The 55,576-nt window shown below is 43.3% G+C and carries 61 protein-coding genes and 4 tRNA genes (2 of these 65 only partly in view); 27 read left to right on the forward strand and 38 right to left on the reverse strand.

The features are described from left to right. Together EP13_RS09845 and EP13_RS09850 are read right to left on the reverse strand one after the other, a co-directional pair. Window positions 1-145, reverse strand: partial view of a cryptochrome/deoxyribodipyrimidine photo-lyase family protein gene (locus EP13_RS09845; protein ID WP_044057143.1) — the 5' portion only. The gene continues 1,388 nt to the left of window position 1, outside the view; the window shows 145 of its 1,533 coding nt (coding positions 1-145); it begins with the start codon at window positions 143-145; its stop codon lies off the left edge, out of view. After that, entirely contained in the window at window positions 133-1,461 is a 1,329-nt protein-coding gene (locus EP13_RS09850; RefSeq protein WP_044058887.1) for a DASH family cryptochrome, read from the reverse strand. Before EP13_RS09850 ends, EP13_RS09845 begins: the two co-directional genes overlap by 13 nt. Window positions 1,462-1,584: 123 nt before the next feature. On the opposite strand from EP13_RS09850, the gene EP13_RS09855 reads away from it, so the two are divergent. The 6 genes from EP13_RS09855 (at window position 1,585) to EP13_RS09875 (ending at window position 9,133) form a co-directional block, all read left to right on the forward strand. Further along, complete coding sequence (locus EP13_RS09855; RefSeq protein ID WP_044057144.1) at window positions 1,585-3,009, forward strand: cryptochrome/photolyase family protein; 1,425 nt, start codon at window positions 1,585-1,587, stop codon at window positions 3,007-3,009. Between the two features lie 4 nt (window positions 3,010-3,013). Further along, window positions 3,014-4,552 (forward strand): cryptochrome/photolyase family protein, encoded by a 1,539-nt coding sequence (locus EP13_RS09860; RefSeq protein ID WP_044057145.1) that lies wholly within the window; start codon window positions 3,014-3,016, stop codon window positions 4,550-4,552. Next, entirely contained in the window at window positions 4,539-4,679 is a 141-nt protein-coding gene (locus EP13_RS19100; protein WP_081869487.1) for a DUF2256 domain-containing protein, read from the forward strand. The genes EP13_RS09860 and EP13_RS19100 overlap by 14 nt, the downstream gene beginning before the upstream one ends. A 43-nt stretch (window positions 4,680-4,722) precedes the next feature. Next, window positions 4,723-6,066: a DUF2254 domain-containing protein gene (locus tag EP13_RS09865; RefSeq protein ID WP_044057146.1), complete on the forward strand. Its 1,344-nt coding sequence runs from the start codon at window positions 4,723-4,725 to the stop codon at window positions 6,064-6,066. A 1,458-nt stretch (window positions 6,067-7,524) separates the two neighbouring features. Continuing rightward, complete coding sequence (locus EP13_RS09870) at window positions 7,525-8,622, forward strand: tyrosine-type recombinase/integrase (protein ID WP_044057147.1); 1,098 nt, start codon at window positions 7,525-7,527, stop codon at window positions 8,620-8,622. Window positions 8,623-8,764: 142 nt separating this feature from the next. After that, window positions 8,765-9,133, forward strand: a complete 369-nt coding sequence (locus EP13_RS09875; protein WP_044057148.1) for a hypothetical protein — start codon at window positions 8,765-8,767, stop codon at window positions 9,131-9,133. 53 nt (window positions 9,134-9,186) lie between these two features. Here the strand turns inward: EP13_RS09875 and EP13_RS09880 are convergent, their stop codons facing one another. Continuing rightward, window positions 9,187-9,543 carry a diacylglycerol kinase gene (locus tag EP13_RS09880; protein ID WP_044057149.1) on the reverse strand — a complete coding sequence of 119 codons (357 nt, stop codon included), beginning with the start codon at window positions 9,541-9,543 and terminating at the stop codon, window positions 9,187-9,189. Window positions 9,544-9,648: 105 nt separating this feature from the next. After that, window positions 9,649-10,074, reverse strand: a complete 426-nt coding sequence (locus EP13_RS09885; RefSeq protein WP_044057150.1) for a universal stress protein — start codon at window positions 10,072-10,074, stop codon at window positions 9,649-9,651. 163 nt (window positions 10,075-10,237) lie between these two features. On the opposite strand from EP13_RS09885, the gene EP13_RS09890 reads away from it, so the two are divergent. Then, on the forward strand, window positions 10,238-10,738 hold the full coding sequence (locus EP13_RS09890) for a c-type cytochrome (RefSeq protein ID WP_197035926.1): 501 nt from the start codon (window positions 10,238-10,240) through the stop codon (window positions 10,736-10,738). Here the strand turns inward: EP13_RS09890 and EP13_RS09895 are convergent. Then, window positions 10,735-12,366 carry an FMN-binding glutamate synthase family protein gene (locus EP13_RS09895; protein WP_044057151.1) on the reverse strand — a complete coding sequence of 544 codons (1,632 nt, stop codon included), beginning with the start codon at window positions 12,364-12,366 and terminating at the stop codon, window positions 10,735-10,737. The genes EP13_RS09890 and EP13_RS09895 overlap by 4 nt on opposite strands. 252 nt (window positions 12,367-12,618) lie before the next feature. On the opposite strand from EP13_RS09895, the gene EP13_RS09900 reads away from it, so the two are divergent. The 3 genes from EP13_RS09900 (at window position 12,619) to bfr (EP13_RS09910) (ending at window position 15,272) form a co-directional block, all read left to right on the forward strand. Beyond that, the gene (locus EP13_RS09900) at window positions 12,619-14,193 is read left to right on the forward strand and encodes a cation:proton antiporter family protein (RefSeq protein ID WP_044057153.1); all 1,575 of its coding nucleotides are present in this window, start codon (window positions 12,619-12,621) and stop codon (window positions 14,191-14,193) included. 135 nt (window positions 14,194-14,328) lie between these two features. After that, entirely contained in the window at window positions 14,329-14,805 is a 477-nt protein-coding gene (gene bfr, locus EP13_RS09905; RefSeq protein ID WP_044057154.1) for a bacterioferritin, read from the forward strand. Beyond that, window positions 14,805-15,272 carry a bacterioferritin gene (gene bfr / locus EP13_RS09910; protein WP_044057155.1) on the forward strand — a complete coding sequence of 156 codons (468 nt, stop codon included), beginning with the start codon at window positions 14,805-14,807 and terminating at the stop codon, window positions 15,270-15,272. Before bfr (EP13_RS09905) ends, bfr (EP13_RS09910) begins: the two co-directional genes overlap by 1 nt. 84 nt (window positions 15,273-15,356) lie before the next feature. On the opposite strand, the gene EP13_RS09915 is transcribed toward bfr (EP13_RS09910), so the two are convergent. Continuing rightward, window positions 15,357-15,764 carry a hypothetical protein gene (locus EP13_RS09915; protein WP_231497850.1) on the reverse strand — a complete coding sequence of 136 codons (408 nt, stop codon included), beginning with the start codon at window positions 15,762-15,764 and terminating at the stop codon, window positions 15,357-15,359. A 301-nt stretch (window positions 15,765-16,065) separates the two neighbouring features. On the opposite strand from EP13_RS09915, the gene ccoN reads away from it, so the two are divergent. From ccoN to EP13_RS09975, 12 genes are all read left to right on the forward strand, one after another. Then, window positions 16,066-17,499 carry a cytochrome-c oxidase, cbb3-type subunit I gene (ccoN, locus tag EP13_RS09920; RefSeq protein ID WP_044057157.1) on the forward strand — a complete coding sequence of 478 codons (1,434 nt, stop codon included), beginning with the start codon at window positions 16,066-16,068 and terminating at the stop codon, window positions 17,497-17,499. A gap of 15 nt (window positions 17,500-17,514) precedes the next feature. Next, window positions 17,515-18,120 (forward strand): cytochrome-c oxidase, cbb3-type subunit II, encoded by a 606-nt coding sequence (gene ccoO, locus EP13_RS09925; RefSeq protein WP_044057158.1) that lies wholly within the window; start codon window positions 17,515-17,517, stop codon window positions 18,118-18,120. Window position 18,121: 1 nt separating this feature from the next. After that, window positions 18,122-18,283, forward strand: a complete 162-nt coding sequence (locus tag EP13_RS09930) for a cbb3-type cytochrome oxidase subunit 3 (RefSeq protein ID WP_044057159.1) — start codon at window positions 18,122-18,124, stop codon at window positions 18,281-18,283. Window positions 18,284-18,299: 16 nt separating this feature from the next. After that, window positions 18,300-19,253, forward strand: a complete 954-nt coding sequence (gene ccoP, locus EP13_RS09935) for a cytochrome-c oxidase, cbb3-type subunit III (protein WP_044057160.1) — start codon at window positions 18,300-18,302, stop codon at window positions 19,251-19,253. 190 nt (window positions 19,254-19,443) lie between these two features. Next, window positions 19,444-19,923, forward strand: a complete 480-nt coding sequence (locus EP13_RS09940; protein ID WP_044057161.1) for a FixH family protein — start codon at window positions 19,444-19,446, stop codon at window positions 19,921-19,923. Beyond that, a complete protein-coding gene (locus EP13_RS09945; protein WP_044057162.1) occupies window positions 19,923-22,304 on the forward strand; it encodes a heavy metal translocating P-type ATPase in 2,382 nt (793 codons plus the stop codon). Before EP13_RS09940 ends, EP13_RS09945 begins: the two co-directional genes overlap by 1 nt. 5 nt (window positions 22,305-22,309) lie before the next feature. Beyond that, window positions 22,310-22,525 (forward strand): cbb3-type cytochrome oxidase assembly protein CcoS, encoded by a 216-nt coding sequence (gene ccoS / locus EP13_RS09950; RefSeq protein ID WP_044057163.1) that lies wholly within the window; start codon window positions 22,310-22,312, stop codon window positions 22,523-22,525. After that, window positions 22,512-23,168, forward strand: coding sequence for a sulfite exporter TauE/SafE family protein (locus EP13_RS09955; RefSeq protein WP_044057164.1), 657 nt, complete (start codon window positions 22,512-22,514; stop codon window positions 23,166-23,168). The genes ccoS and EP13_RS09955 overlap by 14 nt, the downstream gene beginning before the upstream one ends. 52 nt (window positions 23,169-23,220) lie before the next feature. Then, a complete protein-coding gene (gene fnr / locus EP13_RS09960) occupies window positions 23,221-23,964 on the forward strand; it encodes a fumarate/nitrate reduction transcriptional regulator Fnr (RefSeq protein WP_044057165.1) in 744 nt (247 codons plus the stop codon). Window positions 23,965-24,062: 98 nt separating this feature from the next. Then, window positions 24,063-24,992, forward strand: coding sequence for a universal stress protein UspE (gene uspE / locus EP13_RS09965; RefSeq protein ID WP_044057166.1), 930 nt, complete (start codon window positions 24,063-24,065; stop codon window positions 24,990-24,992). Window positions 24,993-25,120: 128 nt separating this feature from the next. After that, window positions 25,121-26,062: a tRNA 2-thiocytidine(32) synthetase TtcA gene (gene ttcA, locus EP13_RS09970; protein ID WP_044058889.1), complete on the forward strand. Its 942-nt coding sequence runs from the start codon at window positions 25,121-25,123 to the stop codon at window positions 26,060-26,062. Next, window positions 26,063-27,052 (forward strand): patatin-like phospholipase family protein, encoded by a 990-nt coding sequence (locus EP13_RS09975; RefSeq protein WP_044057167.1) that lies wholly within the window; start codon window positions 26,063-26,065, stop codon window positions 27,050-27,052. 28 nt (window positions 27,053-27,080) lie between these two features. Here EP13_RS09975 and EP13_RS09980 read toward each other — a convergent pair whose 3' ends face one another. From EP13_RS09980 to EP13_RS10015, 8 genes are all read right to left on the reverse strand, one after another. Then, window positions 27,081-27,716: a DUF2987 domain-containing protein gene (locus EP13_RS09980; RefSeq protein ID WP_044057168.1), complete on the reverse strand. Its 636-nt coding sequence runs from the start codon at window positions 27,714-27,716 to the stop codon at window positions 27,081-27,083. Continuing rightward, window positions 27,713-28,504: a glucosaminidase domain-containing protein gene (locus tag EP13_RS09985; RefSeq protein WP_044057169.1), complete on the reverse strand. Its 792-nt coding sequence runs from the start codon at window positions 28,502-28,504 to the stop codon at window positions 27,713-27,715. Before EP13_RS09985 ends, EP13_RS09980 begins: the two co-directional genes overlap by 4 nt. Further along, entirely contained in the window at window positions 28,497-29,255 is a 759-nt protein-coding gene (locus EP13_RS09990) for a stress protein (RefSeq protein ID WP_231497851.1), read from the reverse strand. Before EP13_RS09990 ends, EP13_RS09985 begins: the two co-directional genes overlap by 8 nt. A gap of 56 nt (window positions 29,256-29,311) precedes the next feature. Beyond that, entirely contained in the window at window positions 29,312-29,938 is a 627-nt protein-coding gene (locus tag EP13_RS09995; protein ID WP_044057170.1) for a LysE family translocator, read from the reverse strand. Next, window positions 29,938-30,657: a Sir2 family NAD+-dependent deacetylase gene (gene cobB / locus EP13_RS10000; RefSeq protein WP_044057171.1), complete on the reverse strand. Its 720-nt coding sequence runs from the start codon at window positions 30,655-30,657 to the stop codon at window positions 29,938-29,940. Before cobB ends, EP13_RS09995 begins: the two co-directional genes overlap by 1 nt. A 32-nt stretch (window positions 30,658-30,689) precedes the next feature. Further along, window positions 30,690-31,511, reverse strand: a complete 822-nt coding sequence (locus tag EP13_RS10005) for a sulfurtransferase (RefSeq protein WP_044057172.1) — start codon at window positions 31,509-31,511, stop codon at window positions 30,690-30,692. Between the two features lie 44 nt (window positions 31,512-31,555). Further along, window positions 31,556-32,050, reverse strand: a complete 495-nt coding sequence (tpx, locus tag EP13_RS10010) for a thiol peroxidase (protein WP_044057173.1) — start codon at window positions 32,048-32,050, stop codon at window positions 31,556-31,558. Window positions 32,051-32,113: 63 nt separating this feature from the next. Next, the gene (locus EP13_RS10015; protein ID WP_044057174.1) at window positions 32,114-32,800 is read right to left on the reverse strand and encodes a tRNA-uridine aminocarboxypropyltransferase; all 687 of its coding nucleotides are present in this window, start codon (window positions 32,798-32,800) and stop codon (window positions 32,114-32,116) included. A 435-nt stretch (window positions 32,801-33,235) separates the two neighbouring features. Here EP13_RS10015 and EP13_RS10020 point away from each other — a divergent pair, with 435 nt between their 5' ends. Further along, on the forward strand, window positions 33,236-33,889 hold the full coding sequence (locus EP13_RS10020; RefSeq protein ID WP_044057175.1) for a choice-of-anchor E domain-containing protein: 654 nt from the start codon (window positions 33,236-33,238) through the stop codon (window positions 33,887-33,889). Between the two features lie 508 nt (window positions 33,890-34,397). Here the strand turns inward: EP13_RS10020 and EP13_RS10025 are convergent. Continuing rightward, complete coding sequence (locus EP13_RS10025) at window positions 34,398-34,757, reverse strand: hypothetical protein (protein WP_044057176.1); 360 nt, start codon at window positions 34,755-34,757, stop codon at window positions 34,398-34,400. Window positions 34,758-34,966: 209 nt separating this feature from the next. On the opposite strand from EP13_RS10025, the gene EP13_RS10030 reads away from it, so the two are divergent. Together EP13_RS10030 and EP13_RS10035 are read left to right on the forward strand one after the other, a co-directional pair. Beyond that, window positions 34,967-35,380: a hypothetical protein gene (locus tag EP13_RS10030; RefSeq protein ID WP_044057177.1), complete on the forward strand. Its 414-nt coding sequence runs from the start codon at window positions 34,967-34,969 to the stop codon at window positions 35,378-35,380. 573 nt (window positions 35,381-35,953) lie between these two features. Then, the gene (locus tag EP13_RS10035) at window positions 35,954-36,667 is read left to right on the forward strand and encodes a hypothetical protein (RefSeq protein WP_044057178.1); all 714 of its coding nucleotides are present in this window, start codon (window positions 35,954-35,956) and stop codon (window positions 36,665-36,667) included. Between the two features lie 758 nt (window positions 36,668-37,425). On the opposite strand, the gene EP13_RS10040 is transcribed toward EP13_RS10035, so the two are convergent. From EP13_RS10040 to EP13_RS10050, 3 genes are read right to left on the reverse strand one after another with little or no spacing between them, the layout of a single operon-like run. Continuing rightward, window positions 37,426-37,650 (reverse strand): hypothetical protein, encoded by a 225-nt coding sequence (locus EP13_RS10040; protein ID WP_044057179.1) that lies wholly within the window; start codon window positions 37,648-37,650, stop codon window positions 37,426-37,428. A gap of 8 nt (window positions 37,651-37,658) precedes the next feature. Next, window positions 37,659-37,892 carry a hypothetical protein gene (locus tag EP13_RS10045; protein WP_044057180.1) on the reverse strand — a complete coding sequence of 78 codons (234 nt, stop codon included), beginning with the start codon at window positions 37,890-37,892 and terminating at the stop codon, window positions 37,659-37,661. Window positions 37,893-37,928: 36 nt separating this feature from the next. After that, the gene (locus tag EP13_RS10050) at window positions 37,929-38,207 is read right to left on the reverse strand and encodes a hypothetical protein (protein WP_044057181.1); all 279 of its coding nucleotides are present in this window, start codon (window positions 38,205-38,207) and stop codon (window positions 37,929-37,931) included. Window positions 38,208-38,286: 79 nt separating this feature from the next. On the opposite strand from EP13_RS10050, the gene EP13_RS19105 reads away from it, so the two are divergent. After that, a complete protein-coding gene (locus EP13_RS19105) occupies window positions 38,287-38,451 on the forward strand; it encodes a YlcI/YnfO family protein (protein WP_081869488.1) in 165 nt (54 codons plus the stop codon). Between the two features lie 263 nt (window positions 38,452-38,714). On the opposite strand, the gene EP13_RS10055 is transcribed toward EP13_RS19105, so the two are convergent. The 19 genes from EP13_RS10055 to EP13_RS10145 all read right to left on the reverse strand — a co-directional run bounded on the left by EP13_RS10055 (window position 38,715) and on the right by EP13_RS10145 (window position 53,410). Further along, on the reverse strand, window positions 38,715-39,119 hold the full coding sequence (locus EP13_RS10055) for a hypothetical protein (protein ID WP_044058891.1): 405 nt from the start codon (window positions 39,117-39,119) through the stop codon (window positions 38,715-38,717). 65 nt (window positions 39,120-39,184) lie between these two features. Then, window positions 39,185-39,601 (reverse strand): hypothetical protein, encoded by a 417-nt coding sequence (locus EP13_RS10060; protein WP_044057182.1) that lies wholly within the window; start codon window positions 39,599-39,601, stop codon window positions 39,185-39,187. A gap of 8 nt (window positions 39,602-39,609) precedes the next feature. Continuing rightward, window positions 39,610-39,837 carry a hypothetical protein gene (locus EP13_RS10065; RefSeq protein ID WP_044057183.1) on the reverse strand — a complete coding sequence of 76 codons (228 nt, stop codon included), beginning with the start codon at window positions 39,835-39,837 and terminating at the stop codon, window positions 39,610-39,612. Continuing rightward, complete coding sequence (locus EP13_RS10070) at window positions 39,818-40,042, reverse strand: helix-turn-helix domain-containing protein (protein WP_044057184.1); 225 nt, start codon at window positions 40,040-40,042, stop codon at window positions 39,818-39,820. The genes EP13_RS10065 and EP13_RS10070 overlap by 20 nt, the downstream gene beginning before the upstream one ends. A 133-nt stretch (window positions 40,043-40,175) precedes the next feature. Beyond that, complete coding sequence (locus tag EP13_RS10075) at window positions 40,176-40,454, reverse strand: helix-turn-helix transcriptional regulator (protein WP_044057185.1); 279 nt, start codon at window positions 40,452-40,454, stop codon at window positions 40,176-40,178. Between the two features lie 111 nt (window positions 40,455-40,565). Further along, window positions 40,566-41,414: a DUF6387 family protein gene (locus tag EP13_RS10080; protein ID WP_044057186.1), complete on the reverse strand. Its 849-nt coding sequence runs from the start codon at window positions 41,412-41,414 to the stop codon at window positions 40,566-40,568. Next, a complete protein-coding gene (locus tag EP13_RS10085; protein ID WP_044057187.1) occupies window positions 41,411-42,604 on the reverse strand; it encodes an integrase domain-containing protein in 1,194 nt (397 codons plus the stop codon). The genes EP13_RS10080 and EP13_RS10085 overlap by 4 nt, the downstream gene beginning before the upstream one ends. A 166-nt stretch (window positions 42,605-42,770) precedes the next feature. Beyond that, window positions 42,771-42,857, reverse strand: a tRNA-Leu gene (locus EP13_RS10090). 59 nt (window positions 42,858-42,916) lie between these two features. Next, window positions 42,917-42,990, reverse strand: a tRNA-Cys gene (locus tag EP13_RS10095). Window positions 42,991-43,015: 25 nt separating this feature from the next. Then, window positions 43,016-43,091 (reverse strand) — tRNA-Gly (locus tag EP13_RS10100). Between the two features lie 163 nt (window positions 43,092-43,254). Then, window positions 43,255-43,833, reverse strand: coding sequence for a CDP-diacylglycerol--glycerol-3-phosphate 3-phosphatidyltransferase (pgsA, locus tag EP13_RS10105; protein WP_044057188.1), 579 nt, complete (start codon window positions 43,831-43,833; stop codon window positions 43,255-43,257). 108 nt (window positions 43,834-43,941) lie between these two features. Further along, the gene (gene uvrC / locus EP13_RS10110; protein WP_044057189.1) at window positions 43,942-45,759 is read right to left on the reverse strand and encodes an excinuclease ABC subunit UvrC; all 1,818 of its coding nucleotides are present in this window, start codon (window positions 45,757-45,759) and stop codon (window positions 43,942-43,944) included. A 3-nt stretch (window positions 45,760-45,762) separates the two neighbouring features. After that, complete coding sequence (uvrY, locus tag EP13_RS10115) at window positions 45,763-46,407, reverse strand: UvrY/SirA/GacA family response regulator transcription factor (protein ID WP_044057190.1); 645 nt, start codon at window positions 46,405-46,407, stop codon at window positions 45,763-45,765. 244 nt (window positions 46,408-46,651) lie between these two features. Beyond that, a complete protein-coding gene (locus tag EP13_RS10120) occupies window positions 46,652-47,470 on the reverse strand; it encodes a pirin family protein (protein WP_044057191.1) in 819 nt (272 codons plus the stop codon). 179 nt (window positions 47,471-47,649) lie between these two features. Then, window positions 47,650-49,041 carry an aminotransferase class I/II-fold pyridoxal phosphate-dependent enzyme gene (locus EP13_RS10125; protein ID WP_081869489.1) on the reverse strand — a complete coding sequence of 464 codons (1,392 nt, stop codon included), beginning with the start codon at window positions 49,039-49,041 and terminating at the stop codon, window positions 47,650-47,652. Between the two features lie 54 nt (window positions 49,042-49,095). Further along, the gene (gene ovoA / locus EP13_RS10130; RefSeq protein WP_052364356.1) at window positions 49,096-51,204 is read right to left on the reverse strand and encodes a 5-histidylcysteine sulfoxide synthase; all 2,109 of its coding nucleotides are present in this window, start codon (window positions 51,202-51,204) and stop codon (window positions 49,096-49,098) included. A 592-nt stretch (window positions 51,205-51,796) separates the two neighbouring features. Then, window positions 51,797-51,888: transfer RNA gene (locus EP13_RS10135), tRNA-Ser, on the reverse strand. Between the two features lie 144 nt (window positions 51,889-52,032). Beyond that, window positions 52,033-52,911 carry a DODA-type extradiol aromatic ring-opening family dioxygenase gene (locus tag EP13_RS10140; RefSeq protein WP_052364357.1) on the reverse strand — a complete coding sequence of 293 codons (879 nt, stop codon included), beginning with the start codon at window positions 52,909-52,911 and terminating at the stop codon, window positions 52,033-52,035. A gap of 49 nt (window positions 52,912-52,960) precedes the next feature. Continuing rightward, window positions 52,961-53,410: a DoxX family protein gene (locus EP13_RS10145; RefSeq protein ID WP_044057192.1), complete on the reverse strand. Its 450-nt coding sequence runs from the start codon at window positions 53,408-53,410 to the stop codon at window positions 52,961-52,963. A 194-nt stretch (window positions 53,411-53,604) separates the two neighbouring features. On the opposite strand from EP13_RS10145, the gene EP13_RS10150 reads away from it, so the two are divergent. Continuing rightward, window positions 53,605-54,525, forward strand: a complete 921-nt coding sequence (locus tag EP13_RS10150) for a LysR family transcriptional regulator (protein WP_044057193.1) — start codon at window positions 53,605-53,607, stop codon at window positions 54,523-54,525. Window positions 54,526-54,585: 60 nt separating this feature from the next. On the opposite strand, the gene EP13_RS10155 is transcribed toward EP13_RS10150, so the two are convergent. Continuing rightward, window positions 54,586-55,576: the 3' portion of a DUF3360 family protein gene (locus tag EP13_RS10155; protein WP_044057194.1), read on the reverse strand. 476 nt of this gene lie beyond the right edge of the window; 991 of the gene's 1,467 nt are visible here — the last part of the coding sequence; the start codon falls outside the window, past its right edge; its stop codon occupies window positions 54,586-54,588.

Raw genomic sequence — 55,576 nt, forward strand, 5'->3', positions numbered from 1 at the left:
CGCTAATGAGGCTAGGCTCCCAACAGTAAAACAAAATAATAGCTTCGTTATTTTGTATCGCCCGATAAAGAGGTTCGTGATCTCGTAGTCGTAAATCACGCTTTAACCAAATTAACGTGACCTCTGAGGTATCTATGACAGCCACTTATTGCAAAATTCTCCCTTGGGGTCGTAGGCTTCTGTCTGTTTAAGCAAGTTAAATTGCCTATGGCCTCTTGGATCACTCCCGACGCCAGCGAGATAAAGCCAGTTCCCCCAATTACTCCCTACATCAAAATCAATTAATTTGTGCTCGAACCAAGCTGCGCCATACCGCCAGTCTTGGCGCAGCTCATGCACAAAACAACTGGCGACGATTTGCCTGCCTCGATTAGATAAAAAACCGGTTTTTGCCAGTTGCCGCATACAAGCATCAACGATGGGGTAACCCGTAGTGCCATTGCACCATGATAAGAATGCCTGAGGGTCGTGGCTGGTATTTGGCTGCTTTCCATGAATGCCTGAATAGGCAAACCACTTACTTCCATGTTTTTGTTGTAACCAGAAAAAGAATTCTCGCCAAAGTAATTCAAAATAAATCCAATAAGTAGAGTCGTTTTTAACGTGCTTTTCTTCAAACGCAAACAGTTGTCTCATCACCGTCTTAGGTGATAAGGCACCAATGGCTAACCAAGGAGATAACTTGGTACTGTCTCGCCAATTATCGAGGCTGTTTCGGGTTTCTTTGTAAGTTGAAGCACCTTTCCAATCAAAGAGATAGCGATGTAAATGCGCAAGGGCGGCACGCTCTCCTCCTGTAAAAGTTTCAGTGCATTCGTCATCAAGTTGTGGTGGCGCACTCAACGTCATCGTACGGGATTTATTCATGCGAGGTGTGAAAGACAATGGCCAATGGGTAACATCATCTGACGCTGGAATATTCACGCCGTGTTTTTCAATTTTGCGGCGAAATGGCGAAAACACATCGGGAGTGTCGTTCACATCAAATGGCAGTGTGGCGGGACTGTACAAAGAACACGTATTGCCAGTGACCATGGTTACCGCTGGGAAATATTGCTGAATAACGTCGACTTCTTTAACCTCATTAAAGCCACCGTAATGACTAACACCTAGATGACTAAAGCTATTTTCAGTCAATAATTCAACAAGCACTTCGGCCACATTACCCGTGATAACAACCAATTCATGCCCTACACTGGTTAATGCGTTATGTAAGTCTGAAAGCGATTCCATTAAAAATTGATATCTGTGTTCGCCCATTGACTGAACGCCATAAGCATTTGGACAAAACCAGCTTTCATCGAGAATATACACAAGGGTCATTTCGTCAACTAAGCGAGTCATTGCCGCTAGTGCAGCATGGTCATGTAAGCGAAGGTCGTATCTGAACCAAAATAGACCACGAGTCTGTCGAAGGTGTGATTCGGCGGTGTTCGCAGGCTGAGTATTTATATTATCCATAATAATCACAGGTTTATTTTTAACTACAGGATCTTTACGCCCCATTAAAACGTAGAAGACAGGTTGTTGATTAAAACACTACGAACTAAACCTTAATAAAGACTCATTAAAAAAGGAAAAATTGTGACGGTTCCAGTAAGCATCATGTGGTTTAGGCAGGATTTGCGAGTGAAAGATAACCCCGCTTTGAATGCTGCTTGCGCGTCGGGAAACATTATTCCCATTTATATTTACGACACGAAAACGCCAGACGGACGAGAGCCTGGAGGGGCCAGTAAGTGGTGGTTGCATCACTCGCTCAGCAGTCTGAATAAAAGACTAAACGGCCACTTGCAAATTTTTAAAGGCGATGCTGAAACGATAGTCTTATCCTTGATGGAAACCTTCGATGTTAAACACATATACTGGAACCGTTGCTATGAACCTTGGCAAATAAATCGCGATAAGGCCATAAAGAAAAAACTCATTGAAAAGGGGGCTCAACCTCAGAGTTTTAACGGTGCCTTGTTGTGGGAGCCTATGAAGGTGCTTAAGAAAGATAAGACGCCATACCGAGTATTTACGCCTTATTATCGAAAAGGCTGCTTAAATGTAGAGCCACCACGCTACCCAGAATCAACGCCTTCGCGTATCACTTATGCTGATGTAAAAAATAAAGGTGATAGTATTGATAGTTTGACACTGCTCCCATCACTGGATTGGGCTTCTAACTTTCCAAACCATTGGCACCCCGGTGAAGAAGGCGCGGCAGACAAGCTTGCTACTTTTATTCAGCAAGGGGCTAGATCGTATAAAGATAAACGGGATATACCGTCTGTCACCGGCACATCTCAACTTTCTCCTCACTTGCACTTTGGAGAAATTTCTCCTAACCAAATTTGGTATGCCATCAAAGACAAGTTTGGTCATTCAGAAGATAAAAGCATAGATACCTATTTGAGTGAATTAGGGTGGCGAGAATTCAGTTACTATTTACTGTTTCATTTCCCCACCTTGCCGAATAAAAACTTTAACGAAAAGTTTGATAAATTTAATTGGCGAAGTGATAACAAAGCATTACGAGCGTGGCAGCAGGGCAACACTGGCATTCCTATTGTAGATGCAGGCATGCGAGAGTTGTGGCAAACCGGCTATATGCACAACCGCGTAAGAATGATCGTGGGCTCGTTCTTGGTAAAAAACCTATTACTGAGTTGGCATGAGGGAGAAAAGTGGTTTTGGGACTGCTTGCTTGATGCTGACTTAGCAAGCAACAGTGCAAGTTGGCAATGGGTAGCTGGCACCGGCGCCGATGCGGCACCGTACTTCCGAATATTCAACCCCATACTGCAAGGGGAAAAGTTTGATAAGCAAGGTAAGTACGTACGAAAATATTGCCCTGAGCTTAAAGACCTACCCGATAAATACATTCATAAACCATGGGAAACGCCACCCATTATTGCCAAAGAAGCAAACCTTGAACTAGGTACCCATTACCCCAAACCCATTGTCGATTTAAAAGCATCCCGCGAACGTGCTTTAGATGCGTTTCAACAATTAAAGGGGTAGGTGAATGGCAACCCTTATTCTTGTGCTTGGAGACCAACTCACGCCAAGTCTACCGGTACTCAGTCAGGCGGATAAAGCGAACGATCGCGTTTTGCTTGCAGAAGTGAAAGAAGAGGCTACTTATGTAAAACATCATAAAAAGAAAATCGCTTTTTTATTTAGTGCGATGCGTCATTTTGCAAAGCAGTTAACAGAACACGGCTTTGGGGTAACCTATATAAAATATGACTCAGCAGAAAACAAAGGCAGTTTACTTGAACAAATAAAACATACCTTAGCGAAGGGTAGCTTCGACCACGTGAAAGTTACCATGCCCGGCGAATACCGCTTATACAAAAGCATGCAGCAATGGCAACAGGTATTAAATGTACCTGTTACCATAGATGATGACCCACGTTTTTTGGCCACCATTGACGAATTTAAACAGTGGGCCGACGGTCGTAAGCAGTATCGTATGGAATTTTTTTACCGGGAAATGCGCAGAAAACATGGGATTTTAATGGAAGGCAAAAACCCCGTAGGTGGGAAGTGGAATTATGACGCTCAAAATAGAGAACCCATGAGCGCAACAGAACAGGTTCCCCTGCATTCAAAATTTGCCCCCGATATTGTTACACAAGAAGTAATATCACTGGTTGAAGATAATTTTTATGACCATTTTGGCGACCTAACACCCTTTCATTATGCGGTCACCCGCACACAAGCCCTTCAAGTCTTAAACACCTTTATTGACGAAAGGTTACCTCAATTTGGGCAGTATCAAGACGCCATGATTGAAGGTAAACCTTGGCTATACCATTCACACATAGCGCTTTACCTAAATTGCGGGCTATTAACCCCGTTAGAATGTATAAGCGCAGCAGAACAAGCGTATTACGCAGGCACCGCGCCGCTGAACTCTGTAGAAGGGTTTATTCGACAAATTCTTGGTTGGCGAGAATTCGTGAGAGGTTTCTATTGGTATTTCATGCCGGGACTAAAGACAGGTAACTACTTTAACCACACCCGTAGTCTTCCCGCATTCTTCTGGGATACACAAACCAACATGAACTGTATGCGCCAGTGCATTAAAGAAACCAAAGCCAATGCATACGCACATCACATTCAACGCTTAATGGTTATTGGTAATTTTTGTTTGCTTGCAGGGTTAAGCCCCAACGACGTTCAGCAGTGGTACCTTTTAGTGTATGCCGATGCCTACGAGTGGGTAGAGCTTCCCAACGTCGCGGGAATGATCTTGTACAGTGATGGAGGCCACTTAGCCAGTAAACCCTATGTTGCTAGCGGCAGTTACATCAACAAGATGTCTAACTACTGCAAAAATTGCGGTTATCACGTCTCTAAAAAAACCGGCGAAAAAGCATGCCCATTTAATTACTTATACTGGAATTTCATTAGCCAACAAAAAGAAAAGCTAAAGGGGAACCCACGTATGGCAATGATATATAAAACCTATGAGCGTATGAAAGACGACAATATTGATGCAATGAAAGCACACGCCAATGCCTTTATCAATAAACTAGAGAATAATGAAGAAGTCTGAACTACCCGAAAAAATGTGTCCAGTGTGCCTGCGACCTTTTGTTTGGCGTAAGAAATGGGAGAAAAATTGGGCTCAGGTAAAATACTGTTCTAAACGATGTTCGGGTAATAGCCGTAGAAACAAATAACGCCCACAACGCGAAATACCGTTGTCATATAAAGGAAGTCACCATGGATGCACCCATATCAGTAGATAAATTTCGCTTTCTTGTATATCGCTTTAAAGAGCGTTTGTGGGTAAAGCCCTTAACCTTTTGCGTATTGTCCATCGCGGCCGTATTTACAGCGAAAATTGCAGATGGACTCCCCATTGCCGAACATTTACCAGTTATAGATCAAGCGTCGGTGGAAGCCTTGCTGTCAATAATGGCCTCAAGCATGTTGGTCATTGCCACTTTTTCTGCAGGCACTATGGTGAACGCGTATGCCTCGGCTAGTCGCTCATCAACACCGCGATCTGTCAGCTTACTGATTGCTGATGATGTATCACAAAACGCATTATCTACGTTTGTAGGCGCATTTATATTCAGCGTGGTGGCACTAACTACGGCAAAAAACGCCTTTTTTGCTGATGCTGGCGTGTTTCTACTGTTTGTTCTTACAGGTATTGTCTTTGCCGTGGTTATACTCACGTTTATCCGCTGGGTAGACAGCGTTGCTAGGCTAGGGCGTGTAGGGTCAACCGTGAAGAAGGTAGAAGATGCTGCTAGCAAAGCCATACACCATCGTATTAACAACCCAAGGTTAGCGGGCACCATCCCCCCCAACATAAACGCGTTAGTAGAGCAGGGGGCACAACCCATTTTTACTGACGAAATAGGGTACGTACAACTTGTCGATATTCCCAAAGCCCATACCTGGGCCAGTAACAACAATGCGCGGGTGCACATTCAAGTATTACCCGGAGATTTTGTTACCCCTGATAAACCTCTTGCGTATATAGAATCGAACGCCGCTACTGGCCAGCAACTGAAGCACGGTGCAATCACTGCCTCAAAAGGCACACTAATATCAGCGTTCAATATTGGTGACGAACGTTCATTTGAGGCCGATCCTAGGTTTGGTCTTATTGTATTGGCGGAAATAGGCGCTAGAGCGTTATCGCCGTCAGTTAACGACCCAGGCACCGCCATAAGCATTATTGGCAGCTACACACGCTTGCTGACATATTGGTCACGTAAAGAAAACAACAACGTTAACCACAGCGAAAAGAAAGACTCTCAACACAGTGATAAAAATAAGCAATTAGAAAAGTACACAAATGTTACCGTACCAAAACTTAATACCGCAGATATGTTTAATGACGCCTTTACACCTATAGCGCGGGACGGCGCGAATATGATTGAAGTTTCTGTTCAATTACTCAAATCATTAGAAGCGTTATCTAAATTACCCGATGAAGATGTGAGCGTAAACGCAATCAATACTGCCAAAAGTACCTATAAAAGAAGCCTGAAAAAACTAAGCTTTGAAGATGATATTGCTACGTTAGAAAAACATTATTTCTTAAAATAAAATGCTATCTGTAGGTTTTAAAAAACAGATTGCTAGCTACAAGTGCCCGTTATTATTCAGCCAAATTATGCAGCCAATAGTTAGGAGTAAATCCATTTTTCTTTTCTTTCACTGTTAGTTAGACGTTATGCCATTTCTAATTATGCATTGTGTCTTTGGGCGTTCATTCAAAACGAGCAATGACATCAGTCAATACAACGCTCATTCAAACCATTCAGCTACGTAAAATGTGAGAGGCAATGCCGCCACTTATCACTCAGATTTAAATCTCACGCATATTATGTTAATTAAGCTAACCACATTTTCTGCACGTTTTATTTCATTTGGCTAACACAGCGCGACGCTATGCCAAAAAAGTATGTAAGCCATCACGCACGACAAACCAACTAATAATACTGGCATCAACGCCCCTAAACCTCCATACACTAAATTTCTCATAATGTATATTATGTTAAATAGAGTATAAAAGTATTTAAAAAGGTGTCTAGCCATTAGGTGCTACATTGAGTCTTCTATTATTTAATAATAATAGTAGTTTTACCCTTTCTCTTAATTAAGGTAGGTAAAATACGTTCTGCCGTTGTATGTTAATAACCTAATCATTTAAGACGTAATAAAGCGTTTTAAATACCAATGATGAAATGGCTTACTCATTCAGTTTTAATTGGTTAAAAATATTATTTTTAGCGCTTATGTAATTTACCATTCTCTAGTTTCACCATTTTATTCATTGGATTTTTCATTGGCGATTGCCTAGGTTAAATGTCTATCTCGAATCATCACTCATTGTTAGCTCTAGACGTTACGTGAGGATGCTAGGGTTATTTAATGCGAAATTATATTGTTGCGTCGGCGGTCAAGCAGTAATAACTTAAATTGTATTTATGCATGGCTTATTTTATCAAAATCATAATCACTCACTTTATCTGTAGATTAAAAATTGATATTAGAGATTCAGTATTTTATGGCTCAGGTAAATAACGAAAAAGAAAGATAACGTATGTATTTTTAATTCTTCTTTCTTTAAGCGGATATAAATTGATAAACCTTCCCTTCATAAGCATTTCTATCGTTTTAATTACAAAGGTGGGCTTAATAGCAAGTTGTTCAATCTAATTATCTAGATAGTGATAAATGGGTGATATTGACATTGCTTTAGTGGATGCGGGTTCAACTAACAGCGCTAAGTGGCAAAGATTTTAGTTCGATTAACTGTACGTAATTTAGGCGTCGCTACGTGAAATCTGAGAACAAAGTAAGGCTACCACGTACAAGATTTTACGTAGAAACGCGTATATGACACCTAAATAGTCAGCGTTTGATATTATAGGAAAAGCTATTTATACTGTAAATTCATACAGTTAATTGCGTTCGATGTACTGTTTCATTCATTTTCACGCATGATAACTGTCATTATCATGCGTGAAATTATATACAAATCAATTAGTTAGAATAAAAATGGCGAATATTTCTAGGTTTACATCTACATCAAGAACTCATTCAGCATTGGCAGATACGTCTCAATTTGATGCCTTTGATAACGAAAAAGCAGTTAACGCCTACTTTAAAGATATCTTCACCAAATTACCCAAAAATACGCAGCGCGCATACATTAGCGACTTTAATGAGTTTTCCATATTTTGCAAGCAGCATGCTATCGGCGGCTTCAATCACGATTTCTCACACAATGAGCAATGTATAAAACGGTATGTAGAGACGTTGTGTCAATCTCCCCTCGCCTACAGAACCATCAAGCGTCGCTTGTCTGCACTGAGTAAATTCCTTGGCATTACGAAGTTACCAAATCCAATCATTCATTCCGTCTATTTACGTGACTTTATCCGCCTTTCACTTATCGAGAATCAAAAGTTTCAATACTCGAGTAATCAAGCTGTGCCCTTAACCATCGAGCTGCTCGATACTATCAATAATAAAATAATGCCCGATAGCTTGCTAGAAATGCGTGATTTAGCGTTGGTAAACCTGATGTTCGATGCCTTGTTGCGGGCGGATGAAGTGGTACGTGTTTGTGTACCACATATACAAAGGCGCAATAATGCACTGTTAATTATGTCCTCTAAAGCTGATCAAACGGGGAAAGGAAGTTTTCGCTATATTTCCAACAGCACTATTAATATGATTGATGAATACATTAATGAAGCCAATACGCAATCTGATTCCCTTGAACCTAGACACGCAGATGACCCCAGAAGAATTAATAAGGGGATTCTTTTTAGGCGGGTGAGTAATCACGGGCATGCCCTACTCCCACTTCATGAACACTCAGGCACAAGTTCGTCTGCTCCAGTATTAAACTACTCGTCTATTTATAGAATCTGGAAACGCATTGCGATGCGTGCGGGTATAAACGAAAATATTACTCCTCACAGTGGTCGCGTTGGCGGAGCGGTATCGTTAGCAGAAGAAGGCGCAACCCTGCCTGAACTTCAACTTGCAGGCGGTTGGCAGTCACCCGATATGCCCGGTCACTACACTCAGCAAGCCAATGTAAAGCGTGGTGGAATGGCAAAATTGTCTCAAAAATTCAAACGCTAATCTGTTACTGTTCCCACCTGTACAAACCTAAAAAATCCATTCTCTACATAGCGCCGTACTCATTATATCTCAGCGATATAAGTAGGTATCAGCCTTATCAAGGCCGCTGTACTAGTTAAATGAACATAAACAAGGAGTGGATATGGAAAACGGTGTTAAAGAAACTCACGCAAAACTATTAGGCGAACTGGTGGTTCCCTCTAACTCTTGGTCGTTACATCCAGAGAAAAAACCTGCGTTCAAAAGCAAAGAGCAAGTGGTTGATTATGTCACAGTCAATAGCGAACCCCTTTATATCCATGTTCCGCTATGTGGCAAAGATGCCAGTGAAGACGAATACGTCCGTGTTATTGTGAATTCTAAGGATGAAGATGTGGTATTCAAAATTACCGACAGAGAAAAAGGAGGCGATACGCGAGTGCATGGCTCTCACATTAAGAACCTCAATAGCACAATATTAGAACTCGTGTCTCAGAGTTTGAAAGATGGCCGTCGAGCCAAACCACTGTAGGTTCACAGATCAAGGTAATTTACCTAAATGGCTTAGCTACCTGGGGATCGTCGTTAAAACAGGATGATCCCCCAGGTTGTGGCCGCCATTATCAAACTTATGAATACTGCGGCTGAGCCGATATCTTTGGCTTTTCCAATAAGTTCATGCATGTCTGTGCTGACATGGTCGGCCAATTTTTCAACAGCAGTGTTTAATAATTCGGTAATAAAAACAATAAATAACGAAAAGAGTAGCAGTAAACGTTCTACGTGTTGTATATCTAAATAAAATGCACAAGGTATAAGAACAAGCATGGCAATACATTCTTGTCGTATTGCAGCTTCACTGGCAAAGGCGGCCTTTAAGCCATTTATTGAATAACCTGTAGCAAAAATTAACCGCGAAAGTCCCGTTCGTTTAGGTGGCATAGTAACGTTGAATTAAGAACATGATTAATCACAGTAACCTATAAAAGTTACAGTGTTGTTACGTGCATTTTCTGCGCCCTACTTGCTGCGCTTATTCGCCTTTGCTTATTCTACCTTGACGGCAAGAACGTCCACCTTAACGCCATGTAACACTGCATTCGCGGTGGAGCCTAAAAGGAGTTTCAAACCGCTTTGACCGTGGGTACCAATCACAATGAGATCGGCACTAATTTTATCCGCCAAATGATGAATCTCATCAGCAGGTGCACCTATCTCAACATTGGCATGACTAGTCGGTATATTGTAAACCTCGGCGATTTCTCTTAATTTACTCAGCGCTTGGCTTCTTACTTCATCTGAGAAATCGCGCTCTAGAAACAAACCATAAGGCTCAAGATTGGTCTGCGGATACGCAACATACAACAAATGAATGTCTTGTGGGCTGCTGGCTAGTTTTAAAGCACGCTCGATAATTTGTTCATAGCTGCTAAAGACATCAATAGGAACAAGAATCTTGTTATAGGCTTCCATAATACACCTCTTTCGTGACGTGGTTGTCGGGGATAATTAAAATCGCCGCTAAGGATTCACACTATTACGCGTATTAGCGTTAACTTCCTTGATTGAAATCAAATCTTTTCACACAGGTTGTCACATACTTATAGTGTCATAACCTGTTGGGAAACTTAAAGCCATGATTAAATATATTCTCGTTGTATTCGTCGCCAGCACACTGTTAGCGGGTTGCGATCTCGGTGCTAATTCACCACGGGGCTTTAGTTTGCCCGAGGGTGATATCGATAAAGGCAAAGCCGTGTTTGTTCGTCACCAATGTACCGACTGTCACACAATGGAAGGTATAAATGTAGACGAAAACCATGTTTATCACATCAGCAAGCCCGTTCCACTGGGAGGCTCAAGTGGCAGAATTACCACGTATGGGGAACTCGTTACCAGTGTAATAAACCCCTCTCACAAATTAACACGCAGACAACCATTGAGTGTAACTTCTGAAGATGGTGTATCGCTGATGAGAAACGTGAACGATGAGCTAACCGTCAGCGAACTCATCGATTTAGTCACTTTTTTGCAATCGACGTACAAAGTGGTTCCTTATCGCACGTCTGAATATCGTTTATATCAGCTACGTATGCCTGAAAAAACAGAGCAAGGGCAAAAGAGCAAGCTAAATTAGGAGACTTCTTTCGTCTCCTCTTCAATGTCTGCCAGTAAACTGCACGGCATAAAGCTATCTGCGTTTGCCTCTTTTACGTGAAGCTTAAACCGCTCTGGTACCTCGTCTTGCAGTAAACTTCCCCGTTTGACCAGGGGAAATATTTCATCGTAACGGGCTATGTTACATTGGTTAACCCGTCTGAAAATATGAGTTCTGTTTAATTCTGTAGTACTCACATGGCCCGTTGACGAAAGAATATCCATGAGGGCATGCAATGTTTTTTTATGAAACAAATACACGCGTATAGACTTGTCCGCCACATCGAGGCCTTTCGTCAGTTTCGGATCCTGCGTAGCCACCCCCGTGGGGCATCTATTTGTATTGCACGACAAAGACTGGACACAACCTAACGCCAACATCATGCCTCTTGCGCTATTGCACAAGTCTGCTCCAAGGCTTAAATTTTTCGCGAGTTGAAAAGCGGTAATGATTTTACCTGATGCGATAATTTTAATTTTGTGACGCAAATCAAAACCAATTAAACAATCATCAACAAATGCGAGGGCTTCTCGTAAAGGAAAGCCAATTGAATTTGTATATTCAAGGGGCGCAGCGCCTGTGCCACCTTCCCCGCCGTCCACGGTAATAAAATCAGGCGTTACACCGGTTTTTACCATGGCTTTACACATCGCGACAAACTCGCTTTTTCGACCTAAAGCCAACTTAATGCCAACAGGTTTACCGCCACTAAGTTTTCGCAACTTAGTGATAAAATCTACCATTTCTATGGGCGTCGAAAAGGCGCTGTGACGGGGTGGAGAATCAACCTGTGTGCCAGGTTCTACGCCACGAATATCCGCAATTTCAGGGGTGTTTTTATACGCAGGTAAAATACCACCATGACCAGGCTTTGCCCCTTGGCTCAGCTTTATTTCAATCATTTTTACTTGTTCTAACTGGGCTTTTTCTTCGAAAGTTTTTTCATCAAACCTGCCGTCCTTAGTGCGACAACCAAAATAGCCGGTGCCAATTTGCCACACTACATCTCCCCCATTTTCCAAGTGATAAGGTGTTAATCCGCCTTCACCGGTATTGTGAAAAAAACCGCCTTTTGCTGCGCCTTTATTCAGGGCTAATATGGCATTTTTCGATAAGCTACCAAAACTCATGGCACTGATATTAAGTACACTCGCACTGTAAGGCTTTTTGCAATCTGGACCACCAATATTCACTCTCGGGTCGTCGTCCATTTCTTTCAATTCACGGGCGGATAATGAGTGGCCTATCCATTCATATCCATTTTCATAGGTATCGAGTTGGGTGCCAAACGGAACGGTTTCTCGGTTATTTTTAGCACGCTGATAAACAATGGTTCTAAACATTCTAGAAATAGGTGCGCCGCCGGTGTCCGTTTCTAGCACATATTGCTGCAAATACGGACGCAACGCTTCAACGGTCCATCGCACGCGGCCAATTAATGGGAAGTTTCTAAGTATCGAATGGTGTTTTTGGTTCGCATCGTAAATCGCAACACACCAAACAAAAAACGTTAGAATAAGGAACCACCACACCGGCTGGTATATCAATCCGAGGATGGCATTTATCGCCACAATAAGTGTTAAAACACCAATGATCCAATTCCGCATATTAATCCTCAGTTAGTTATCTAGTGTGTTTACACGGCCACGCTAGATTTAGTTCAAATTTAGTTTAATAACAATTCGTTAGGCACAAGCCTCTGCCTCAAAAATATGGTTATGCGTAACGCTATTTTCAGATTTCAATACGCTAGTTTTCAATTACATGCTAGTCTATTCCGGTTAGTTTAACTTTAGTCCTTACGTCGCCCATTTTTGGGCCGTGCTTTGTACATTAACTGAAATGATGAAAGGTATTTCATGGAGTATGCATTTCTTCTGTTTGCATTTGTATGTGGTTTAACCGTTAAACTCGTCGGTATACCGCCTTTGGTAGGCTATTTATTAGCGGGTTTCTTACTGAATATTGCCGGTTATACCCTTACAGACGAGCTCACAACCATCGCGAATTTAGGCATAACGATTATGCTTTTCACCATCGGCTTAAAACTTAACATTCGCGATTTAAGCAAACGCGAAGTATGGGCGGGTAGCCTAAGTCATACTCTACTTTGGGTGATTGTCATTACCGGCGCGGTCTATGGTGTGGCCGCGCTTGCCAGTCAGTTTGTTGGCGGATTAACGTTACAAAGCGCCATGCTGATCGCGTTTGCACTGAGCTTTTCAAGCACTGTTTGTGTAGTGAAAGTGCTTGAAGAAAGTGGCGAAAGTAAAACGCGTCACGGCAGGCTTGCTATTGGTATTTTGGTTATGCAGGATGTGTTTGCCGTTATCTTCTTAGTGGCAGCCACCGGTAAACTGCCGTCTGTGTGGGCCTTAGGGTTACTTGCGCTTATTCCAGCACTGCCTTTTATTCACCGCATAATCAATCAATCTGGACACGGCGAGTTATTACCGCTAACTGGTTTTATTCTTGCCTTGGGCGGCTACAATCTTTTCGAGTTAGTGAATATTAAAGGCGATCTTGGCGCGCTTATTTTCGGCATCATGCTTGCGCAACACGAAAAGTCTACTGAGTTAGCTAAGTCACTAATGAGTTTTAAAGACCTTTTCTTAATTGGTTTCTTCCTAACCATTGGTCTTACTGCCCTACCAGACATGAATATGATCATCCTATCCCTCGTTTTCTGTTTGTTTATTCCGCTGAAAGCGGGCTTATTCTTCGGCCTGTTTACTGCCCTGCGTTTACGGGGTAGAACCGCCTACCTTGCTAGCTTGGTGCTTTCAAATTTTAGTGAGTTCGGGCTTATTGTGGGCGCATTAGCAGTGAGTTTGGGCTTATTGGCCAATACATGGTTAGTGATTATTGCCCTTGCAGTATCTATATCATTTGTGTTTACCAGCGTGGTATACCGCAACTCCCATTCGCTCTATAACAAATATAAAGACGCGATTAAGCGTTTCGAGAAGCAAACTCGGTTAAAAGAAGACGTCTACCCTACCTTACACAACGCGGAATTCCTGGTATTAGGTATGGGGCGAGTAGGTAAAGGGGCTTTTAATGCATTAGCAAAACTTGGCGATGTTAACGTGTGGGGCATGGATGCAGATAGGCTTAAAGTGAAGCAAATGAACAGTGAAGGTCATAATGTCATTGTGGGCGATGGTGAAGATGTTGATTTGTGGGACAACCTTGATTTACGTAATGTTAAGCTGATTTTACTCGCGCTTCCCTCCATCCAAGATGCCATCAACATTAAACGACAACTGACCAATGCGGGCTACACAGGAAAAGTCGCCGCAATCGCACGCTACGAAGATGAAGTTCAAGAGTTGCTCAACCATGATATTGATAAGGTATTTAACTTCTTCACGGAAGCCGGGTTAGGTTTTGCTGAAGAAAGTTTAGCGTATGTCGATGCGCCTAGAGCCTAGGCACAGCATCAAATGCAAACAAAGGATGTAGTGATAACCATTGCCATTTGTATCCCATTGTATTTAAAGGATTTTTTTGATTTTTCACGTTATGTGGCCTATACTATCGTCATAATTTGATAAGGGTTTAACGCAATGAAAGGTGATAAACAAGTTGTTGCAAAGTTAAATGACATATTAACCAGTGAGTTAACGTCAATTAACCAATATTTTCTTCATGCTCGTATGTTCAAAAACTGGGGCTTGAAAGAACTAAACGAAAAGAATTACAAAAAATCCATTAAAGACATGAAACAGGCAGACGACCTAATTGAGCGTATTCTGTTTCTTGAAGGGCTTCCTAACCTTCAAGCGTTGGGTAAGCTTTACATTGGTGAAGATACTCAGGAAATGCTGGTATGCGATAGCCGTTTTCAAAAAGAGCAATTGCCACTATTACGAGAAGCCATTGCACTTTGCGAAGAAAAGCAAGACTACGTGTCCCGTGATCTTCTTGAAAGCATCTTAGAGTATGAAGAAGAACACTTAGACTGGATTGAAACGCAAGAGTATCAAATTGATGCCATGGGAATAGAAAACTATCTTCAAGCTCAAGTGATGGGAGAAGACTAATGAAAGGTAATCAAGCAATTATTAATGGGCTTAATGAGCTTCTCTCTTATGAGCTTGCGGCCATGGATCAATACTTTATCCATTCGCAAATGTATTTAGACTGGGGCTTGCAAAAGCTTTACGAGCGTATTGATCACGAATTCGATGATGAGCGTGGCCACGCTACTAAGCTTATTGAGCGTATGCTGTTTTTAGAAGGCACGCCTGATATGACAACGCGTACTGGATTTAAAGTGGGTAAAGACGTACCTGAAATGCTAGAAAGCGACTTGCGTGTTGAGTATGAAGTTGATGCTAAATTGCGTGAAGTAATAGCATTATGCGAAACAGAAAAAGATTACGTCACCCGCGATATGCTTATTGTGTTACTCGACGATACTGAAATGGATCACGCTCATTGGTTAGAGCAGCAAATCGGACTGATTAAACGCCTAGGATTACAAAACTACCTTCAGTCGCAGATGTAATCCTCTGTTACCCCGTTTTTGGCAATTTCATTATTGTGACTAATTCAATGCCTGAGGCAGACTTAAAAGGGTCGCTCAGGCGTTTTACGTTTCAGTGGTAAAATACAAATACGTTGGCTCGGTTGTGTCTTTTAGGTTCACGCGCAATTGCCATTTCATAAAGGCTTCACTGCAACTGCCCAGCATAAACCACCCAGACCAATGGGACTGATCCTCCTGATCTAACAGTACGGGTATTTTTCCCATGTACATATTCACCCCTTCTATCCACGCACTTTCAACCTGAGTACCTGCGGGTAACGTGAGGGTGAGTGTGACCGAGGTTTCTGGTTCTGGCGGTTCAGAGAAATGCGCACTGGCTTGTCTGCCTTGAATTAAAAATCGGCAACGTCCGTTGACAAAATGACAACTATTGCCTATTCCCTTTGTAGCATCGTCACCTTGTTGCTTGGCAACTTGGAACCGGTGCCCAATAAAAAGCGTCGCCGCCACAAGAAAAATACACAGCGGGCCTAGCCATGAATGTAAATTTTTTGTTTTAAATTTGTTTTCGTTTTTTAGCATTTCTTAAATTTTGTGTATTTCTTCATTGATGGAGATCAAGCATAGCGACTTTATGGTATCTTTTTGTAATTAAAAACCTTATCATCCGCGTACCAACTGGCTTGGAGACAATAATTATTACTCTTTCCGAGCTCGGTGTGAAGCGTTATTCCTTAGCTGATACACGTCTCGACCGTACTATTCCGGCAGTTGGAGACCATAGTTCATTTGAAGTGGAAGATTCATTAAAATGAGTGAAATAAGCCAAGCACAACCTGATTACAATTATAAAGTAGTTAGGCAATTTACCATCATGACCATAGTCTGGGGTATCATTGGTATGGGCCTAGGGGTATTTATTGCCGCGCAATTATTTGCACCTATGCTCAACTTTGACACACCATGGCTAACGTTCTCGCGTCTGCGTCCGTTACACACCAATGCCGTTATTTTTGCCTTCGGTGGCTGTGCATTGTTCGCAACGTCATACTATATTGTTCAGCGTACCTCTCAGGTAAGACTGTTCAGCGACAAATTAGCCGCATTTACCTTTTGGGGCTGGCAAGCCGTTATTGTGTTAGCGATCGTTTCGCTACCTCTCGGACTGACCAGTTCTAAAGAATACGCTGAGCTAGAATGGCCAATCGATATCTTGATTGCGCTGGTCTGGATCGCTTATATCATTAACTTCTTCGGAACCCTCGTTATCCGTAAAGTGTCGCATATTTACGTGGCAAACTGGTTCTTGGGCGCGTTCATGCTTACCGTGGCTGTATTGCACATAGGTAATAGCATGGCCATTCCGGTGTCTTTCACTAAGTCGTATTCGTTGTATGCTGGCGCCGTAGACGCCATGATGCAATGGTGGTACGGCCATAACGCAGTAGGTTTCTTCTTAACTGCGGGCTTCTTAGGCATGATGTATTACTTCGTTCCTAAGCAGGCGGGTCGCCCGGTTTACTCGTACAGACTGTCTATCGTTCACTTTTGGGCGCTAATTTCATTGTACATTTGGGCCGGTCCTCACCACCTACACTACACTGCCCTACCTGACTGGACTCAGTCTTTGGGTATGGTGATGTCAATTATCTTATTCGTTCCTTCTTGGGGCGGTATGATCAACGGTATTATGACGCTATCTGGCGCGTGGCATAAACTTCGCACCGACCCTGTACTGCGTTTCCTTATTGTTTCATTGTCTTTCTACGGTATGTCTACCTTCGAAGGTCCAATGATGGCAATTAAGACCGTTAATGCACTGTCACACTACACTGACTGGACTATCGGCCACGTACACTCTGGTGCACTAGGTTGGGTTGCCATGGTATCAATTGGTTCAATTTACCACTTGATCCCAGTGTTGTTTGGTCAACGTGCTATGTACAGTACTAAACTGGTTAACGTGCACTTCTGGTTCGCGACCATCGGTGTTGTGTTATACATCGTTGCTATGTGGATGTCTGGTGTACTACAAGGTCTAATGTGGCGTGCAGTTAATGCTGACGGCACCTTAACCTACAGTTTTGTAGAATCATTAGAAGCGTCTAAGCCTTTCTATGTGGTTCGATTCATTGGTGGTTGTTTCGTGGTAGCGGGTATGCTTGTTATGGCATACAACACATGGAAAACCGTTCGTGCCCCTAAAGGCAGTATCGCTGCAGACCCAGCGACTCAGCCAGCGTAGTAAAGGAGACGAATAATGAAAAACCCACATGAGTTAATTGAAAAGAACGTTGGCCTGTTAACGGTACTCATCCTTATCGCTATTAGCTTTGGTGCTATGGTGCAGATTACCCCGTTAATGTTCCAACAACAGGTGATGGAACCGGTAACAGGTTTACGTCCCTACACTGCACTTGAACTTGAAGGTCGTGACATCTACATCCGTGAAGGCTGTGTAGGTTGTCATAGCCAGATGATTCGTCCATTCCGTGCTGAAACAGAACGTTATGGTCACTACAGCGTTGCTGGCGAATCAGTATGGGAGCACCCTTTCCTTTGGGGCTCTAAGCGTACTGGTCCTGACTTAGCACGTGTTGGTGGTCGTTACAGCGATGAATGGCACCGAGTTCACCTGCTTAATCCTCGTAACGTTGTGCCTGAGTCGAATATGCCAGGGTTCCCTTGGCTTGCGGAAAACACGCTTGATGGCGAGTTAACAGCTGAAAAAATGGAAGTATTCCGTGGCTTCGGCGTGCCGTATACCGACGAAGATATCGCGGGTGCGAAAGCGGCAGTACAGGGTAAAACGGAAATGCAAGCCCTTATTGCTTATCTACAATCTCTTGGCACACATTTGAAATAATATGGATCAAGGAATTGTAGGCAGCATTTTTACTGTCATCGTCTTTGTTTGCTTCATCGGCATTGTTTGGTGGGCCTTCAGTGGCCGTAACAAACAGAAGTTTGATGAAGCCGCAAACCTACCGTTTGCAGACGAAGAAAAAGAAAAATCAAAAGAAGATTAGCAGGAGTCTTGAACTCATGAGTATGTTTTGGACAATTTGGATTTCAGTGATAACCCTTGGGTTAATCATTGGTTGCTACTTCCTTCTGCGCTGGTGTTTATCCAACCAGACAGGCGTGCCAGAAGGTGAGTCAATGGGTCACGAGTTTGATGGTATTGAGGAACTCAATAACCAGCTACCTCGTTGGTGGACAATTATGTTCTACATGACCATCGTTTGGGGATTCATTTATCTTGCGTTGTACCCAGGTCTTGGGTCTTACGAAGGTATTTTTGGTTGGAAGAGTTCGAACCAAAATATCCAATCTTTAGAAGAATCGATGCAAGCGCGTATTGACGCGACAGAAAATGGCGAGTTTGTTCAGTATGATCGTGAGTTAGATTATGCGGCTGAAAAATTCGATCCTATTTTCGCTGCGTATGCAAAAGTACCGGTAGAAGAGCTAGCGAAAGATCCTGAAGCCAATAAAGTAGGTCAACGTTTGTTCCTACAAAATTGTTCTCAGTGTCACGGCTCTGATGCACGCGGTCAAAACGGTGGCTTCCCTAACCTAACGGATAACGATTGGTTATACGGCGGTTCTGGTGCCAAAATTGTTGAGACCTTAACCCTAGGGCGTCAAGCTGCCATGCCAGCATGGATTGACACATTAGGTGAGCAAGGCATTGAAGAAGTCGTTAACTACGTACTTAGCCTAAGCGGTCGCGATGTTGACCCACAGTTAGCCGAAGCAGGTCAAGCACGCTTTGCAGTGTGTGCTGCCTGTCACGGAGCAGACGGCAAAGGCAACCAAGCACTGGGTGCGCCTAACCTGACTGACAACATCTGGCTTTACGGCGGCAGCCACAGAGCAGTAACTGAAACGCTTACCTATGGTCGTAATGGCGTTATGCCATCATTTAAGAAAACCTTGGGTGAAGATAAAATTCATGTTGTTGCGGCTTACGTATATAGCCTCTCAAATGATTAATGATGTAAATCATTAAAATCCTAAAAAGCCTCGTTATCACGAGGCTTTTTTTATGAGAAAATACAAACAGGTAGCCCTGAGCTTTTCAGGGGTCGTCGCCCCTATACCAGTGTCTTATTTTCCGCTGAAATCAAGCAAAAAGTGAAATACGACTAGGGCGTTAATGCTGTAAACACGAGAAAACCGATTAATGAATACTCCTTGGTATAAACAATTCTGGCCCTGGTTCCTCATTGCCGTCCCTATTATTACCCTCATCATGGGGGGCGTATTGCTAAAATTAGCGATTTCTACCGAAGATAGCTTAGTCGTAGACGACTACTATAAAGAAGGAAAAGCCATAAACGCCACACTAGATAAAGAGATTATGGCGAGAAAACGCAATATCACCACGGAGCTTACTGTGAATGATGGCCGTATTGCGTTGAAGTTTCATTCTGGTATTCCACAAGAAGGCACCGCGCTTAAACTGAGTTTTTACCATGTTACTTTGGAAGAGCGTGACACCAGTATTTTACTCGCACGAGATGCACAAGGTGTATATCGTGGCTCAACAGAGGTTTCTCTTGATGGGAAATGGCGTATTAGCCTCACGCCTATTGATGAGTCGTGGAAAATTCAAAACGTTGTGCAATTACCCTACTCTGGCGCGATAAAGTTTAATCCCTAATGGCATCCTCTTCTCAGTGCTATCATTGCGGACTACCCAATGACAGTAAGCAAATCTTTGAAACCCAGATTTTAGGCGACACTCGGCAGCTGTGCTGCCCAGGGTGTTTAGCAGTGGCACAAGCCATTGTGGATAACGGCTTAGAGGATTACTACCAATTTAGAACAGAACCCGCTAATAAGTCGGATGACAGCATTTTAAGTACACTCGATGAACTGGCTGTTTATAACGATCCCGCCCTACAAGAAGACTTTGTTTTTGATGAAGGTCACTACAAACAAATTCAACTTACCTTGGAAGGAATAACCTGTGCCGCCTGCGGATGGCTAATTGAAAAGCAATTGAGCAAGGTAAAAGGGATTAAGCAAGTCGCCGTAAACGTACAAGAACGGCGAGCATTAGTGACGTGGCTAGATGAAGACATTAAGCTTAGCCAAATTATGGCCGGCCTTAAGCGCATTGGTTATCACGCCTCGCCCTTTCAAGCCGACGAACACGAAGCCAGCTACAAACGAGAAGAAAAAGCCTTTTTAAAGAAACTCGGGTTAGCAGGCATCATGACGATGCAAGTGATGATGCTTATGGCCGGATTGTATTTCGATTGGTTTGGTGCCATTGAACAAGAAACACGTCAGTACTTTTATTGGGTGGCGCTTACCCTTACCACACCTGTGGTGCTTTATTCTGGCAGCAATTTTTACTTAGGTGCCATTAAAGCGTTAAGTGCAAAAACCGTGAACATGGACGTGCCTGTTACCCTTGCCGTATTTGGTACTTATATTGCCGGCCTACGAGCCACCTTGCTTGAAACCGGCGAAGTGTTCTTCGAATCAATCTGTATGTTCATCTTCTTATTACTGCTTAGCCGTTTTTTTGAGCACAGAAGCCGACATAAGGCAGCCCAAATCTCTGCCAATATGACGCAGTATATTCCGGTATCAGCAACAAAAGTGAATGCAGATGGCACATTTTCGAATTGTTTAGCCAAGCAATTAAGGCCAGAAGATATTGTTTTTGTAAAGGCTGGCGAGACCATTCCGGTAGACGGTATCGTGCTGGAAGGCACCGCTTCTGTGGACGAAAGTATGCTCACCGGCGAGTTTAATCCGGTGAATAAACGCCCTACTGCTAGTGTTTACGGTGGTACCGTTGCCCAAGATGGCGCATTAACCATTAAAGTCACACAAAGCCTAAAACATGCGTTGGTTAATCAAATTGTCCGTTTACAGGCCAGCGCTATGGCCTCCAAACCCAAAGCCGCGTTGCTGGCAGACAAGTTCTCTCGATATTTTGTAAGCGCCGTATTGGTAATCTCAGCAGCCACCTACGGGTTTTGGACATTTGTGGGCAATGAAGATGCCTTCTGGATTACCATTTCCGTGTTGGTTGCCACATGCCCTTGTGCACTCGGTTTAGCCACGCCCTCGGCACTCACTTGCGCGGTGGCCAAGCTAAATAAACAAGGCATTTTGCTAAAGCGTGCTGATGCCCTTGAGCAACTCAATGACATTGACACCATTGCGTTAGATAAAACCGGCACCCTTACACAAGGGAAGTTTTCCATTCAGACGGCGTGGTTTGCAGAGGGTGTAGATAAAACCACAGCGATGGACATTGCCGTAGCACTTGAAGCGCGCTCAGAGCACCCTATTCAACAAGCATTTACAGGTAAGATTAAGCACAAAGTATCAGACTTCGAAGTCACGCCAGGAGGCGGAATTAGCGGAAACGTGAATGGCAGTGCATTTTCCATGGGATCTGCTTCCTATTGTGGCGTATCACTCCCCGCCAATTTGCCGTTCGTTGCCAACGTGCTACTGGTGTCTGGCAAGACGCTAATAGCGGCGTTTTTAGTCAGTGACAAGTTACGTGATGACACGCAAGCCACATTAGATATGCTAAGCCAATATCAGTTGATGGTATTAAGTGGTGACACCCAAGAAAACGTGAATAATATTGTTAACACCCTGCCTATTCAACGTGCCCTTGGTGGCCTGTCCCCGGAGCAAAAGTTTGAAGAAGTACAAAAGCTTCAACAGCAAAACAAAAAAGTCCTTATGATGGGTGACGGGATAAATGATGCGCCAGTGCTTGCAAGTGCAGACGTGGCTGTTGCAGTGGGTAACGCCACCGATGTGGCAAAAACGGCAGCCGATGTCATCTTGCTGGGTGATAGTCTTTTATCCGTGCCACAGCTACTTAATGTTGCCCTAAGTGTTAAACGTAAAATTAGACAAAATATCGCGTGGTCTGTAGGTTACAATATTTTGATTCTTCCCTTTGCCATTGCCGGTGTGTTGTCTCCCTGGATGGCCGTTGTGGGTATGTCTCTCAGCAGTATTATCGTAGTAACCAATTCAACACGACTATTAAGTAAATAATTAATATGAGTATTATCTACGTTCTTATCCCTATCGCCATTATTATTGTTGCAGTGGCCGTGGTTATCTTTTTTTGGGCGGTACGCTCGAATCAATTTGAAGATTTAGACCGCCAGGGTTACAGCATTTTATTTGATGATGATTTATCGCCAGAGGAAAAAGCCTTGGCTGAAGAACGCAAAAAAGTGCAACAAAATCAGGAAAACGATGACAGAAATTAATCTGTTGTCAGCATTTCTCATCGGTATTGCTGGGGGCGTACACTGCGTTGGCATGTGCGGTGGTATTGTCGCTGCGCTTCGTTCGGTTACGCCTAGCCATAAGCCCGCGTTTCCTTTTACCCTCGCCTACAACCTTGGTCGTATAGCTAGTTACACCTTAGCTGGTACAATCACAGGTGCCATGGGGCAAATTGCCCGCCACTATATTCCTGTCGCATCTTATGTGCTTTCGTTACTCAGCGCTTTAATGCTGTTGGCCTTAGCCTGTTATTTGGGAAAATGGTGGACAGGCTTAACCCATGTTGAGGCCCTAGGGAAAGGCATATTTAAACGTATTCAACCTTATTCCAAACGCTTTCTCCCCTTTAAAACCCCTTGGCATGCGTTACCGTACGGCTTTATTTGGGGCTGGTTACCTTGCGGACTCGTGTATTCCACCCTTACTTGGGCATTAGCATCAGGGACAGCGGTGGACGGTGCTGCCATTATGTTTGCGTTTGGCTTGGGCACTTTACCTACATTACTCGCGGCAAGCACGGGGGCGGCTTACATTGTGTCTGCTTTCCAGCAGCCAAAACTTCGACAAACACTGGCGGTTTGTATGGCCTTATATGCAATTTATTTAATTTATCGCGCATTTTAGCCGCTATCGTAGTAACATTTACGTAGAGTTTACCAGTTTAGGTGCGGTTATTATGAGCAAAGGAAGCGAGTTTTCAATTCACTGCCAAAATTGCAGTTTTAGTCATTTATGTTTACCCGTGGCGCTGAATAAAACAGAAATTGAGTCGCTAGACGACATTATTGAACGAAAAAAGCCCCTGCATAAAGGCGACGCGCTGGTAAAAAATGGCGATGTATTTCATTCGTTATTTGCTGTACGCACCGGTTCTTTCAAATCCTTTGTCACTAACGCTGATGGTGAAGAGCAAATTACCGGCTTTCATTTTCCTGGCGACATCATCGGCTTTGACGCCCTTCGTAGCCAAAAGCATCAAAGCTATACCCAAGCGCTTGAAACCGCGATGGTGTGCGAACTCCCCTACGAAACATTAGATGAAATGTCGGTGCAATTCCCCAAATTGCGCCGCCAGATCATGAGCTTTATGAGCGCTGAAATTAAGCAGGATCATGATATGATCATGTTACTCAATAAGCGTTCTGCCGAAGAAAGGTTGTTATATTTTCTGGCGCATCTTTCTGGCCGTTTTGAAGAGCGAGGGTTCTCCCATCGTGAGTTTCATTTAACGATGACAAGAAACGAAATAGGCAACTATTTAGGGTTAACCATTGAGACAATAAGCCGTTTATTAAGTCGCTTTCAAAAAGAAGCGATCATTCGCGTAGACGGCAAACTTATCACTATTCTCAATTTCGACGCATTGGACAGTAAACTACAAAATGTCACTGTACCAACGATTGCCTGTACAGGTATCTGATATTTTGTAATCGCTTTGATCTAAAACAACTTACGTTTTTACAAATAGGTATTACACTTACATCATAACTATCGCAAACGATGAAGTTCGGAGGGGTTATGATTAATTATCAACACATTCTCGCTGTTGTAGAACTGGAGAGAGACACCCAGCCCGCCCTCAGTCGCGCTCAAGAAATATCTGACAAAACAGGCGCAACGATCACCGCTATGCTGGTGGTATACGATTTATCCTATGATATGACCACCATGTTAAGCCCGGATGAACGTGAGGCTATGAAAGACGCCGTTACCAAAGAGCATGCAAGCTGGCTGTCAGAACACTTACGCCAACTTGGCTTTTCCCACATAGACATTGTGGTTCAGTGGAATAATCGCGCTTTTGAGGCAGTGATTCACCATGTTATTGATAACGATATTGATTTAGTAGTAAAAGCTACTAAGCGTCACGATGATCTCGCCTCGGTTATTTTTACGCCAACCGACTGGCATTTACTGCGTAAGTGCCCTAGCCCGGTGCTATTAGTAAAAGAGCATGATTGGCCAGAAGGTGGCCAAATCATCGCTGCGGTGAATGTGGGTTCTGAAGATGACGAACATAATCTATTGAACGATAAACTGACTGTGATTGCCAATGATTATGCAAAGTTACTGAACGGCAATGTCAATCTCGTCAACAGTTACCCTTCTACACCGTTAAATATTGCGATAGAAGTACCTGAATTTGACCCTGACGCTTACAACAACTCGGTAAAACATCATCACCAAGCTGAAATGGCAGGCCATGCAAAAAAATACGGTATTACCACAGCAAACACCTATGTAAAAGAAGGCTTACCAGAAAAAGTCATCCCCATGGTAGCCAAAGATATTGACGCGGAATTAGTGATAATTGGCACCGTCGGGCGGGTGGGACTGTCGGCAGCACTAATTGGCAATACGGCAGAACACGTGATTGACGAACTAGATTGCGACGTGCTGGCCGTAAAACCTGATGGTTTTGTATCGCCGTTAGCGAATAAAAAATAGCGACAGCCCATTATCTGCACATTGCGCAATAATTTCGTTAAAGCGGGTTATTGTGTTTACTAGCATGGCTCATAAAGTCGACTTTGTTGTATAATGGCGGCTTTCGCAGTAACCAAGCCAGTATTATTATGAGTGCAAATATCAGCAGTGCAGATGTTGCTAATAGCCCATCGCAAAGTAAACAAAAATACAACCTAAATAAGCTTCAAAAACGCTTACGTCGCAACGTGGGTAAGGCCATTGCTGATTTCGGTATGATTGAGCATAACGATAAAGTCATGGTGTGCTTATCTGGTGGAAAAGATAGCTACACCATGCTAGATATCCTCATGTTTTTGAAAAAAATTGCACCCATTCATTTTGATATCGTGGCGGTTAATCTCGATCAAAAACAACCTGGATTTCCTGAGCATGTCCTACCGCAATACTTAGATAGCTTAGGGGTAGAGTATAAAATTGTTGAAGAAGACACCTACTCCATTGTAAAAGACAAAATACCTGAAGGTAAAACGACCTGCTCGCTTTGTTCTCGCTTGCGCAGAGGGATTTTGTACCGTACGGCGAAAGAACTAGGCGCAACAAAAATTGCCCTGGGTCACCACAGAGACGACATGCTTGAAACCTTCTTTTTGAACATGTTTCATGGCGGCAAGTTAAAATCTATGCCACCTAAACTAGTGAGCGACAATGGCGAGCACATTGTTATTCGCCCCCTCGCTTATTGTAATGAAAAAGACATTATCAAATATTCCGAGGCTGCTGAGTTTCCCATTATTCCCTGTAATTTATGTGGCTCGCAAGAGAATCTGCAGCGTCAGAATATTAAAGCCATGCTACAAGACTGGAACAGACGATTTCCAGGGCGAATTGAGTCTATGTTTAGGGCATTACAGAATGTGGCACCTTCCCATTTAGTAGATAAAAACTTATACGATTTTAAAAGCATCAAGACGCAAGATGCGCCGGTGGCAGACGGTGATATTGGTTTTGATCCTCCTAGCTTTGATACTCAACCCACTGCTGAAGAAGAAAACGATATTCACATAGTGAACATGACGGAAGCAAAGTAAATGAAGATTGGCTTAGCACTAGGCGCTGGCGCCGCAAGAGGTTGGACCCATATAGGTATTATCCAAGCGTTGGAAAAACTCGGCATAAAAATCGATGTGGTTGCTGGGTGTTCAATTGGCGCTTATGTCGGTGCTGCCTATGCAAGCGGCAAGTTAGAGGGGCTAAAAGAGTGGTCTTGTTCCCTAAGCGATTGGCAAGTATTAGCGCTTATGGGTGTTGGTTTACGCCGCGGTGGCTTGGCAAGTGGACAAAAAGTATTCGACAAATTGGCGTCTGAGTTTTGTGCAGAAAGCTATGAAGAAATGAACAAACCCTTTGCGTCGGTAGCCACAGATTTATATACCGGCCGTGAAGTCGTGTTCAACTCAGGTCCTGTGGGAAACAGTATTCAAGCTTCTTGCGCTATTCCCGCTTTGTTTTCCCCTGTACCTTATGAAGACAGATGGCTGGTTGATGGTGCAGTGGTAAATCCAGTGCCCGTGAACCTTTGTCGTCAATTGGGCGCTGATTTTGTCATTGCGGTTAACTTAAACGCCGACTTTAGGCCACTTAGGCTAGAAAAACTGCGCCAAGACCATGAAGAAAACCAACGTAAAACCGAAGACTTCTTCACCAAAAGCCAAAATGTTTTAAAGCAGTGGTTTTCACCAGATAGCAAACGAGACGATAAAGATACAGAAGCGCAAACCGATGATTCACTTGCCGCAGAGGTTATTGAAAAAGTCGAAGAAGAACTCACAGAGGTACCGGTAAAGGTTAACAAACGTAATCCACCGGGTATTATGAGCGTCATGAGCAGTTCGTTAGAGATTCTTCAAGCCAGAGTAACCCGTTCCAGACTCGCGGGCGATCCGCCAGATATTCTTATTGAGCCCCAATTAACCGATGTAGGCATTATGGAATTTCATCGTGCCGAAGAGTTATGCGCAAAAGGGGAAGAAACCATTAATCGAATAGCGGAACAAATCCGCTATCAATTATTAACTTAAAAAGCCCAATGCGTTAGCCGTTAAACTGCTAACTTGACGCTAACGCAGTAATACGAAGTGGCGCTTCGGGTAACGTAATACCTTTAGCGTCTTTCAACCAGTCTTCGTTAAGCTGTAATACGCCGTTATTAATAGGTAGCCCTTCTGGCGTAATATAATCTAAATTCTCATCATTAAATTGAATCATTAAACCGGTAACGCTGGGCATAAGAAAAGACAAAAAGCTGCCCATTTCATTGAAAAATGCTTCGTACTGCGCATATAAAAAATTCAGTTCTTCTACCGTATAGTGGGGTTTTAAATAGGACGGCTGTGTTTCTAGTTGTACCGACATATCACACAGGTTAGCCGCCTCTTTTAAATCAATACGCACGTAGGCGTTCGCAAGTTTAAGCGCACGCTCGGTTGGCACAGTAAAACGCCCCTCTTTACTCACGTCTAACGTCATGGTTTGTTTATCGGTAACAATATCTGCCTGATTAATGTCGCAAAGGCGCCCTTCTCCCACGCGTAGAAAACCAAACGCAAATTGCAGAGCCTGAGTATCTTCATTATCTAGCTTTTTTACATGGCTATAAAAACGGCTGTATTCTACATCGATGGTTTCTGCACACGCTGGAAAAACAAGCCCTACAGCGAGAACAAAAGAAACTAGTGATTTCATTGGGTTAAATATTCCTCGTTAAATCTGATCATGGTTTGCAACTCGTCGACATAGGCTGCACCACGTTCAGAGTAATTCATTAATCCTTCAGCTAAGGCCACACCAGTAATTGGAATTTGATTGGCTCTTAGTCGACTTCTTATTTCACGTAAATCTTCATAAGCGTCGTGGCGATTTAAGTTGCGCATATAGGTGTAGGTAGCGCGAGACAAGCTGTCAAACTTAGCGACTTCGTGAGAGGCACCTTCGTTTCGCCTACTTGGAACAAAACCACACCCTTTACTAAAACACCAAAGTCCAAAAAAGTTATACCCTTTGCGGGCGAAGCGACTGGTACCCCATGCTGACTCGTTTGCCGCCTGCACTAACACCAACTCAACCGGTAAAATATCAATTTTGTCTAGTAAGTCTAATAGCCGCATATTTAACGGCTGTGACGATTTAACCCGGTACTCTTCCTCCAACCAGTCTAGCTTTTCAATGTCATCATCTGACAAAGGTTCGTCTGTGATTGCTTTACGGTAAAGGGTTTGAACATAATGCCGTAATGTCAAAATATAGCTATTTTGCTTCTCGACTTCGGGTCGAAGATAGTCGAAAAACGCCGCTTTTTTCTGTTTAACATCAGTGTACACAGAAAAATCCGGCACCGGCTTTTTCGCTTCCTGAGTTTCAGGAATATCCAAAATCGACGGCGACTTTTTCGTAAAAATTAGCGCGTTAATAACAATAACCGCCAATACAACAATCATAATGGCGACAATTTTAAATGTTTCTCGTTTATGCATCGAAGCTAGACTCGTTCCTTTCCTTTGGTTTAGCTTCCGTGCGAACTTGCTCTCCGCCAATTAACTTTTCGTATAACACGCCGATAAGGCTGAAATACAAAGGCATGATCCAAATAAGAGAGAGCCCAAGTGTAAGTGGTATGGTAATCGCCAACACTGCCATGATCATGAAAAGCGCAGTGATTTGACCCCAATAAGCGTTAAATACGCGACAAGATAATAAAATGGCCTTAAGCGGAGTCAGTGACTTGTCTGCCACCAACATTAACGAAAAAGACGTGGCCATCCAAAAATACAACCCTGGAATAATCAGTAACACTAACCCTAGTTGCATAAGAATGCTGTTAACCAACTGGGTTAGTGCCAACAAGAAGATAAGAGGGATATAGTCGAATAAGGCAAAGACCGTACGTGGAGTATTGCGCGCCTGACTTAAGCCCAACATATACAGGCCGGTAATTAACGGTGACACCACAAAAACAGTGGCAATTTCAATAAATGACTGATGTTGTATAGTAAAGGAGCCGTCGTCATGTACCGTAATATACGGCTGTGTAATAGCGCCTATTATAACAAAGACAACGACCAACACGATACAGGCCTGAATTAAGGTTGCAAAGTTTGCCTTAGTCATTTGGTTGGCCCGCAAAAACACCGCTTTTACATCAAAGTCGTGGGATTTTTCCAGGGTACGTTGTAACGTTGTTTTTGTGTGATCGCCATTATTCTCAGGCATCATATTATTCGCCACTGTGTCCTCTACTACAAAATTAGGCTAACCGGCGTATTGTACATGAATGGAGAGTGTTAACCCAACACGAGTTTTGCCGCTAAACCTACAAGCAATACGCCCATTGCTCTATCTAGCCAATACCCTTTTTTGCCAATCAGCTGAGCTACCTTGCTAGTACTGAGTAAATAAGACAGAAAACAAAACCATAGTCCCGTCGCAAAAGCTAAATAGATACCGTAGCCCGCTTTCACCATGAAGGGCGTGTCTACACTGATGATGGCAGTAAACAAAGACAGGAAGAACAAGGTGGCTTTAGGGTTTAATCCATTGGTTAAAAAGCCCACCCAAAGGGCGCGTTTAACAGAGATAGTTTGGCTTTCAACGGCGGGCGCATCTACCTTTTCATCTTTTGGCGGCCCACTACGCAACGCCCCAATCGCTAAATAAACCAGATAAGCAGCGGCTAAATAACTAAACGTAGTAAACAGCCAAGGCGTAGTGGCTATCACCACACTTAACCCTACTAAGGAGTAGGCGACATGTAATAAAATGGCGAAGCCAATCCCAACACTGGTGTAAATAGCAATGCGACGCCCGTATGCCACGCTATGGCGCACCACCACAGCAAAATCTGGCCCTGGGCTAGCCACGGCCACAAGATGTACTAAGGCGATCGTAATAAATTCATTTAAATACTGCATTAAATGGTCTCGGTTTGCTTAATAATTCTGTCTACTAACAAAGGTACTGTTTGTGAGGCTTTACCTGTTAACGACTCATCAAAATAAAGGTTAGTCGACGTTGGCGCTAAATTTACCTCGATGGTATGCGCACCATACTCTTTTGCCGTTTGTACAAAGCCCGCGGCAGGATAAACTTGACCAGAAGTGCCCACGGCAATGAAAATATCAGCCTTCGAAAGGGCGTCAAAAATGGTGTCCATATACATAGGGACTTCACCAAACCATACAATATCAGGGCGCAGAGAAAAACGCCCGCAACAGGGGCAGACAGAGTGAGCATCGAAACTTTTAGACCACGCGAAGCGCTGTTCACTATATAGGCAACGGGCAGAAAGCAGTTCGCCGTGCATATGCAGCACCCGTTGACTCCCCCCTCGCTCATGCAAATTATCCACATTCTGGGTAACCAGCATTAAGTTTTCGTCTAGGGCTCTTTCTAATTGCGCCAGCGCCATGTGCGCGGCATTCGGAACAACCTCTTCACTATGAAGTTGCGCTCGACGGGCATTATAAAATCGATAAACTAGAGCAGGATTGCGTTCGAAACCTTCTGGTGTAGCCACATCTTCCACACGGTGATTTTCCCATAAGCCATTGCTATCTCTGAAGGTATTTATTCCAGACTCAGCCGAAACGCCAGCCCCAGTTAATACCACAACCCGAGGTAAGTTATCCATATTTAATCTTATTTACTCATATTGTTAAAATACTATTTAACCACAGGAAACGCTTGATTAGCGCCCCATTCTGACCATGAGCCATCGTATACAGCGATGTGAGATGCGCCGCACAGTATGGCGGCAACGCCCACAATGCACGCGGTAACGCCTGAACCACACGTGCATATCATGGGTAAAGACAGATCGACCTTTGCTTCATCGAAAATTTGTTGAAGCGCCTCTACTCGTTTAAATCTCCCCTGATCGAGAAGCTGAGCAAAAGGAACATTGAAGGCGCCTGGCATATGCCCCGACCTTACCCCTTGTCTTGGCTCTTCGACTTCACCTGAAAATCGCGCTTCACTGCGTGCATCTAACAGCTGCGTTTGGGAATCTAACGCGTGCAAAACCGCAGAACTATTAACAAACCAATTAGGTTCTGGCGCGGCTTGATAGTGTAAATGGGTTAGCGGTTGAGCTTCACCTACTGGAAAACCCGACAATTCCCACGCGGGCTGCCCACCGTCCAAAATACGCACTTTTTTGTGCCCCATGGCTTTGAGCATCCACCACACTCTCGCCGCACTATATATACCGCGAGTATCATAAACTACGACATCGCTATTATGGGTTATCCCTACTTCCCCCAATAGTAACGAAAAATCATGAGCCGACGGCATGCTATGGGGAAATCCGGTAGTATGATCGCTACCCTGCCCGTCTAAATCAATATCGACAGAATTAGGCAGCACCAAGCCCTCACGATTGTCGGCTTGCTTGGAGACTGGGTCGTCCATCACTGCTCTCACCAGAGTAAGCGGTGCAGATTGGAGTTCAGATGAAAGTTGCGAGGCGTTTATAAGGATAGACATGAGAATACCTAAAAACCCGCAGCTTTCACTGCGGGCGGTGTCGTTTATAGAACAGCTATTGCTGCTTCATAATTGGGTTCTTCTGTAGTTTCAGCAACTTGCTCTGTGTAAAGTAAACTGCCATCCGCATCAATCACAACCACACTACGAGACAACAGCCCAGTCAGTGGCGCAGACGAGAAAGTGACGCCATAGTCTTCACCGAAGCTTGAACGGAACGTTGAGCCTGTGATGACATTTTCAATACCTTCGGCACCACAAAAGCGACCAGCAGCAAATGGAAGATCGGCAGACACACAGATAACCTGTGTATTCTCTAGCTTAGACGCTTCTTCGTTAAATTTACGTACAGACGTAGCGCATGTACCCGTATCAATAGACGGAAAAATGTTAAGGATCACACGTTTGCCGCTTAATTCTTCTAATGTAACCTCGCCTAAATCCGCTTTAACTAGCGTAAAGCCTGGCGCTGGTTGGCCAACTTCTGGCAGCTCGCCAACGGTTGTCACTGCATTACCTTGAAACGTTACTGATGCCATGTTTTTCTCCTTGGTTAATCAAAACATCACTATAGATGCTAAGTTCAATACGACGCAAGCAGACTATTGGTCTACCTGCGCTTTTGCAAATTCAATTTTATGGGTTAAATGGGGTTTGCCCTTTAAATACTGATGCCTGAATACACTAAAATACTGTGCCAAGTTACGCGCAGATTCGGTCTCGCCCGCTAGATCTAACACGCTAATCCCCACTTCTGCGGTACAGTGCTGAAACTCATGTGTAGACGCTCGCAACAGGTAATTTGAAGCAATATCCGGTGACACGCCCAACACAGGTAAACTATCTAAGTACGGACTCTTCCCAAACATTTTTCGCGCTTCCCGCCAGGTTCCATCAAGGAAGATAAAAAGTAATTTCTTATTCGGCGCGGCCACAGGCTGATGTATACACCGTTCTTCGCTTGCGTACTCATGCGGAAAAACAATGATGGGTTGATAAAGCGGGTTGTTCAATAGCGCTAATAATGGTTCACAAGGCATGGTGCGATGCCATAAAAAAGCATGATTATCAGCAATAACATCGGCGATAAGCCGGCCAGTATTAGTGGGCTTATAGTATTCCCCTTTGTACATGATAAACGCCACTGCACATTGTCCAGCGGGTGTCGGCTTACTGGCGCACATACAATTCACTGTAGGTAATAAACAGCCTTCACAGCGCACTACTTTGCTGCCTCGGGCATTAAATGCACGCTGTGCAGTAGCAAGTTCGTCAGCCCGAAGCTGCATAACGGAGTTTTTGTGTAACAAGGGAGTATCTATGTATATTGAAGTCGCCAAATATTACCATAAAAACCTAGTTCGGGGAGCCGATTTCTAAAAGCTTGGTCCAACCATGGAAGCGTTAATTTTTATAACTCGAGAGTTAAAGGTAACACTAGTTTGTGGCAGAACCGATGGAGTGCAATAAGTAGGGAATCGAGAATCGTACTCTACCCACTGAGCTATTCCCACACTCTATTATCATGCCGGTAATGTAAACTTCACTGACGTTAGTGTCAGTCGTCCCATAAGTGCTGTCAGCTGTTTTTACATTCTAGTACGAGAAATGAAATTATAATTAGCTAACTAGCTGATAAATAATACATATAAAAAATGGCATTAGAAATGCTATAGGCGCTCAGCCAAAATCGCTTGGCTCTAGACACTTTTGAGTATAAATCAATGCTTAAACGCCTTATTAGCGGTACATTTTTACTGTTAACCCCTATTCTTGCGAATGCTGCTGTTATTGTGCAAGACCTCACAGTCACTCGTGACCAAACAGATTTTGACACGCCTGTAGTATTTAACTTATTCGATAACACCCCAGGCAGTGTACTCGAATCTGTCGTGGTTGAATTGTTTGCTCGGTCAAGCGGCTCTATACAAGTTGAGAACAGAAGTACGACAAGAGCGTCGAGTGTTACCGCTGTTTTATCAACCATTATCACACTACAACTGCCAGATGGAACAACAACATTAACGGCAACGCCTTCAACAACACGAACAGATAGCTTGTCGACCTTTGATGGTAATCTAGATTACGACGGCACTTCAGGTGTGGAGTTCGTTAATTTAGCCACTAACGATTACGAAAGTTTGATAATAAGCTCACCCAGCCTACTGGCGTTATTTACCGGAATAGGTCAAAGCCAATTTTTGTTCGAAGCAGTTGCGACCAGTGCGGTGAATGGTGGCGGTAACCTTGCTACATTAATTGATACCTTTGCATCAGCTGACGTGCGAATTACCTACTATTACGTTCCTGTAAGTCAATCATTAGGTCTATTACTATTAGGTGTAGGTCTTATGATGGCAAGACGATACAGCCGTTAGTACCAACTAAAAAATAATGGGGTCAGAGTACTTTTTCGCATAAGGAAACGTGCTCTACCCTCGTCAATGATCGGCAGTAACAAGCATTGAAATAACTGATGCTAGAAAAGGTTGAATACGTTTGCTGTGTTGAATATTTTGATTTTATGGCGCTTAGGAAAAAGCTGGGATACAAAGAAATGGTGCCCGGGGCCAGAATGGAATAAAAGCCACAAGCGATTGATTAATATAGCTTTAGTGAAAAAGGAAATTAGCCAGTGTTACTACTAGTGTTACTAAAAATCCCCCTTACGGAAATATCTTATTCATAACCTGCTCAGGGGTTAAATCTACAGTAATCGTACTTTTACAGACTAGCTTAATTATAGCCTTTCCGTTGCTTTCAGCTTTCACGCTTACTATATGATTAACACTAATATACTGCCTACCAGTTGTAGTTTCCAATTTTATAAAACGCATATTCACCTTACCTCAGTTCAATACCCAAACAAGAACACGAACCCATTGTTCAAACGCCCTTAACTAACCTAATTGCTTTATCTACAGCCGTAGTCACTGTTTCAGGGTTACAGTTTAGCGCCCTGGCAACTTGTGCGTATTTGTTCCTAGAACTCGTAAAATACAAAAACGCGGCTTTAAGCTGCAATTCAGTAAGCTGATCTTTCAGTAAACACGATATACACTGCCTGTAAACATCGAGAGTTGTTCCCCCTTTATAAAGTGGAATATCGGACCTAAAAGCGTGTTTGCTATAACTGGCAGAATCTAAGGCCAACACATTCTTATCGTAAAAGCTTGTCGAACTCTCAGGTGAAATTAAGTTAGCGGCCCAATCTGTTAAAAGCGTTTGTGCTTTGTTGTCAGTCATACTTAGCTATATTCCAAATGGAAATAAAAACTAACACCTATATAACTATATTTATAGAATATTTTGTCATAAAAAAGGCGACTTAATTACTTTAGACAATCATAGACTAATAGAGACTCTAAGCTAGCCAAACCAAGTAAACTTGTTGATTTTAATAAGCATTCTTAGCCAATACAATATAGATTCCATCAACAAAGAGTATTGCAAATATGAATATAACAATTAACAAAACAGACGAAGCACCAGACCAAAATCCAATTAAAGTTCTTACCCCCTTTAATCAATCAAGAAAGCTGTTAGGACAAACGCATTTCCATAGCACCAAAATGGAAATCATTGAACCTGAGCCGTTTCATAGTAAGGAAATTGACTTAACGTTTGAGACAAAAAGCGCTAGCTTTATAATCGTTATGGAAGCGTCTGATGGTTTAGAAAGTTTTTCTTTAGACAAAAATGAGGATGTCCCCGGCGAAATCGTAGTTGATAACAGAACGGGCCATAAAAGCGGCGTAAGCTGGATCCGTTATTGGCAGTGTAAGCCATGGGCCGTATACACAATAACCCTCATAAAAAAAGAAGGGGTAAAACAAGCCAAAGCTGCCCTTGCTATAATTCACGGATAAAGTTTAAAAGCCGTGCGACTAAGAAGTAGTGTTGTTGAAGTTGTTTAAAGTCCTTCGAAGTAGCTTAGTTGCGCGGCACCCCACCTTTTAATTTATAACAACCATTTACGCCAGCCTTAAAAAACTTAGGTTGTTGCGTTTTCCTTTTATAATTTCAAATTATTCTTAAATCCGCGCACCAGTCCACCTACGTTATTTTTTCTACCGCCTTTATTACATGTAGCCTGCAGCGAAATACACTTTCCCGATGCGCAGACGCTAGAACCTAACAAAACCTAACAACAAAACAACAACCAGCGTCTAAAATGGCTCATAAATAGAGTTTAATCGGGGTGCGAATTACCCGTATTGGGCACCCCCTTCGGGAAGTACCTTTTCTTTCTCTACAGCTATTCACATGCCTGTTCGACCCTAGTAATTTCTATACTGTAGATAGCAAATGAGTAATGCCGCGAACTATAAGCTTAACTTCAAGCAGCTGCAGCGGGATTGCGTTTAACTTCCAAGTGTAGCTTTTGAACACTCAAATCTATAATCTAGGCCAGCCATTAATATTTACTACAAGGATGAATAATGCAGCTTAATGACGCGGTGCCAGAGCGCAGAAACCTGATCGTTTTCTGTATGGCAACAATAGTATTTTTTATCGGGGGCGGTGATGCTTGCGGCGATGTTAAACTTCCTTTTGGTAGCATAGTTTTAACCAACAAAACCGGGTTAATCTTCTTATATTGGAGTATTTTCTTTTATCTAATCCTTAGGTATTGGTCAGTCTTTAAGTCGACTCCCTACGACCCGGATTCAGGCGACAACTTTAGTAAGAAAAAAAACTACAAGGTTGCTATTCAAGAAGCAATTATTAAAAGCTGCCACCCATCAAAACTCAAAATACCACCGACTTGGTACTTTGGTCATAACACAACTGAGTTAGATTTTTCTGCGGCCGCCGATAAAATTGGTTTCACAACTGATCAGGCCATTGAAGAGATTATCATTTCCAGAAATTGCATTGAGCCAAATGAGGCTTATTGTCTAGTATTGGAGGTAAAGAAACACAACAGTTCCACCCAAAAAGTCAAAAGCGAAAAAATAGGCCTATTATCATTAAAATATGCGCCGGTATTTTTTCTTACTTTACTTAAGAGTATATTTTCAGATAAATATCTTTTCGATTGGGTTTTCCCTTGGCTTATCCTCCTTGTGACGTTGCTGACGATAGTAGGCGCCTCTTTTGCTTTTGACTATAGCTTGTGCCCCCCTGCTCCATTACCACCGGGCAAAAGTTAAGCGAAATATTCAATATAGTTACGTTTGTAATACATACTCTCAAAGTGGTTTGATTGGTCATACGATTGGTCATCGTTGACCTGTAAGGCAACTATAACGCGCTTTGTGGTTGGTCACGTGATTGGTCACCAGTCGAATACGACTGAATACTAGTCAAATTCAACCAATCAGTTAACCTAAGTTAACTAATTGGTGTGAGTAGAATTAAAAGAGGTATAATTTGGGTATGGTTTGGGGTGTGGCTCTACCTCTCTGCAAAACCTTTGAAGCTGTGCTCTTTGGTGTGGTGAGGGGGGTGTTTTTGGTTAATGCCTGGCAAAATAGAAAATCCTTGTTTAAGGACTGTTTAGTACTGATCTCGGGATTTGTAGATAATTGCGCGTATTCCTCTATGGAAAACGCCAAAAACAAGCCAACTTATTGTATTTGTTAGAAAATACATGATTATTTTAAATTTTCATGGCCTGTATATGGCCTGTTTGTGTATTCCTCAATGGAATACCCGAAACTTTCTCTATATTACTGTAATTAAGCTATTTTATACCCCTTTCCCATATTTCCACGGGCGGTACACTGGCGGCATTGTGTATTCCGTATTGGAACACCCAAAAAAGTTTGTAAAGTGTTGATTATACTTCTAAAGGTGGGGTTTTAAGTTTTTTCCGTGACAAGCTTATGACAAGCGAATTCGAGGAATTTTGAATTTAAAAAAGGCTGGCACTTTATTTTGATAACCAGCCTTTAACCGAGATAATGAACTATCCGGCATCGACCAACATAACGACTTCCTGTGCGCCCTTACATTCACTTTTAATCCTTTCGGTAAGCGCTAATATGAAACTATCGTGTTTCGCTTCCAGTTCAATGCTACCGCTTTCTAATAAGTATGTTTGGAGTGTATCAACCAATTCGTGAACAGACGTAAGCGCTTCTAAGGCAATTGAACAACCTTCACTTGGTTTAACTTGTGTTTGCGGTTTCATGATAATCCTTAGCGGTTTACTGTATCCAACTGTTTAATAGTTACCGCTTCACCACTTTCACTTTGCAAAGGTGTGATCCAATCGCTGCAGGCTTCTTGAATACCATTTAGCAGAGCGTGAATAACTAGTTCATGCTTACCAAGATCTATGGCGTTTTCAAACAAGTGATTTTGGCAAGCCTTACTTAGTTCCTCTACTTTCGCGAATGCTTTTGAAACTTCAATTTTCGCTACATGCTTCATTGGTTAGGTCTCTTTTTAGTAGTTGTGGGGGGAACTTTATTTCACAGCTTTTATTTGGTTGCTGCCGTTAGGCACTTGTTGATGTTCAACCCAAAGGTTTTTTTCCTTTTGCTCGTTTAGAAAATCATCCTCCGCTTGCACTGCTTCGTCAATTAAATCAGATGCAGCCCATAGCAAATTACCTGTAATTTCATCATTCATTCCACAGTCTTCACTATGAAGCGTTCTCATAGCATGCAGAATTGAAGATGCCTTTTTCATATTCGCACTTACTTTATCTTGTAGATCTAATGCTTTATTGATCATTGTTGTCATGGTATCGCTCCGTTGTTTGGTTCTGTTCGTTGATGTATAGTGGTACGTGCCATATAAACATAACAAGTGGTACGTACCAATGCAAGATAGAAACAAAAAAAGTTTTGAACGCTTAGGTTCAACAAGAAAGCAAATTCGTTTTGAGGATGATCTTCTAACTAAAATTGATGAAGACAGAGCCAAAACTAACCAGGCTTTCTCTGAGTGGGTAAAAGATGCTTGCGAACGAAAGCTGAAATCCTAATTTTCGACCGCGCGATGTCTTGCCCTTAAATATCAATGTATTTCTACTATAAAGAGACAGCCAAAATAACTGTACCTATGGCTTACTATTAAGGAGTACAGAAACTGTACACTGGGTGCTGTTTTCGGCTTTCTGTAACTTGTTGATTTTTATAAGCAACGAAAAATAGCCAGTGTACGGAATCTGTACAGCTAATCTAAGCCAGTGTACAGAATCTGTACCGCTAATGATGTTTGCTGTACAGATTTTGATACCTGGCTTTTTTAAGCACACCTCTTATTGTCAATATCATCTATGAATGTTCGAAGTGCTTTGTTAGTTGGTTTTAAATCCATTTCAAAGCCCCTTATCTCGTCTACGCTTTCATAAGTCAGTGCGTAGTAATTCGGGGTGCGGCCGTTCTTACCTAAGCCGGAACCCTTACTCAACTCTATAAAGCGCCCAGCTTGTAACTCTCTCAATGCTGCGCTTAAGGTTGATTTTGACTTAAAACCCTTATCACAGAGCTGTGAATGAACCGCGCACAACTTACCGTTATTGTTTCCTTTGTACTGATATGCAAACCAGAGTAATAGGCGAACCGAATTAGCACTCAAAGCGTGAAAATCCGGGTGTTCCATTACTCTGTTAGGAATACCAGCAAAAGGTCTTGTTTTACTTTTTGCCATAACCTCCCCCGGCACACTTACCCCTAAAGAGGTAAATAATTACCCTAAAACGGGTAACCTAATGGTTACGCCGCTTTACTGTCTGGTTTGTGCCAGGCTTCGAAATTGATTTTAGGAAGACCACGATTAGATCGATAAGCATTTAAAAGCTTAAGGGCCATTACCCTGTCTTCATCAGTTGCCAACCAATAACGGTTAAATGGCTTTTGATAGAAATGAACTACCGTTTCAAAATCAGGTTCGGAAACAAAGCCAATTCCCCTTTCATTTTTTAGGCTACTAATCGTTGTATGCAAACAAGACTCACGATAAACGTTAAACGCTTCGGGTTGTGTTATGCCTTGTGCTCCTTTGTGTAGTATTGCGTAAAGGGCTAATTCAACCTTGAAAGGTGGCTTAGTTTGATTAGACTGAGATTGCGATGTTCTTGTGTTGATGTTGTTTAAGCTGTCCTTGGGGGCAGCTTTTTTTTGCTTATTCATAACAGCTCCTATGCGTCTAGCGTTCTACGGGGTTTAAATTCTGTTATCACTTCGAGCATGTTTACCCGAATCAAATGCAACACCTCTGATTCATCTGCACCTAAAGCATACAAAGTCATTGTTGCGAAAAAATCTGCTAAGTTTATTTCTTCGCCTTTGTTGTACTTGTCGGCATACATGCTAATTCGTTGTATAGCTTCATGCTTCATCACTGGCTTAGGCGGTAGTGTTTTCATTGAGCCTCCCAACGCGCAAATTTTCAGCCCATTCCTTTACTTCGTCTGCGCGATAGCGAATAACATGTCCCATTTTGTAATGTGGAGGCGCAGGGTTCCCCAATAACACACCATCACTTCTAGATCGCCTTACGTTGTTTTCGTTAATAGCAAGATAGCGCGCTACTTCTTTGCTTGTAATGAAAGGGCTTCGTTTGATTTCCATAAATACCTCACTTGATACATGAAAATTTAAAGAAGAAGATAAAACTGAAAGTCTGATTAGCGCGCTTGGGTATACCGCGGGTATCTGTGCTTGGTGGGCGCTTCTTTGTGTTGATGATACTCATTCACGCCCCCTAAGCCGCTACGGCTTCTAGAAGGCGCTTCGCTTGCACTTCACGCTCAATGAGTAATTTATCTACCAATTCGGAAATTTGGTCGTTATTAAAGCCGACTGCTCGAGCGGCAATCATTGCTTGGACCTCTGATTCAATGAAGCCAGAAGAACGAGAACCTAAGCTTAAAGGGGGGATGAAACGGCGCTCTTTGATTTCATGCCATAAAGTTGAGCGTCCTTTTCCAACCATTTGGGCAGCTTCATCAAAACGAATAATCTTATAGTTTGGAGTTGTCATAAATCACCTGTCTTAGTATGTCTCAATTGACTAAGGTGATTTTGTTCCTAATTGATAGCTAAGTTTAGCTAGAGAAATAAAATTTATTTTTACTAGTAAGAATATTTACTTTTATTTTGTGGGTAAAATCACATTTTCAGAAGTCAACTTCTTAATGAACGGGTTTACTGTTGCATCGAATTCGACTTCCCCTCTTTCACCGTTGGGATATAGAGCAACAATTAAGACGCTTTTTTTTATCCTAATCCCCTCGTATTTCTGCCATAGGCGCAGGTCTAATGTTTGCAAAACTTTGTATTCCAGTATTTTATCTCTATCAGATACCCAGACTCTACTCTTACTTGGCTCAGCAATGGAAAGTTGTTTCCTCATGACTGATAGTAAATCTTTCACGCCAGCCAATATTTCCTTGTCCGTAAAGCTTTCTAAATCAAATACGATAGGAACTTGACTATACTTGCACACATCAGACTCACCTAATAAATGTGCCAAAGGTAAATGAAATCTTTTAAAATCCAATAATTCCATGTTGAAATCTTCGACATATTCACCGGGCCCGAACTTTTCGTCTAGTTTACCGTTAAGGTGGCGCAACTCTCCGGCTCCCATCATTCTTACACCATACTTATGATAAGAAGATAACTGCCTATCAATTAAGTGGTCTATTAAATTGTAGCATTCAAAGTTTTCACCATTGTCAGGGGATACTCTTGATAGCGTTGGAGAACCAGACAGAATTGAATTGTAAGCTTGCCATTCAAAAGCGCCATGTTCTTCGATTGACTTATAATCTGAATCACGGCTATTTTCAGCAAAAAAATCCAACGCTAGATCTATCGATATTCTTGATTGAATTTCCTTGTATAACTCTTCAAATGAAAAGTCATCGAATATTGCGTAGTTATCATGATTGAACCAACCTGGCATATCTTCTAGCTTTTTTATGAAGCTCTGTCTCATGAGTTTTCTCCTATTTTATTTGACCACCATTCCATCATCGATCGGCGGCGGTCGAGATATTGAGCACGGTTGTATGCTGCCCTTACTTCGTTTTCGTCTTTGTGTGCTAGCGCTGCTTCAATAACATCATGATCAAAGCCCTCCTCGTTTAGTGTGGTGCTAGCTAATGCTCTCATACCATGCGCAACTAAGCGGCCACGAAACCCCATATCGCGCAACGCTTTATTAGCTGATTGCTTATTCGCTGGTTTTTTGGGGTCTATATGAGAAGGAAAAATATACTTTCGATGAAAGCTTAGCGGCTTCATTAATTCGAGAATTTCTAATACCTGGGGGGTAAGCGGTACTAGGTGCGGCCTGTCCATTTTCATACGTTCGGCGGGTATGGCCCAAACAGATTGAGAAAAGTCTATTTCAGACCATTTCGCTTCGGCGGCTTCACCTGGGCGCACCATTGTGTGCAACTGGAACTCAATCAAACACCGCGTAGTTATTTTTGCAGACGAATACTTTAAGGCTTTAACGAGATCAGGTAGTTCTTCGGGTTTCAGCGCGGGTTGGTGCTTTACTTTTGTCGAAGGTATTAATTCTTTAATACCTATTAGTGGATTGTGGTGGATAATGCCAGCATTAACAGCGTAGGTCATTACGCTATTCATGCGCCTAGCAACCTTGCGCGCTATTTCATGGCTATTTCGACCCACTATAGCGTTTATTACTTGTATTGCTTTTGGCGCTGTTAATTGCTCAATAGGTACTCTACCCACTAGTGGGAAAACATCGTTGGTAAATGAGCGCTTTATGTTTTTGAGTGTTCCCTCTGATACTTTACTAGCATGAACATCAAACCACTGTTTAGAAACATTCTCGAAAGTTTGCGAAGCTGAAAGCAAAGCCTTTTCTTTTTCGTGATCTTTATGTTCTTTAGGGTCGATACCCTTTGCTAGCAGCTTCCTAAACGCTTCGCGATGCTCTCGGGCATCTGCAAGAGAAACATCGGGATAACTGCCTATTCCGATATTACTTCGCTTTTTAGTGTGAGGTTTGGAATAGTTGAATATCCAAAGCTTAGAGCCATTTGGTTTGATGCGTAAAGCAAGCCCCTTTCCATCTGATAGGTTGTATTCCGTTTCTTTAGGCTTTGCTTGTTTTACTTGGGTTGCGCTTAAGGCAGTTACGTTCCTGGGCATGTTTTTGTAACACCGTTTTTGTAACATTTCGTTGTTGTTACGTTCAGTGTTACTAAAATTCGTAGACTTAACAAGTCGAATTAAGACATGTATAGACGCAAAATATAGTTAAATCATTGAATTAACTGTCTTAATTGGTCTCTTAGAACTTATTGAAATATAGAAATGGTGCCCGGGGCCGGACTTGAACCGGCACGCTGTTACCAGCGAGGGATTTTAAATCCCTTGTGTCTACCAATTTCACCACCCGGGCATCGGGTTGCTTTTCAGCAAAGGTGTCAGGCGTAGAACCTGATGCTGCAAGGCAGCTTATGGAGGCGGAACCCGGAGTCGAACCGAGATCCACGGATTTGCAATCCGCTGCATAGCCATTCTGCCATTCCGCCCTACTAGCTATTGCACTTTAGATTTTGGAGCGGGAAACGAGATTCGAACTCGCGACCCCGACCTTGGCAAGGTCGTGCTCTACCAACTGAGCTATTCCCGCACTCTTAAATCTTACATTTCGTTTCGGTGATGTCCTCTCGAAATGTGGGGTGCATTCTACCTGTACCCGCCAAACTGTCAATACGAAAAACAGTGAAAATTAAGGAAAATTTGCATTTTTTTGTTCGTTTGCCTTATTTTTATTCATTTTGATTATAACGCGATCAATTTGGTTTAATTGCGTTGCCACCTAAATGTGGCCATGCTGCTTTTGTGTACACCAACATTGACCATAAAGACAACAGTGCAGCAATATAAAGAAGAATATAACCAAGTGTGACCCAGTAAATGGTAAAGCCCATGAAGGTTTCTAGTCCTGACAACAGGCCGATTAAGGCTAACATTTGAGCAGTTGTTTTCGCTTTTCCTATGAACGACACCTTTACCGCTTCGCGCACACCGTTTTGCCCCATCCATTCCCGTAACGCAGAAACATAAATTTCTCTTACGAGTAATGCAATTGAGGGTAAGGTAATCCACAAATTTGCGTAGCTGTGGGTAATCATTAATAACGCAGCGCCTACAATTAGCTTATCGGCAACGGGGTCGAGGAATGCACCGAAGGGGGTGCTCTGTTGTAATTTTCTTGCGAGGTAGCCATCAAACCAGTCGGTAATAGCCGCTAACCAAAATATAAATGCGCCGGCTTCATGCGCCCAACGCCAATCTAAAAAATACACAGTTACGAATACGGGTATCAGAATTACTCTAAATAAAGTAATGATATTTGGAACAGTCCACATAAAAAAATCTCAATGTTTGCCAATGACTGGCGATTTAGCGCAGCGTTATCGCTTTAGTTTTCACACACATTACCCCATGTCACAAAAAAATGCGCGGAAGCTTGTGTGTTATTGATGTAAATGGTCGTAAATAGTCTCTGCCAAGTCTTGGCTGATACCGGGTACACCCGCAATTTCTTGTTTACTGGCTTTTTTAAGGCCTTGTAACCCCCCCATATATTTCAACAAGGTCTGTCTACGTTTTGCTCCAATACCAGGAATGCTCTCAAGGCTAGACGTGGTTTTAACTTTCTGTCGTCTATTTCTATGCCCTGTAATTGCAAAACGGTGGGACTCATCACGTATATGTTGAACTAAATGAAGGCCGGGCGCATGCGGATCCATGGATACCACATCGTGATTACCCGCCAAGATCAAGGTTTCTAATCCAGGTTTTCGTGTGGTGCCTTTCGCCACACCTAATAACATCGGTTTCTTATCATGAGGCCAATCTTCGAAAAAGGCTTCTGCTTGCGCTAGCTGCCCTTTTCCTCCATCAATGAGTAGCAAATCCGGTATTTTTTGTACTTCTTTAACCGATTTGTATCGTCGCTTCAGCGCCTGCGCCATAGCTGCGTAATCATCGCCAGGCGTAATACCTTCAATATTATACCGGCGAAAATCACTTTTTAACGGCCCTTCTCTATTAAACACCACACAGGACGCCACGGTTTGTTGCCCTGATGTATGGCTAATATCAAAACACTCCATGCGCTGTATGGGGTTTTCGAGTTCTAGCGCCGTTTCTAAGTCGATATAACGAGCAAAAACCGATTTTTGGGCGCTGTACTGACTTTCTAGCGCCGTTTCAGCATTGGCTTGCGCCAACTGAAGATAACGTCGCTTTTCTTCCCTAGCCCCTTTAAAAAAGGTCACTCGGTACTTTGCTTCTTCACTGAGCAAGGTGGCTATGGCTGAATCATCGGTTAATTCTCGGGGAAGGACTATTTGCTTTGGAATAACCTTATTGCCAGCGAGATAAAACTGTAAGAAGAATGATTCAAAAATTTCTTGTTCGTCGGCGGTAGAGGGCACTTTAGGAAAAAACGCTTTACTCCCCAGCAATTGGCTATCGCGAATAAACATCACTTGAATACACGCCATATTGCCTTTTACCGCAAACCCAAATACATCCATTTCGTCTTGGGTTCCCGCTACCCATTGGCGTTCCTGCACTTTTCTCAATGCATTAATTTGGTCTCTATATCTGGCTGCCGCTTCAAAATTAAGCTGCTCACTGGCAGATTCCATTTTCTCAACCAAGGTACCTATCACCTGCTGGTTCTTTCCTTTGAGGAATAACTTGGCCAGTGCCACCTGGTCAGCATATTCTTCGTTAGATACATAGCCTTCCACACAGGGGGCGCTGCACCGCTGCATTTGATACTGCAAACATGGGCGGCTTCTGCTTCTGTAATAACTATCTTCGCATTGACGAACGGGAAAAATTTTCTGCATTGAGCGCAGGCTTTCTCTTACCCCCCAAGCGCTTGGATAGGGGCCAAAATACTCCCCCTTTTTCTTTTGCGGCCCTCGGTGGAATGAAAGCCGAGGGTGTTCGTGATCAGATAAAAAAATGAAAGGGTATGACTTATCATCTCGCATCACTACGTTATAGCGAGGCTTGTACTTTTTAATGAAGTTATTTTCTAGCAAGAAGGCTTCGGTTTCGCTGTTAACCACCGTGACGTCCATTTTCGCAATTTGGCTAACCAATGAACGTGTTTTGGCGTTATCCACGTTTATCCTGAAGTAACTGGATACCCGTTTTTTTAAGTTTTTGGCCTTACCGACATAAATAACTTCATCCTGGGCGTTGTACATTCGGTACACGCCAGGCTGAGACGTTAAATTTTTTAAGAATGCTGCTGAATCAAACGTAGACATCTATTAAAGTAAATTAGAATCAATGAGTTTGTGGCGCAGCGCTAGGTGAGTAAGTTCAACATCTGTGGTTACGCCTAACTTATCGAACATGCGATAACGATAGGTGTTCACTGTTTTTGCGTTAATACTAAGTTCGTTTGCAATATCTGGCACCCGCTGCCCTTTAGTGAGTCTTAATGCAATACTGAGTTCACGTGAAGAAAGTTCATTAAACGGGTTTTCTGAACTTGGAGATAATTTGTCAATTGCAATGCTATGAGCAATTTCGTTATCGAGATACTTTTGACCTGCGGCCACTTTATATATCGCACGAATGACTTCCTCAGGCTCGGCATCTTTAGTTAAAAAGCCAAACGCCCCTGCGTTCATTACCTGCATGGGTATGGGGCTTTCTTTCACCATAGACACACAAACCACCCGCGTGTTTTCAGACATACGGACAATGCGTTTAGTTGCTTCTAACCCGCCAATGCCGGGCATATTTACATCCATGAGTACCACATCTGGTGCGTTTTTACGGCACAACTGTACCGCCTCTTCACCGTTTTTAGCTTCGGCTATTACGGAGAATTCACTTTCGTCTTCCAAAATCCGGCGGATCCCTGTTCTGACCAAATCATGGTCATCTGCTAGGATAATTTTAATCACACTAGTATCTCACTGACTTCTGTTCTTATTACACGTGTACTTAATGCTGGCTTTAACGTCGCAGTATATTGCATAAACTTTGCAATAAACGTTCCAGCAAAATAGCCGCAGGCGATTGCTGTTAAAAGAAAAACGTTCAACAATTAAGTCCAAGTTGCCTTCATCATACCACGAGATACGTTAAGGTGAAGCGTTTACCGGAGATTTGCCCTCAACGAAATTGTACTAACTTATTTACTTAGGTTTAGATATTGGGCAAATCGAACCACAAGGCCAAAGCTTCACCCTGACTGTCCAGTTGTAAACGGTCGTTCATATATATGCCCAAGCCATCGCCCTGACGCAATGAAATGCCCTGTAATTCGCTTTTTATATTGGCCATTAGCGTACCGCGAACAATATGCAAATAGCCCTTTCTGGGCCCGGTATGCAAGGTAAATTGTTCGCCGTCAGAAAGGTGAATGCTGCTAATACTGGCGTCTTGCTTTATGGGCAACGAGCCCTGACGGCCATCTGCAGACACTAGCAGCTGACGTTGGCGTGCAGCAACGTTAGCATTCGCACCATGTTCGTCTTGATGCGCTTCTGTTGTGCGGGGTAGTGGCATGTCAGGCGTTAGCGTCCTAGACGATAATGGATTTGTTTCCCCCCTTAGCGCCAGCGCCCTTTGCCCGTAGGTAGGTGCGCCCCCTTTTTGATTCGGTAGAATCCAAATCTGCAAAAAATTGACTTCCTCTGTGTCAGAAGCATTGTATTCTGAGTGCATAATTCCCCTGCCCGCACTCATCACTTGAATGTCTCCCGCTGGCACTTGGTATTCATTGCCAGCACTATCTTTGTGCTTCAATGCACCTTTCACAACATAAGACACAATTTCCATGTCTTTGTGGCCGTGGGTGTCAAAGCCTCTACCGGGCTGAACCACATCGTCGTTAATCACCCTAAGCACGGAAAAGCCCATGTGGTTAACATCGTAATAATGTCCAAAGGAAAAGCTATGGTTGCTATTCAACCAACCTAAATTAACCTTGCCCCTTTCTTCTGCCTTTCTCATGTAAACCATGTAAGTTGCTCCACTCTGCGTGCGCGTTTTTCAAACGGTGAATCGCACTAAATCTATTCGCCAATATGCGCATTATAGTTTCGCAATAACTTGGATTAAATTTCATAAAAGCTTGATTACTGTTCTATTAAATAGAATGGCGCCGATCACAGGTAAGCGAGGTATAAAACACACGCAAGCTAAAAGCGGTTAAAGAAGATGCGATCTAACGCTTGCTCAATAACACGAGGATGGCAGGCTAAATTAAGTCGAATAAATCCCGGGGCACCGAAAGATTGACCGTCAGTGCCCATTACTCCACGGTCTAAACAGGCTTGAAAACTGCGCGCGGCGGCGGTGCAAGTGTAGCGGGATGCGTCCTTTGACTCTAAATTTAACCATAAAAAATACCCTGCTTGGCCTAGGGTATAATCAGGGTGTAAACTATGATAATTAAAATAAAAATCAACAAACTGGCGATTGTAATCAATACTGTGACGCAGGGCGTTTAACCACGCTCCCCCGTCTTTATAGGCCGCAATAAGTGCAAGCTGAGATAAAAAGCTCGCCTCAAGATGGCGGGCTTTAATAGCCTGGGCAAACTGCTGTTTACTATCCAGGTTAGGCACGATGGCATATGAAGCCCCTGGAACGGCGGCCAAGTTAAATGCTTTTGAAACACTGTTAATATGAATAATGTTACAGCGGTCTCGCAGGCGACTTTTACTGCCAAATAGTGGCACTGAAGCAGGCCGATACGGGCTCGAAAACCCAAATTCACTATGCACTTCGTCTGTCACCAACAAAATATTATGTTGATGACAAAACGTCACAATTTCCTCTTGGCATTGCTCAGATAATACCGTCCCCGTTGGGTTGTTAGGGTGGCATAGCACCATGGCCGATGCGGTTTCACACAATGCATTCAGATTAATGGAATGCGCTGCCTTACTGTTTGTTGATATCGCAATGTCGTGGGCTTGCATTCCATTTAGGGCAATACAGGCTTTTAGCGGCCCATAGGTGGGAGTCAGGATCATGATACTGTCGCCAGGCTGACAGAATGTTTTTAACGCCACATCCACCGCACTCACCACACTGGCAACACCCACCACAGAATGTGGGCTTACCGGAGAATTGGTCTCTCTATGCTGTGTGCCTTGAGGCTTAAACCAGTGAGATACCGCATTCGCCGTGGCGTGATGAATGTCGTGATAGCCGTAATGTGATGAAAGTGCAGCTGCCAAGCGCTTGCCAATAACCCCTGGTGGCGGACAGTCTATATCGGCGATCCCCATGCCTAAGGGATCCACCGGCGTTGTCGACTCACCCGTTTGCTGAGAAAGAAACTTCGTTCGCGTATGCGCAAGGTTATCTTTAGCCATGGGCGCATTGCAAGTATGATCACCCCCTTCATGTAATGAAGGCGCCGTCCACTGGGCGTGCCAACATGCTTGGCCCGCCTGTCCGTTTGATACATTGGCCATAGGGGAGTTCTTACCCGATGCGGCGTGATACGAAGCATCCATTTTACTTAGCAGCGAACGTGGCTGCTTGGCTTCAGTCAGGCCCATTTTTGAATGTCGTCCCATGGTTTTCCCAATGCTTTTTTAACCCTAATGGGTTCAACTTATCACGCTACACCGTTACTTCTTTTCGAATACATTAAATTCAGACAGCGTATGCTGAAATTTACGCTTAGTTTCGCGGATAACAAACGGAATCTCCTGTGCTGCTTTAACCCGCACAAAATCTTTCGCCAGTGCATCTTCTAATGCTTGGGTTGAACTCAAGGTTTCACCATTTTCGTCTTTATACCCCCCTAGCCATTCAGAACGCTCTGTGTATTCTTCTAACCAAGTAAACGGGCTAGCAATAATCAATAAGCCGCCTCTGTTAAGCCTATGGCTCATGTCTTCTAATACTTTACGAGGGCTATAGACTCGGTCGATAAGGTTACCCATAAAAATTAAGTCGTAACCTGTGTACTGGGGTTTCAAATTACACGCATCACCTTGGGCAAACGCCACCTTGTTTGCCGTATTGTCTAAGCCCAACGCCGACAGTTTTCTGGCTTTAAATGCAGTGAGTTCACCTTCTTCTATGAGGTGATAACGAATTTCACCTTGCTCTTGCATGGTAAACGCCGTTTTAATAAAACGGGCTGAAAAATCGATACCATCAACATGAGCAAAATGTTTCGCTAACTCAAAACTAGAGCGCCCTACCGCACAGCCTAAGTCTAATGCTTTTTGTGCGGGACGTTGTGCCATAGCGTCGATGCAAAATTCGGCGCTCGCCTTTGCAAAGTTTTGCACACCATAGTATTCATCACCATAGTGAAATTCACTGTATTGAGACACTTGAGTGTCGCTTTCATAGTCTAAATCATTAACTTGAATGAGGCTTTCAGCTTGTACGTAGCGAAAGCCTGCATGTTGAAAAAAGTGCCGTCTGAATGCATAACGGCTATGCTTCATAGCTTCATTACCCGTTGAGATCCAACTGCCACCTTTAATTAAATTATGTTTATTGTCGAAGGTTGGCGTTGTGAAGTCATCATATAGCGGATGCACCTTAAATCCATCAAAGGGATAAATGGGCGTTTCCGTCCACTGCCAAACGTTACCCACAACATCATAAAATTCACCGGATTTATGTTTCGTGACAGGCTCGCTAGACGCATACTGACTCAATGCAATATTAAACTCACTGGAATATACCGGTTGGTTTACACCGCTAAAATCACGTAAGCGAAACCATTCGTTTTCGGTAGGTAAACGAATCAATTGGCCTGTTTTTTCACTTTTGTAATTACAAAATGCTTTTGCTTCGTGATAATTCACATCAACAGGCCAATCTAACGGTAGAGGCATTTCAGAAAGCATGCTTCTGTAAACATAACCCTTGTCGGCTTTACGCCAAAACACAGGATGGCTCGCCTTGGTATACTCGCGCCATCGATTGCCTTCCTCTTCCCAGTAGTCAGGGTTTTGATAGCCCCCCTCTTCAACGAAGTCAAGAAACTCCCCGTTCGACACCAGAAACTTGGCGGCTTTGAATTCATTAACCTGGGCTTGGTGTTCACCATATTCATTGTCCCAACCATAATAGGCCGAGTCCCACGATTTAGTCGCATCCACATGCCCTGCTTTCACTGGAACTAAGCTATTTTGCGGCAGTTCACTCTCGGCAAATGTACAGTTTGGGCACACAGGCCAGGCGCTAGATGCACTTACCATAGAAAGCGGTAATTGGCGAATTAACACCGACGATGTTTCTAAATGAATGCGCTCATGTTCAATGCCCATGACAATAGGCCACATGGGGCTTTCCCAATCTATGGGCATCGTAAATTCTAGTTTGTCTATTAAGTAGCATACCAACGCGCGCACTTTATTTCGGTATTCAGCAACGTCGCTTACAGCAGGCCAATGATAGTTTTCATCGTTTAAGTCATCCCAACTCATTTCGTCAACGCCAATGGCAAATAACGACTCAAACTTAGGGTTAATCCGCTGGCTAATGGCTTTTGCTAAAACCAGTTTATTGATAAAAAACGTAGCGGTGTGACCAAAATAAAAAATCAGTGGGTGGCGAAGCTTTTCAGGGCGCGCATAAAAGGCGTCGTCACCATTAAGACAGGAAAATAAAGCCTCGTAGGTATTAAAAGAATCAAGAAAATAAGCTTTAACCTCTTCCCGCTTTTGCTCAACAGAACCATCCCTCAAGTTGAGCGTAGACATTGCCTGCATATTATCCCCATTTATTTTTATTAAGACGTGCAAATACCACAAACGACCAAGGCGATCGCGAATTAACACATAGTTATACAGTTAAATTAGTAGATGAACGATTAGTAATCGTTTAACTGACATACCCTGAAGTTTAGCAAACGATGCCATTTATCGAGCCTCCCGCCGGTATATTTACATTCGTTTTTTCACCAGCTTAAACATGTTGCAACGTTTTTATCAGTTTTATATGAACAAGGCACGACAGCGCAATCATTCTTTTCAATAGAAGTCTACTTACAATAACGAGACAGGATGAGATCACAATTGCTTTCAGTCAGATATAAAGAAAAAAGCCTTGCTTTGCAGCGAGGCCTTTTTTGGTGGATATATTTTATCCATAAAAAAACCCGCAACACTGTGCGGGTTCCTCTAATATGGCGGAGAGTGAGGGATGTGCTCGGGTACGTCCTGTACCCGACCCTTCGGGCGCCTGCGGCGGCACCAATCGTTCCCGACGATTGGTCGAACAACGGGGGCTCTCACCCTCACTCTACAAAGGGGTTATTCTGCCCATAAAAAAACCCGCAACAATGTGCGGGTTTCTCTAATATGGCGGAGAGTGAGGGATTCGAACCCCCGGTGGGTTTGACCCCACGTCTGATTTCAAGTCAGGTGCATTAAACCGGGCTCTGCCAACTCTCCTGAAGTGCTGCGTATCTTAATGATTTCGCTGAAAGTGTAAAGCACTAATTTAAACATTATCGTTCAACCGATTAATTGATAAACAAAGTGTTTAAATTTTGGTTAATTTACCTAGACGAAACGCACGTCAGTGGTTGTCACGCCTCAGTTTTGCCATAAAAACATACTTGCTGGCTTGGTCAATAAGGTCAACGATATTGCTTTATCAGCCTTTCTTTCATTAACACCGTAACAAACATGAAGCGGCAGCAAATGTTCTTCTCTTGGGTGTGCAAATATTCCATGGGGCGCGTTTTTCCAGGCGCTCAATGTTTGACCGCGCTCTATTTCGCTTATGACACTAGACTGCATGGTATCTTGTAGCCATTGATTAAAGTCCCCCGCTTTTTTATTTGCCGACGCTGAACTATCAAAAAAGCCACGCATATTATGAAAAGACGACCCCGAGCCCAACACTAAAACATGCTTATCGTTGTCATTAGCGTCTAAAATGTGTCTTAGTGCCCTTCCTAACGCAATGTGCTTTGCCGCATTTAAGTCTGCCGTTAAGGATACTTGAATACAGGGAATGTCCGCTTCTGGATACATGATAGTGAGAGGAACAAACATACCGTGATCAAACCCGCGACTTGGATTAGCCGTTGCCTCAATACCCTGTGCTTGCAAACCCGCCACAATAGATGCAGATAAATCGGGGATACCAAGGGCTGGATACTGCAATGTATACGCGCTTTCAGGAAAGCCGTAGTAATCGTAAATCAAGCTGGGTTTGTTACCGGCCGTCACTTGGGTGTCATTTTCCTCCCAGTGTGCACTGATCACAACAATGGCGTCTGGCCTTTGTATGTCAAGCGTTATGGATTTAAGTACCTCAATCATTTCTTGATGATTCGCATCCCCCACACCGCCTGTACCAATGCTGTTTTCAATAAGTGGCAGCGGACCGCCGCCGTGTGAAATATAAGCCGTTGTAATACTCATCCGTGTTTTCCCGATATCGCTATTAAAAATGGTTAACCCCATAGAGAAAAAGGCACCCTTCCGGTATGCCTTTCCTCAATAAGACACTGTGTTAATCGTGTAATTTCTTACTAACAACAGCATCAAGTGAAAACGAACCGGCGCCTTGAATGGCCAGTGCAACTGTGGCAGCCAATAGCGCTAAAGCAAATTCGTAACCGTTGTTGCTCATAAATAATCCGTTACTCCCATGAACACTAAAAATAGCGACTACCATGGTGAACGCACTGAGTGCAGCAGCGGGACGTGTGAGTAGCCCAAGTATTAGCGCAATCCCACCAAAGAACTCTGCACTACCGGCGAGTAATGCCATGACAAACCCAGGAGCAAGGCCAATACTTTCCATCCATTGCCCAGTGCCCTCAAGGCCATAACCGCCAAACCATGCAAAGAGCTTTTGCCCGCCATGGGCCGCTAAAATAATACCTACGGGTACGCGTAGCACCACATTCGCTACGCTGTTGTTGCTAGAAAATACGGTTTTTAAAAAATGCTTATTCATAGTTTCACCTTAATCATTGAGTCACAGCAACCACGTTGCCGTGCCGAAAAGTTTGTAGAAAGTGGTTAGCCCTTTGTTCACAACGAAGCGCTCACTCCATGGATGTAGCATAGTTGCCAACATAATTTGAATAAAGCGATACTTTGTTGAATAATTAACAACAAATTGTTGTTAATAGGGCGAGTAAGAGGAAAGTGGATAAAATAGCACTGCTAAAAACCTTTGTGGTGGTGGCCAATGAAGGCAGCTTTACACGCGCTGCGGATAGACTTAACACGTCGAACCAGCTTATAAGTAAATATGTGGCCCAGCTAGAAAAACACTTAGACGTACGTTTATTCAACCGCACGACCCGCAAAATTCATCTCACTGAAGCCGGTCAACAGTGTTTACTGCACGCCAATCATATTTTAGAAAGTGTTAACGATATGGAAGGGCAACTTGGCCTACTCAACACACACGCTAAAGGCGTGTTGCATGTCAGTGCCCCAGTGTCCTTTTCTACCTTACACCTTTCTTCTGCACTCGCAGCGTTCCAACAGGCTCACCCCAGCGTTTCTGTAAACTTACAATTGAATGATCGCAAAGTAGACGTGGTAGAGGAAGGGCTTGATGTTGCTATTCGAGCCGGCCATTTGTCTAACTCGGCGCTGGTCGCAAAAAAGATCACCACCATTCATTTAGCTTTGTGCGCATCGCCGGCCTATTTAGAAAAATATGGTGCTCCCTCACATCCATCAGAGTTAAAGCCAGAGCATTACCTAGAATATGCCTATGTTAATTACGATAGTGACACATCGGAATTGATGAAGGCTCTGAAAACGAATGCGCAAAAAGTTACCCCAAAATTGGTTGCAAATAATGGTGAAGTGCTGACTAACGTGGCAAAACAAGGCGATGGCTACGTTTTACAACCTACCTTTATCGCCGCTGACGCGCTCACACGTGGAGAATTGATTTCTATTTTAGATGAATTCGTCCCACGCCCTATCTCACTTTATGCGGTATACCCACACCGTAAGCTGGTTTCAAATAAGCTGCGCGTGTTTATCGACTTTTTATGTGCGTATTTTGAAGATACTCCTTATTGGGATAAGCGCCTACCACGAGGTTAATATTAAAACAGGGGGCGAATATGCCGCCCCCTGTTTTTTCTTCAGTGACTTAATTGGTATTTAAACCCTGAAGGTTTCCATGATGGCCGGCACCCCAGGGAACATGCCAATCAGCGCCATAACGGTGCACAACACCAAAAAAGTAATGCCAGGAATAAGCCAGCGGCCGGCTTTACCGAGCTCCCCAGCTCGCTCTTTGCAACCCACTAAACCCAAGTTATCAAGCAACATAGTAAACGACCAACCGAATACGGGGTTAACAAGCACCGAGGAAATCACCACAAGAGCGGCTGACTGCGTGGTTTTGCCTTCTCGGGTCATTTGCATTCCTGCTTCCATCAATGGCAAGAATACACCCACAATAAGGGCGACACATAACACGGGCGGCCAAATGGCCAAATCCATTGGGTACCCCCAAATGGCGGCAACCACACATAGAACCCCGGTTACAATCGCGCCGCCAGGAATGGGCCTGCGAGCAATTGAAGCTGGAATAATATACGTTCCCCAAGAAGAAGAAAGGTTACCACCACCTAATAAACTCCCCACCGCCTGACGACTTGATGCAGCAATCATAGTGTCGTCAATGTTCATGTGCGCTTTTTCACTGTTTTTAGGGTAGCTTAGTTTTTGAAAGACTTGGTGACCTAAAAAGTCTGGAGACCACATTGCCACAGCCAACACAGCGAAAGGTAATACAGCGACAAAGTGCGACCAATCAGGTAACCCGAGTTGCCACCCAGTATCTTCTCCCCACCAGTACGCAGGGTTAAGGTTCGGCATACCTGGCGACGTATTAAATTCAAAAGGCGCCCCCATAGCCAAAGCAATAACCGCGGCCATTAAGGCACCAAGAGGAATAGCCAACCAGCGCTTTTTAATATGCTCTAACCAGGCGTACATTAAAATGGTGGCAATAATCACCACAAAGGCTAAATACGCCATATCGAAACTTTCCGCCCAGGCAAACAGTTTTTTAACTTGGCCTGTAATACCAATAAACCCTAAGTAAAGTAACAGCCCGCCGCAAACCCCATTACTGGTTAGCCTT

This window comes from Alteromonas australica (assembly GCF_000730385.1).
GTDB classification, from domain to species: Bacteria; Pseudomonadota; Gammaproteobacteria; order Enterobacterales; family Alteromonadaceae; genus Alteromonas; species Alteromonas australica.

What these genes read in the sequence shown, in the direction of transcription:
- EP13_RS09850 (WP_044058887.1), bottom strand. Translation starts at nt 1,461, where the DNA reads ATGGATAATATAAATACTCAGCCTGCGAACACCGCCGAATCACACCTT.
- EP13_RS09860 (WP_044057145.1), top strand. Translation starts at nt 3,014, where the DNA reads ATGGCAACCCTTATTCTTGTGCTTGGAGACCAACTCACGCCAAGTCTA.
- EP13_RS19100 (WP_081869487.1), top strand. Translation starts at nt 4,539, where the DNA reads ATGAAGAAGTCTGAACTACCCGAAAAAATGTGTCCAGTGTGCCTGCGA.
- EP13_RS09865 (WP_044057146.1), top strand. Translation starts at nt 4,723, where the DNA reads ATGGATGCACCCATATCAGTAGATAAATTTCGCTTTCTTGTATATCGC.
- EP13_RS09870 (WP_044057147.1), top strand. Translation starts at nt 7,525, where the DNA reads ATGGCGAATATTTCTAGGTTTACATCTACATCAAGAACTCATTCAGCA.
- EP13_RS09875 (WP_044057148.1), top strand. Translation starts at nt 8,765, where the DNA reads ATGGAAAACGGTGTTAAAGAAACTCACGCAAAACTATTAGGCGAACTG.
- EP13_RS09880 (WP_044057149.1), bottom strand. Translation starts at nt 9,543, where the DNA reads ATGCCACCTAAACGAACGGGACTTTCGCGGTTAATTTTTGCTACAGGT.
- EP13_RS09885 (WP_044057150.1), bottom strand. Translation starts at nt 10,074, where the DNA reads ATGGAAGCCTATAACAAGATTCTTGTTCCTATTGATGTCTTTAGCAGC.
- EP13_RS09890 (WP_197035926.1), top strand. Translation starts at nt 10,238, where the DNA reads ATGATTAAATATATTCTCGTTGTATTCGTCGCCAGCACACTGTTAGCG.
- EP13_RS09895 (WP_044057151.1), bottom strand. Translation starts at nt 12,366, where the DNA reads ATGCGGAATTGGATCATTGGTGTTTTAACACTTATTGTGGCGATAAAT.
- EP13_RS09900 (WP_044057153.1), top strand. Translation starts at nt 12,619, where the DNA reads ATGGAGTATGCATTTCTTCTGTTTGCATTTGTATGTGGTTTAACCGTT.
- bfr (WP_044057154.1), top strand. Translation starts at nt 14,329, where the DNA reads ATGAAAGGTGATAAACAAGTTGTTGCAAAGTTAAATGACATATTAACC.
- bfr (WP_044057155.1), top strand. Translation starts at nt 14,805, where the DNA reads ATGAAAGGTAATCAAGCAATTATTAATGGGCTTAATGAGCTTCTCTCT.
- ccoN (WP_044057157.1), top strand. Translation starts at nt 16,066, where the DNA reads ATGAGTGAAATAAGCCAAGCACAACCTGATTACAATTATAAAGTAGTT.
- ccoO (WP_044057158.1), top strand. Translation starts at nt 17,515, where the DNA reads ATGAAAAACCCACATGAGTTAATTGAAAAGAACGTTGGCCTGTTAACG.
- EP13_RS09930 (WP_044057159.1), top strand. Translation starts at nt 18,122, where the DNA reads ATGGATCAAGGAATTGTAGGCAGCATTTTTACTGTCATCGTCTTTGTT.
- ccoP (WP_044057160.1), top strand. Translation starts at nt 18,300, where the DNA reads ATGAGTATGTTTTGGACAATTTGGATTTCAGTGATAACCCTTGGGTTA.
- EP13_RS09940 (WP_044057161.1), top strand. Translation starts at nt 19,444, where the DNA reads ATGAATACTCCTTGGTATAAACAATTCTGGCCCTGGTTCCTCATTGCC.
- EP13_RS09945 (WP_044057162.1), top strand. Translation starts at nt 19,923, where the DNA reads ATGGCATCCTCTTCTCAGTGCTATCATTGCGGACTACCCAATGACAGT.
- ccoS (WP_044057163.1), top strand. Translation starts at nt 22,310, where the DNA reads ATGAGTATTATCTACGTTCTTATCCCTATCGCCATTATTATTGTTGCA.
- EP13_RS09955 (WP_044057164.1), top strand. Translation starts at nt 22,512, where the DNA reads ATGACAGAAATTAATCTGTTGTCAGCATTTCTCATCGGTATTGCTGGG.
- fnr (WP_044057165.1), top strand. Translation starts at nt 23,221, where the DNA reads ATGAGCAAAGGAAGCGAGTTTTCAATTCACTGCCAAAATTGCAGTTTT.
- uspE (WP_044057166.1), top strand. Translation starts at nt 24,063, where the DNA reads ATGATTAATTATCAACACATTCTCGCTGTTGTAGAACTGGAGAGAGAC.
- ttcA (WP_044058889.1), top strand. Translation starts at nt 25,121, where the DNA reads ATGAGTGCAAATATCAGCAGTGCAGATGTTGCTAATAGCCCATCGCAA.
- EP13_RS09975 (WP_044057167.1), top strand. Translation starts at nt 26,063, where the DNA reads ATGAAGATTGGCTTAGCACTAGGCGCTGGCGCCGCAAGAGGTTGGACC.
- EP13_RS09980 (WP_044057168.1), bottom strand. Translation starts at nt 27,716, where the DNA reads ATGAAATCACTAGTTTCTTTTGTTCTCGCTGTAGGGCTTGTTTTTCCA.
- EP13_RS09985 (WP_044057169.1), bottom strand. Translation starts at nt 28,504, where the DNA reads ATGCATAAACGAGAAACATTTAAAATTGTCGCCATTATGATTGTTGTA.
- EP13_RS09995 (WP_044057170.1), bottom strand. Translation starts at nt 29,938, where the DNA reads ATGCAGTATTTAAATGAATTTATTACGATCGCCTTAGTACATCTTGTG.
- cobB (WP_044057171.1), bottom strand. Translation starts at nt 30,657, where the DNA reads ATGGATAACTTACCTCGGGTTGTGGTATTAACTGGGGCTGGCGTTTCG.
- EP13_RS10005 (WP_044057172.1), bottom strand. Translation starts at nt 31,511, where the DNA reads ATGTCTATCCTTATAAACGCCTCGCAACTTTCATCTGAACTCCAATCT.
- tpx (WP_044057173.1), bottom strand. Translation starts at nt 32,050, where the DNA reads ATGGCATCAGTAACGTTTCAAGGTAATGCAGTGACAACCGTTGGCGAG.
- EP13_RS10015 (WP_044057174.1), bottom strand. Translation starts at nt 32,800, where the DNA reads ATGCAGCTTCGGGCTGACGAACTTGCTACTGCACAGCGTGCATTTAAT.
- EP13_RS10020 (WP_044057175.1), top strand. Translation starts at nt 33,236, where the DNA reads ATGCTTAAACGCCTTATTAGCGGTACATTTTTACTGTTAACCCCTATT.
- EP13_RS10025 (WP_044057176.1), bottom strand. Translation starts at nt 34,757, where the DNA reads ATGACTGACAACAAAGCACAAACGCTTTTAACAGATTGGGCCGCTAAC.
- EP13_RS10030 (WP_044057177.1), top strand. Translation starts at nt 34,967, where the DNA reads ATGAATATAACAATTAACAAAACAGACGAAGCACCAGACCAAAATCCA.
- EP13_RS10035 (WP_044057178.1), top strand. Translation starts at nt 35,954, where the DNA reads ATGCAGCTTAATGACGCGGTGCCAGAGCGCAGAAACCTGATCGTTTTC.
- EP13_RS10040 (WP_044057179.1), bottom strand. Translation starts at nt 37,650, where the DNA reads ATGAAACCGCAAACACAAGTTAAACCAAGTGAAGGTTGTTCAATTGCC.
- EP13_RS10045 (WP_044057180.1), bottom strand. Translation starts at nt 37,892, where the DNA reads ATGAAGCATGTAGCGAAAATTGAAGTTTCAAAAGCATTCGCGAAAGTA.
- EP13_RS10050 (WP_044057181.1), bottom strand. Translation starts at nt 38,207, where the DNA reads ATGACAACAATGATCAATAAAGCATTAGATCTACAAGATAAAGTAAGT.
- EP13_RS19105 (WP_081869488.1), top strand. Translation starts at nt 38,287, where the DNA reads ATGCAAGATAGAAACAAAAAAAGTTTTGAACGCTTAGGTTCAACAAGA.
- EP13_RS10055 (WP_044058891.1), bottom strand. Translation starts at nt 39,119, where the DNA reads ATGGCAAAAAGTAAAACAAGACCTTTTGCTGGTATTCCTAACAGAGTA.
- EP13_RS10060 (WP_044057182.1), bottom strand. Translation starts at nt 39,601, where the DNA reads ATGAATAAGCAAAAAAAAGCTGCCCCCAAGGACAGCTTAAACAACATC.
- EP13_RS10065 (WP_044057183.1), bottom strand. Translation starts at nt 39,837, where the DNA reads ATGAAAACACTACCGCCTAAGCCAGTGATGAAGCATGAAGCTATACAA.
- EP13_RS10070 (WP_044057184.1), bottom strand. Translation starts at nt 40,042, where the DNA reads ATGGAAATCAAACGAAGCCCTTTCATTACAAGCAAAGAAGTAGCGCGC.
- EP13_RS10075 (WP_044057185.1), bottom strand. Translation starts at nt 40,454, where the DNA reads ATGACAACTCCAAACTATAAGATTATTCGTTTTGATGAAGCTGCCCAA.
- EP13_RS10080 (WP_044057186.1), bottom strand. Translation starts at nt 41,414, where the DNA reads ATGAGACAGAGCTTCATAAAAAAGCTAGAAGATATGCCAGGTTGGTTC.
- EP13_RS10085 (WP_044057187.1), bottom strand. Translation starts at nt 42,604, where the DNA reads ATGCCCAGGAACGTAACTGCCTTAAGCGCAACCCAAGTAAAACAAGCA.
- pgsA (WP_044057188.1), bottom strand. Translation starts at nt 43,833, where the DNA reads ATGTGGACTGTTCCAAATATCATTACTTTATTTAGAGTAATTCTGATA.
- uvrC (WP_044057189.1), bottom strand. Translation starts at nt 45,759, where the DNA reads ATGTCTACGTTTGATTCAGCAGCATTCTTAAAAAATTTAACGTCTCAG.
- EP13_RS10120 (WP_044057191.1), bottom strand. Translation starts at nt 47,470, where the DNA reads ATGGTTTACATGAGAAAGGCAGAAGAAAGGGGCAAGGTTAATTTAGGT.
- EP13_RS10125 (WP_081869489.1), bottom strand. Translation starts at nt 49,041, where the DNA reads ATGGGACGACATTCAAAAATGGGCCTGACTGAAGCCAAGCAGCCACGT.
- ovoA (WP_052364356.1), bottom strand. Translation starts at nt 51,204, where the DNA reads ATGCAGGCAATGTCTACGCTCAACTTGAGGGATGGTTCTGTTGAGCAA.
- EP13_RS10140 (WP_052364357.1), bottom strand. Translation starts at nt 52,911, where the DNA reads ATGGGGTTAACCATTTTTAATAGCGATATCGGGAAAACACGGATGAGT.
- EP13_RS10145 (WP_044057192.1), bottom strand. Translation starts at nt 53,410, where the DNA reads ATGAATAAGCATTTTTTAAAAACCGTATTTTCTAGCAACAACAGCGTA.